Source organism: Streptomyces sp. ID05-26A, assembly GCF_033794685.1.
Lineage (GTDB): Bacteria > Actinomycetota > Actinomycetes > Mycobacteriales > Pseudonocardiaceae > Lentzea.
Map to the genome: position 1 here is coordinate 1,233,725 of NZ_JARAYZ010000001.1, position 56,673 is coordinate 1,290,397.

A 56,673-nucleotide genomic window follows, 5' to 3' on the forward strand; every position below is an offset into this window, starting at 1 on the left:
CGATTCGCGTCTGCCCGTCTGCCCGATTCGCGTCTGCCCGGCCAGACCGATCGGGGCGTCTTCCCGGCGAGACCGGCAAGCGGGGTCAGCCCGGGTAGAACACCAGCGCACCCGCCGGCACCCGGATCCCGCTGGACCGCCACACGTCGGTGATGTCCGAAGCCGACCACAGCCCGGACGGGTCGACCACCTGCACCTGACGCGCCGCCGCGGCCGCCACCGACCCGACCGGCACGGTCAGGTTCGACTGGCTGTAGCGGTCCATCTTGTAGCCGTCCGTGTAGACCCTGGTGACAGGCCACGAAGGCAGGGAGGAGGAGACCACCAGCACGTCCTGCGAGAGCCAGTCGATGGACTGCACGGACGAGCCCAGGGTCGACGGTTGCAGCTGCCGCGGGGAGCGCAGGGACACGTCCTGGTTGTTGCGCACCACCGAGGCGATGTAGAGCTTGCCGGCGATCACCAGGGCGGCACGGGTGCCGTCGCGCGAGAGGCGCAGTTCGCTGATCGAGCCGAACGCCAGCAGGTCGGTGATGTTCACGCCCTTGGCGGTCCAGCTGCCGTTGTCGGAGCGGGTCACCCTGGCCACCTGGGTGCCGTTGGCCGTCGTCCAGACCTCGGTGGCCGGTTCCTTCGGACCGCTGGAGAGCAGCCAGGTCGGTCTGGTGAGCGTGGTGGCGTTCAGGTCCACTTCGGACAGGTCCGATTCCAGCTCGCCCACTCGCAGCCGCATCGAGCCGCCCGCCCGGGAGACCACGGCGAGTCTCGCGCCGTCCAGGGACTGGGCCGCCGAGACGGCGTTGTAGGCGCCGTTGCCCGCGGGGCCCTTGATGGGGGTGCCGTCCGTCAGCGAGCGGACCGAACCGTCCGCCACGATCATGCCCTGGAGGTTCGCATTCAGTGCCAGCAACGCTTCGCCCGCGGTCGCGGACACGTCGGACGGCCGGTAGTCGCGCTGGTCCGGCAGGATCTGCTGGCCGTCCACGAGCACTCGCAGGCGGGACGAGGTGACACCCGACAGGGACTTCACGACCTGCGCGACGATCTGCTTGCGCTTCTCGGGGGTCAGGTCCTTGCCGACGTTGGTGAGGTTCACCTCGAGGGCGCCGTCGTCGGATTCGAGGGTGTCCGAGAACTTGTCCGTGTCCGGGCCCAGAGCGCTCACCAAGGTGTCGCGGACGGCGTCGCCGGGGCCCGCGATCAGCAGCTCGGTCACGCGCGTCGGGATCGAGGTCGCCGGCGGGATCACGACGTAGCGCGGGTCGGGCACCAGGACGGTGAACTCGGGGTTGTAGAAGTACAACGTCACGCGGCGGTACGTCGTGTTGAACAGGTTCTGCGGCATGTAGATGCCGGGGGGCGGTTCGGAGATCCGCCACTGGTTCTCGCTGTTGCGCTCGACCTTCACCGGCCGCTGGAAGTCGCCGAGCTGCGGGGCGAACGCGTTGTCGCTGCCGAGCCTGCCGACGTACTTGCCTTGCAGCAGCACGGTCTGCGTCTTCTCCAGCGGTGCCTGCGAGGTCGGCACGGTCGAGAAGCCGGACTCGATGATCGTGGGGTTCTTGGTGTCCCACTTGCGGCTGGCGTCCTCGGTCATGAACGCACGGGCTGCCGCGTAGTTGTTGTCCGGGTTCGAGGTCGCGTCGATGAAGTCGCGCACGAGCATGAACGGGTCGATGTTCTGCCGCGGTTCCGGCGCGGTGAGGGTGCTGGACGCCTTGTTGTCCTTCGACCCGATCGGTTTCGGCTGGGTGTTCGTCGGGATCGCGGCGCACCCGGCCAGGGTGACGAGCACGAGCACCAGCAACGCCAGCCGTTTCACCGCACTTCCTCCGAAACCTCGTCCGACTTCGACTTCGACCTCGACTCCGACACCGCGGGAGTCCCGTCCACGGGTTCCGCGGGCTGCCAGGTGATCTCCTCCGGCCGCAGCTCGATCTCGCCGGGCTCCTCCTCGACGATCGGCTCCTCGACCACGATCACCGGTTCGAGCTCGATCGCGGGCGCCAGCGGCAACGGGCTCTCGCGCAGTTCCTCGCCGTGCCTGCGCGGCAACGTCAGGCGGAACACGGCACCGTGGCCGGGCTCGCCCCACGCCTCCAGCCAGCCGCCGTGCAGCCGCGCGTCCTCCAGCGAGATGGAGAGACCGAGGCCGGTGCCGCCGGTGCGGCGGTTGCGCGACGGGTCGGCGCGCCAGAAGCGGCTGAACACCAGGTCGGCCTCGCCCTGGCGCAGGCCGACGCCGTGGTCCCGCACGGTGATCGCGACGGCGTCGTCGTTGCCGTGCATGGTGAGTTCGACCGGCTGGCCCTCGCCGTGGTCGATGGCGTTCGCGAGCAGGTTGCGCAGAATCCGTTCCACACGGCGGGAATCGAGTTCGGCGACGAGTTCGGAGTCGGGCAGGTCCAGCACCACCGGGGAGTTCGCGCTCGTCGAGATCGCGCGCACCGAGTCGTGCGCCCGGCGGGCCAGCACGCGGATGTCGACCTGGTCCGCGGTCAGCTCCTCGACACCGGCGTCGAGGCGGGAGATCTCCAGCAGGTCGCCCAGCAGCGACTCGAACCTGTCGAGTTCGTCCACCAGCAGCTCGGTGGAGCGGGCGAGCCCGGCGGGGAACTGTTCACGCGAGGCGTGCAGGACGTCCGCGGCCATGCGCACCGTCGTCAACGGGGTGCGCAGCTCGTGCGAGACGTCGGAGGTGAACCGGCGCTGCAGCTGGCCGAACTCCTCCAGCTGCTTGAACTGCGCCTGGATCGACTCGGCCATCTCGTTGAACGACTCGGCCAGACGCGCCACGTCGTCCTCACCGACGACGTGCATGCGTTCGTGCAGGGTGCCGTCCGCGAACCGCTCCGCGACCTCGGCGGCCTGCCGCACCGGGCGCACCACCTGGCGCGTCACCAGGTTCGCGATGAGCGCCAGCAGGACCAGGAGCACGACGCCGCCGACGGCCAGGGTCGACTGCACGACCTCGGCCGTGCGCTGCTCGGCGGTCAGCGGGAAGATCAGGTACAGCTGCATCGAGCGCGCGGACGTGCTGATCGGCAGCCCCACGACGAACAACGTGGTCTGCGCGCCGTCGCGCTGCACGGTGTGGATCTGGGTGCCGGAACCGCCGTCCTCGACCATCTCGCGCAGGCCGCGCGGCACGTCCTCGAGCTTGCCGACGGACGGCACCCGCCCGACGCCGGCCGAGCTCTGCCCGTCGGCCAGCACCGGTTCGAACGCGCCGGCGCCCGCCGTGGTGGCGTCCGTACCGGTGCCACCGACGGCGAGCTTGTTGATCGCGCTGGTGAACCGCGTCTGCACGCTGTCCGGGCCGGGATTCAGACCGACCAGGTCGGACTGGATCAGGTTGCGCGAGGCCAGCGCCTGCCGCACCGCGGCCTCGTCCTTGGTGCTCAGCAGCTGGTTGGTGATCTGCATCTGCAGGACCATGCCCAGCACGAACACCACGGCCGACGAGAGCGCGAGCGTGGACACGACGACGCGCAACTGCAGCGAGCGACGCCAGAGGTCACCAAACGCGGACCATCGCTTACGCGCTTCCTCTACGAGGAACTGCGCCTTCGCGATGGCCGGCCGTACGAACTTCATATGCCACCTGTCACGGAGGGCCGGCCTTGTACCCGACACCGCGGACAGTCAACACCACCTCGGGGTGTTCCGGGTCCCGTTCGACCTTGGAACGCAGCCGCTGCACGTGGACGTTCACCAGGCGCGTGTCGGCGGCGTGGCGGTAGCCCCACACCTGCTCGAGCAGCACCTCGCGGGTGAACACCTGGCGCGGCTTGCGGGCCAGCGCGACGAGGAGGTCGAACTCCAGCGGCGTGAGCTGGATCGGCCTGCCCTCGCGCAGCACCTCGTGGCCGGGGACGTCGATCGTCAGATCGCCGATCTGCAGCACCTCGGACGGCTCGGCCTCGGTGCGCCGCAGGCGCGCCCGGATCCGAGCGACGAGCTCCTTGGGCTTGAACGGCTTGACGACGTAGTCGTCCGCGCCGGACTCGAGGCCCAGCACCACGTCGACCGTGTCGCTCTTCGCTGTGAGCATCACGATCGGCACGCCCGACTCGGACCTGATCGCCTTGCAGACGTCGATGCCGTTCATCCCCGGCAACATCAGGTCGAGCAGCACGAGGTCGGGCTTGAGCTCGCGCAACGCGGGCAGGGCACGGGCACCGTCGGCGACCACCGCGGTGTCGAAGCCCTCCCCGCGCAACACGATCGTCAGCATCTCCGCCAGGGCGGGGTCGTCATCGACGACGAGCACGCGTGCCTTCATACCCAACATCGTTGCACTGCCGGTCGCGCGTTCGCGCACCGCCCACGCTCCGTTGCTGCTGGTGGCGATGTGCGCTCGTTCGGTAACCGGCCGGAACTGTCGTTCCACGTACCCCACCCCGCCCCGTTTGACCTGCTCGTCGCGGGAGTATCCGCGCGAGGATCACCTTTCGTTACCAGGTGCTCTCATGCCGTGCGAACGGCCGAGGCCAGCCAGATGCGCGCGTCACCCACTTTCCGCGGGTCGGTGATCGCCGGGACCGCCCGGTCGTGCCGCGCGGCCAGGTCGACCTGATGCGTCACGGCGGCGTCCCAGCCGTAGCCGGCGAGCCACTCGACCGGGTCCTCCACGTCGGACTGCCAGCGGGCGTCCAGCGCGTCGAACCGCTGGTGCACGGGCTTCATCTGCGGCAACTCGCGGAAGGCGCGGTTGACGTGTTCGAGCGCGAGCGTGCTGCCGGGGGCGGACAGCGCGCTCACCCAGTAGAGGACCTGCTCACCCGCGTCCGGCGGCAGGAACATGAAGAGGCCCTCCAGCAACCACGCCGTGGGCCTCTTCGGGTCGAAACCAGCGCGTATCAGCGCTGTCGCCCAGTCGTCGCGCAGGTCGGCCGGGACGACGACGCGGTCACACGTGGAGTGCGCGTGCTGGTCGCGCAGGGCGTCTTCCTTGAACTCCAGCAACTCGGGTAAGTCGAGTTCGAAGAGCTTCGTGCCCGGCGGCCACTGGAGACGGAACGCTCTTGTGTCGAGGCCCGCCGCCATGATCACGACCTGGGGTTGCGGCGTGGCGAGGAGTTCGTCGTCGAAGTAGCGGGTGCGCAGGACGAAGTGATCACCCGCGAGGGTGCGGACACCGTTCAGGTCACTCGCGGAGCCGGCGGCCTCCACGAGTCCTGCGGCGAGCGGGTCGTCGAAGAGGCGGCGGAGATGACCTTGCTCGTTGGCGCGGGCGGCAGCGATCAGCACCGCCGTACGGGCGACACCGACCGGGGGGCGCTGCAGAACACGCTTCAAATCGAGATCTCCTATTCACTCACAGTGACAAACCGGACACTCGATCGTGTCAATCGGTACGCACGTGAGCGACCACTCAAGGAGTGAAGAGCGGTTCCAGAAGCGAATGAAAGTTCACGTTTGACCGCCCGTCGACCACTTGCCACGGCGCGAGCCAGCCGACGTTCGCCAATCCGTCGTAAACGACACCGCATCTGGCCTGCAGCGAGCCATCGGATTCATAAATGTCTCGGGCACGAGACTCATCGGCCTGCTCGCGCTTGGCCGCACGCTCCGCCGCGACCTCGACGGGGACGCGCAGCAGCAGGTGAAGATCGGGAACGGGCAGCCCGAAGCGTTCGATCTCCAACTCGTGCACCCACCGCACGAACTCGCCGTGCTCGTCCTGGTGCAGCCGCGCGGCGCTGTACGCGGCACTCGACGCCACGTACCGGTCGAGCAGGACCACGTCGTGCTCCTCGAGGTCCTTGCGGATCTCGTCGGCCGCGCCGCGCCGGTCGAGCGCGTAGAGGACGGCCATCCCGTAGACCGAGTCGCTGAGGTCGCCGAGCCTGCCGTAGAGGCCGTCGCGGACCAGGTCAGCGTGCACGCTGATGCCGTACCGCGGGAACGCGTGACTGGCCACGGTCCTGCCCTGGGAGGCCAACGCCTCGGTCAGGCCGTTGGCGAGCGTGCGCTTGCCGGCCCCGTCCAGACCTTCGATCACTACGAGCTTTCCCACGCGAAAACCCTAACGGGAGCCCCGACGGGACCGGGTCCGGCCACTCACACGGAGGCAGGAGGTCCCCCACACGGGCGAAATCCGATCTTTCGATCACCAGAACGAGTGACTACGGTGAACAGTCACACGGCGCGTGTGAAGGGTAGGTGCCGCGGTGGCCGCGGATTCCGGGCACGCCGGGTCGGTCGACGAACCGATCGGGCTCCCGACCGGGGGTCTGCCGACCCCTCTCGCCGAGACGCTGCGCTACGGGCCGTTCCACCGCGCATTGCGCGAGGCGATCGCCCACCGGGGCCTCTCGCTCGCACGGCTGCGCGCACATCTCGAGCAACTGGGTGTCCAAGTGGGCCAGTCGACGCTCTCGTACTGGCAACGAGGTCTGCGCCATCCCGAGGTGCCGCGGGCCATCAGCACGGTGCGCGCGCTGGAGACCGTGCTGCGCCTACCGCCGTCGTCCTTGTTGGACCTCATCGGCCCGCGCAACGCGAACAGCTACGCACCTCGCCCGGTCGCGACCTGGCCGGAGCAGGCGCCACTGCTCGCGACGTTCGACTCCGTACCAGAGGCCGCGCGGGGCAACGCCGATCTCGAAGTGCTCTCGGTGCACGACACCGTCCAGTTGGGCATGCACCGCGAGCAACGCTCCATCACCACACGACTGGTCGTGCGCGCGACACGGCAGGGGCCGGACAGGTACCTGGCGACGCACCGCGGCGACGACGGCTCGTTGATCGAGAACGCGATGGTGAGAGCCGGCGAAGGCTGCCGGCAGGGGCGTCTGCGCCGGGAAAGCGCTTCCCGCAACCTCGCCGTGGAGATGCTGTTCGACCGGCGGCTCGCGGCGGGCGAGGAGCACGTCTTCAGCTTCACGATCGTCGACGACACCGGCAACGCGACTCCCGGCCACCACCGGACGTTCCGCGACACCTGCGGCTCGTACCTCGTGCAGCTCTCGTTCCACCGGCGGGCGATGCCCGCGCGGTGCATGAAGCAGTTCCTGGCCTCGGCCGACGCGACGCCGGTCGACGTCGACGAGTTGGTGTGCGGGCTCGGCGGCGTCGTCAGCGCCTACTTCGGCGACGTCGGGCCGGGCATCGCGGGCATCGCCGTCGAGTGGACCTAGAAGCCTCGGGGTCTGGGGCGTCCCCAGAAGTGACGACGAGCGACGCGGTCCGCGCAGTCTGCGGACACACGTCCCCTGAGTGAGGGCGAGGAAAGCGAGAGGGCTGAAGACCGGCGCTCCGAAGAGCATTCCGGTTCCGGAGTTAGAAGGAAGCCCTCTCATGGCCTCGCGATCCCCACGTTAGCAGCGATGCGGGTCAGTCCGACAGCAGTTTCCCGAGTTCCGGCACGGTGGTCACGGTTCCGCTCTCGTCCTGCGCGAGTCCGATGCGGATCGCCGGAGCATCCTTTGTGGACTCCTTGCGCGCGAACAGATCCCGCACCCTGGCCACGGTGAAGTACTTGCGCCGCAACGCGGCCGCGGCGATCAACTTCACGATGTCGCGGTTCTCCTCGACGCGGTTGCCCCACGCCGAACCGCGCAGGTACAGGTGCAGCCAGGTGCCGAACCAGGCGTCACCCTCCCGTTCGAACATCACCGGCAGCGCGACCTTTCCCTTGCCGCGCATGGAAGAGCGCGCCCGCACGGTACTGGGCTCGAACGGCTTGCCCATCTGGTCGAGGTCACGGCTCATGAACCCGAACATCGACTCGGCGACCTCGTCGAACCCCTCGCCCGAGTACACGTTCACCTGCGGCACCACGTACTTGGCCTTCGTCGCGAACCGGTGCACGTCGACGAACTCGGTCGCCCCGTCCGAGGCGTCCGTGACGTCACCCGAGTGGAAGGCGCCCTCCCCTTTCAGCCGAGTCCAGGAAACCTGCCCCTTGTACGCGAAGTTCTCGTCCAGCAAGACCGCGGACAGGTCGTAGTCGGTCCGCTTGGCCTGCTGCCGCCAGTGCACGAAGAACCGCAGGACGTCGCCCTCGAACGTGAGCCTCGACCCGCGCGGGAGCACACCGAAGCCCTCCTCGGTCCCGGACACCGGCACGACGACGTCGAGCACCTCGTCGTCCACGACCAGCTCGGAGTACTCCGGCAGCCTGCGGACCAGCTCGTTCTCGACCACCTCGACGATCGCCGCGACGGCCTCGGGCTCCAGCGGCGCGCGGTCGTCGTCAGCGATCCACACCCTGCGGGCACGGGTGGCGAAGACGCGCGCGGTGTCCGGCGTCGTGCGGTTGGAGAGGTGCTCCAGCACCGAGATGAGGACGCGACTCGACACCTCGGGCACAGCCGTCTCGACGTGCGCGGCGAGGTTCGTCGCACCGTTGCGCAGAAGCCTGTCCAGCTGCCGCAACAACATTCCCGGCGCCTTGGCGAGGACGTTCGTCGCGCGCTCGACGTCGCCCTCCGCGAACGCCAGCTCGACCTGCCCGGCGAACGACCGCGCGATCTTCTCCTTGCGCGCCACCGCGAACACGTCCTGCGCCCGCTCGAACGGGTGCTCGTGCGGGTGCAACCGTTCACCGAGCCGCTTCCACGCCTCCCGGTGCTGACCGACGTCCCCGAGCTTGCTCTCCGCGACCTCGTTCAACGCCCCCAGCAACGCCCGGCGCTCAGGCCGGCGGAACGACCGGAACCGCGTCGGCTCCTCGAGCGTCACGTCTCCCCCGGACGCCTCCGCCGCAAGACGCAGCACGTCGGTGACGGTGTCGATGTCCTTGAGCGGCCGCTGCGCGACGAGCCGCGCGGCGTTGAGGATCGCGCGGTTCTCCCTCACCGGCACGTCGAACGCGCTGTCGTCACCGAGCACGGCCAGTTCGCCGAGCAACGCCCTGTCGTTCTCCGCCAGCGGGATCGGGCTCGTCGCGAGCTCCTCGAACAACCGCTGGACCTCTTCTTCCAGCGCGCCACCGAGATGCACGACGGTGACGCGGTCCTTCAACGACGGGATCAGCTCGTCGTGCGCACGCAGCATCTCCTCGTACGAGTGCTGGACCCGGCCGTACTTGGGCAGGTCGAGGAGGTTGTTCGTGGGCTCGACGCCCTGCTCCAGCGCGTCCCGGACGCACTCCCACCAGAACGTGAGGGTGTCCGGCACGTTGTGCGGGAACTCCTTGAAGTACGGGTTGTGCTGCCCGCGCGCGCCGATCAGCTCCTTGACCGCGCGCACGACCTCCGCGGCGAACTCCTCGGCATCGGCGAGGGCGCCCACGTGTTCCAGCAGGTCACGGCCAGCCTTGAAGCCCGATCTGATGAGCGCGGCGTCCAACTGGCGCGCGATCGCGGCACCGTCGCCCGGCGCACCGTCCGAAGTGGGCACGCGCAGGGTCTTCTTGATGATGGTCGTCCGCACCACGCCAGTAAAACCCGCACGTCAACCGAGTTCCAGCAGCACTTCGTCGTACTGCGCACGGCCGAACACGAACGGCCCGACGTCCTCGTACTCGTGCCCGTTGCGCTGTGGCCGCCGGAACCTGCTCCAGACGATCGTGTCGCCCTCGGCGGTGATGTCCGCGACCAAGGGGCCGCACGCCGCGATGCCGCAATCGCAGCCGAGCACGAGCCGCGCCTTGCCGGGCTGGAACGGCCTGGGTTGCAGATCCTCCCGGCGCACACCGCTGAAGGCCTCGAACCAGTCGGTGAGCGGGGTGCCGTCGATCAGCGGCACGAACACGTCCTCGTGCACGACGTCGTGAGGCACTCTGGACATTCCCAATTCCACCCGTTTGGGCACGATGTTGTTTTCCCTCCATCGCCTAACGTCGATTTCCATGAACGGCGATCCATCCACCCCGTACAGCCGTGACCTGGGCGATGAGCTGCGCCAGATTCGCGAGCAGTGGACTACCTTCCGCGCCAGGAAGATAGCCAAGATGCTCGGCTGGGATCCGGGAAAAGTCTCCAACATCGAGCACGGCAAGGTCCGGGCCACCGAGATCGACATCATCCAGTACCTGGGGCGGTGCGGCCGTCCCCAGTTCTTCATCGAAGACTTCCTGAACAGGTACCGGTCGGCCTTCAACCCCTATTTCGTCCAGGTACCCGACAACCTGCGCACGATGTCGATGGCCGAGTCGACGGCGGACAAGATCACCAGCTACGACCTGACATCCATCCCCGGCCTGCTGCAGACGGAGGAGTACGCGGCCGCGCTGTTCGAGGCACGCCTCGCCGCCGCTGACGTGATCGAGAGGAACGTCCGCTTCCGCGTAGAGCGGCAGGCCATCCTCCGGCGGCACAACCGCCCGCACTGCACCTTCTACATCCACGAGCACGCACTGCGGTTCAAAATCGGCGACGACGCGATCATGGAGGACCAGCTCATGCGACTGCTCTTCCACACGCATGTCATCCGGATCGTGCCGGCGTCGGTCGGTATGGCGGGGCTCTTCTCGGCCAACTACGTGCTGTGGGAGTGGGAGAAGCGCGCCAGCACGGCCTACACGGAATCGGATCTCGCGCAGGTGTTCGTCCAGGACCTGGCGGGGATCAAGCACTGCAAGATGATCTTCGCGCGCCTGGATGCGCTCGCACTCGATGAGGAACAATCGCGGTCGATGGTGGCGGATCTCGCCAGCCGATCGCGGGAGGACCTCAGTGGCCGGAAACTGCACCTGGCGTAAGAGCAGCTACAGCGGTGGCACCGACGGGAGCAACTGCGTCGAGGTGGCGTTCGCCCAGGCCGTGCGCGTTCGCGATTCCAAGAACACCGCAGGCCCCGAGCTGGAGTTCAGCGTCGAGGCCTGGCGGGCGTTCACCCGCTGAGTTCGGTCGGCACCGGCAACCCCAGCGCCGCCAGGAACCGCCGAGTCTTGACCTCGACGAACACCTCACCGTCGTCGATCTCGTCGACGTCCTCCGACTCGTCCCACTCGAACGCCTCGGGGTCCTCGTCCTCGGCCAGGAAGGCGAGCAACTCCGCCTGCTTGGCCGGCACGTCCCCGTCGGGGTTGAGCAGCCCCCACCACGCGGCCAGCCCGGCGGCCTCGCGCAGGGTGTCCGTCGGGTCGGACGCGTTGGGGTTCTCGAAGTAGGTGCGCGGCGTCAGGCCAAGGTAGGCGACGCCGGAACCAGGTCCGGCGGGGGTGTAGACGACCGAGGTGATGTCGCTGTCGTGGACGTCGATCCACAGCGACGGCTCCGCGAGGGGCGGTAGTTCGCCCTCGGACAGCGTCTTCCACTCACCGTGCTCGTAGGCATAGGTACCGAAGAATCCCACGCCGACATGAAAACAGGGGGCCTCTCGCAGTGCGCGAGAGGCCCCCTGTCCAAGGCAGATCAGTAGCGGTAGTGCTCGGGCTTGAACGGGCCCTCGACGTCGACGTCGATGTACTCGGCCTGGTCCTTGGTGAGCTTGGTCAGCTCGCCGCCCAGCGCCTCCAGGTGGATGCGCGCGACCTTCTCGTCCAGCACCTTGGGCAGGCGGTAGACCTCGTTGTCGTACTCCTTGAACTTGGTGAACAGCTCGATCTGAGCGATCACCTGGTTCGAGAAGGAGTTCGACATGACGAACGACGGGTGGCCGGTCGCGTTGCCCAGGTTCATCAGGCGACCCTCGGACAGCACGATGATCGTGCGGCCGGTCGGGAAGACCCACTCGTCGACCTGCGGCTTGATGTTGTTCTTGCGGATGCCCGGGTAGCGCTGCAGGCCGGCCATGTCGAGCTCGTTGTCGAAGTGGCCGACGTTGCCCAGGATCGCCTGGTGCTTCATCTGGGACATGTGCTCGACGGTGACGACGTCCTTGTTGCCCGTCGTCGTGATCACGATGTCCGCGATCGAGATGACCGACTCGAGCTGCGCGACCTGGTAGCCGTCCATGGCTGCCTGCAGGGCGCAGATCGGGTCGATCTCGGTGACGATGACGCGGGCGCCCTGGGCGCGCAGCGACTCCGCGGAGCCCTTGCCGACGTCGCCGTAGCCGCAGACGACCGCGACCTTGCCGCCGATCAGGACGTCGGTGCCGCGGTTGAGGCCGTCGACCAGCGAGTGGCGGATGCCGTAGCGGTTGTCGAACTTCGACTTCGTCACGGCGTCGTTGACGTTGATGGCCGGGAAGAGCAGCTCACCGGCGGCGGCCAGCTGGTACAGGCGCATGACGCCCGTCGTGGTCTCCTCGGTGACGCCGCGGATGTCCTCGGCGATGTTCGTCCACTTCTTGGCGTCCTGCGCGAGCGAGTTGCGCAGGGTGTCCAGGATGATCGTCCACTCTTCCGAGTCGTCTTCCGACGCTGCCGGGACGACGCCCGCCGCCTCGTACTGGACGCCCTTGTGGACGAGCAGGGTGGCGTCGCCACCGTCGTCCAGGATCATGTTCGGGCCCTTGCCGTCCGGCCAGGTGAGCATCTGCTCGGCCGTCCACCAGTACTCCGGCAGGGTCTCGCCCTTCCACGCGAAGCAGGGGATGCCCTTGGGCTCCTCCTCCGTGCCGTGGGGGCCGACGACGACGGCAGCCGCCGCGTGGTCCTGGGTCGAGAAGATGTTGCAGGAGGCCCAGCGCACCTCGGCGCCCAGGTCAACCAGGGTCTCGATCAGGACGGCCGTCTGGATCGTCATGTGCAGCGAGCCGGAGACGCGAGCGCCCTTGAGGGGGTACGCCCCGGAGTACTCGCGGCGGAACGCCATGAGGCCGGGCATCTCGTGCTCGGCCAGACGGATCTCCTTGCGACCGAACTCGTGGAGCGACAGGTCGGCCACTGCGAAGTCGATGCCGTTGCGGGTCTGCAACCGGTCCGAGGTCATTACGAAGTCCTCCAGGGCACTTCAACGAGGGTGTCGTCCGACCATACCGCCCGCTGATGCACCACTATGTCCCCCACGTCAGGTGAGGGAGGTCTCGGGTGTTGATTGCCGGCCCGGACACACGTGTCGTCGAGCTGCGCGTGCACGGCGTTCAAGGAACAACGCCGCAGACGTTGGTCGACGCCGTTGCGGCCGTGGACGTTGCGGGAGATGGTCTCGGGCGCATCGTGCGACCGGCGGACAGACTCCGCAGGCCCGCGCCTGGACCAGTATTGCAGACCGACGGCCGGCCCATTCCCCGCGTGGTCGAGGGGTATCTGTGGGGCGGAATGACGTCCGGAGGTGTGGCCAAGGCCACCTGGGCGCTGCTCTTCCCCTTCAGCATCGCGAACGTCGCGCACTGGATGCTCCCGCCCGTTCCCGAGCGGAACCTGCCCGCCCACCTGCTCGGCATCGGCCTGCGGTCGTTGCTGCGGGTCTTCGCCCTGCTGCTGACGGCGTTGCTGATCGCGCAGATCTCCGTGGTGAGCCTGGACCTGCTCGCGGCCCAGTGCCTGCGTCCCGGTACCGCGTGTCTGACCGGTATTCCGGCCGATGTACGTGCTTTTCCCTGGTTTCGGACCTTCCTGGGGCTGCTGCCGATCCTCGTGGTGATCGCGGTGATGCGCCGGGTCTCGCACGTCGAGTGGCGGATCGAGCGCAAGGAGATCGCCGAAGCGGAGGAGCAGGAGAAGAAGCCCGCGTCCGGACTGCCCGGCGCGCACGTCGCGACGGACCCGGACACGCCCGCGCTGCGGTCGCTGCACGTCGTGGCGGCGCTGGCGGTGGCGGCGCTGATCGCGCTCGGCGGGCCGTTGAAGCAGCTCACGGCCACCGGCGGGATGGGCGTCGCGATCACGGTCGCGTGGATCGTCTCGCTGGTGCTCATCGGGTTGTCGGTGCTCGGCGTGCTGCTGCTGGACGATCCCACGGGCGGTGCGCCTCATCGCGGCGGACGGTGGTTGCGTGCGGCGTTGGGGCGCAAGCCGCGGCGGCTGCTGATCGTGTTCTCGCTGCTTCTGGTGCTGACGACGCTCGGACTGCAGGAGCAGGTGCCGTTGCGGGTGCCCGGTGCGGACGTGACCGTGCAGGTCGTGGCGTTGCTGATGGCGTTCGTGCTGTTCCTGTTCGGGCTGATGCTGGTTCCGGCGGCGCTGATGGCCCGCAAGACGTGGCGTTCGTTGCCGCGTGAGCTGCGGCCGTGGGCCGGTGGCTGGTTCGCGGCGCCCGTGCTGGCGATCGGCGGACTGCTCGGCGGCGGGTTCGGCGCCGGGGTGGCGTTGCCGGTGCGCAAGGCGCTGGGCTCGGAACTGCACCTGCCGGTCGGCTACGACTACATCACCCTGCTGTGGGGTGTGGCCGGTGTGCTGGCACTGCTGAGCACGCTCGCGGTGGCGTCGTTCACCGGCGCCGTGCGGTGGCGGGCGTTCCGCAAGGGCAAGGTGTGGGCGCGTGAGGCCTCGCTCCTGCACTCAGGCCGGATGCGCGACCTCCGCACCGCCACGCGGGCGTGGTGGTGGGCGCGCTGGGAACGCAATCACGGCCACCACATGATCATGATCGTGGCGTCCGTGCTGGTGTTCGGTGCCGTGCTGGCTTCTCTGCTGCGGTTGCAGAACGTGCCGCTGGCGTCGTGGACGTATCCGTTCTCGGCTTTCGGCGTGTTCGTGCTGGGCTTGCTGGCCGTCTCACTGCTGCGCGCCGTGTACCTGGCCGCGCGCCAGCCGGAGTCGGGCCGGCGGCTCGGGATCATCGCGGACATCGCGCAGTTCTGGCCGCGCGAGGCGCATCCGATCGTGCCGCCCTGCTACGCGCTGAAGGTCGTGCCGGAGCTCGTCGCCCGAGTCGAGGACCACCTGCGCGACCCCGGCACCCGCGTCGTCCTCTGTGGACACTCGCAGGGCTCCCTGCTGGTCGCGGTGGCCGCGGCCCGGCTGCTGGAGGACCTGCCCGCGCACGACCGCGAACGGATCGGGCTGGTGACGGCCGGTTCGCAGCTGCAGTGGGCCTACCCGCGGGCGTTCCCGGCCGTGGTGCCGCACGCGTCGCTGGCCAGGCTGGCCGGCGGCCTGGACGGACGCTGGCGCGCGCTGTGCCGGGGCACGGACCCGTTGGGCGGCGCGGTGATGACGTGGCGGCGGCAGGTGTTCGACGGCATGTTGCTCGGCGTCGGCTACCGGGAGGACGGCTCGGAGGGCGCGCTGGCGCCTGCGCTGCGCGGGCCGACCGGTGCGTTGGTGCTGGGTGGCGACCACTGGCTGCCGGACCCGCAGCGGGGACCGTTCCCGGGGCGGCGGTGGCGGTCGGGGGTGTCTGCGCACTCGGACTACACGTCGGATCCGGAGTGGGATCGGGCGGTGGCGATCGCGGCGGGGCTGGTGCGGGTGGACGCGCCGGAGTCGACCCCGCTGCCGTTCGCGCGGAAGCCGGAAATGCGGTCGCGCGACGCTCTTTGAGGTCCCTAGTCTGCGCGGGTGTTCAAGTACGTCCACCGAGTCACGAAGCACGACGTGACGAGGGGCGAGCCACGGCCGGAGGCCGGCTACCTCGCGGCCGTGGCCGCTTTCGCCGACGAGAGCGGCGTCGTCGCGTTGACGATCCGCGACCCGGAGATCTGCATGCCCTGGACGTACGCGGATGAGCCCGACGTCGAGGGGTTCGGGCTCGCCGGACTGTTCCCTCCTGGTCTGACCGGGTACTACGACGGCGCGAGGGTCTCGATCGCCGACGCGTGCGGGCTGGTGGTGGCGATGGTGCGGGACAACGGGGCTTGGTGCCGACTGGAGGACGACGACTTCTTCGTGCACGTCAGCACTGAATGGACCATGTACGTCGGGACCGCCGGGCCGTGCCCGGACGCCGTCTCGCGGGCCCGGGCGTCCGGCTTGCGCGTCGAACCGGTCGACAGCTCTCCGCTGGATCCGGCGCGTCAGCCGGTCCGGGTCGCGCATGCCGCGGACGAAGCGTTCTGGGCCGAGGTGACCAGGCTGGCGGCCGACCGCGGCACGGTGATCCTCGAAGAGCGCTATGTCAGCAACGCCTCCCGATGGCATCGGCTGCGGGCCGGGGACGTCGAGTCCGTTCCCCGCAGGCTCACACCACGGGCCGCGCTGGCCGTGTGGCCGGAGTTGAACGAGAACGTCCCCGCCGAACTGCCGGCCGTTCACGATCACGAGTTCGGCGCGACCGTCGTGTGGGAGGACCGCGACGGCGCGATCACCCACGTGCCGTTCGCCAACTACGAATACCCGGTTGTCGCCGCGAGGTTGTCGCAGGCCTGCGCGGCAATGGTCTGCGGCGAACCGCTGCTGGAAGCCGTGTTGCCCGACGACGATGGTGTCGTCCGAGTGCGTTGGAGCGTGTGACTGTGCTGACCGGTGACCTCGTCCGGCTGCGGCCCGTCGAACCGGAGGACGCCGACGCGTTCCACCGCTGGCACAACGACGAGGAAGTGATGCGGTGGCTGCAGAGCTACTACCACTCGTCGCTGGCCTCGGACCGCAAGCGGTTCAGCGACCGGCAGGAGAACTCGTACGAGAAGGTCACCTTCTGCATCGAGACGCTGAACGACGGCAAGCTGATCGGCGTCGTCGTGCTGCGGGACGCGGATCCGGTCAACGCGCGTGCCGAGGTCGACATCTACATCGGCGAGAAGGACCACTGGGGCGGCGGGTACGGCACCGACGCCCTGCGCACGGTCTGCCGGTACGGGTTCGACACGATGCGGCTGCACTCGATCGAACTCGGGGTCGTGGAGGCGAACGAGCGCGCGATCAAGTCGTACAAGAAGGTCGGGTTCCAGGTCGACGGGCGGTTCCGGCAGTCGTTCTTCCGCGACGGCGAGTGGTACGACGCGTTGCTGATGTGCGTGTTGAAGGACGAGCTCACCTGAGGGCCGGCGCGAGGTGGCTGATCGCCTCGCGCAGGTGGTCCTCGACGGAGGTCGTGGAGACGACCGCCAGTCCGGACGGGCGCAGGTCGACCCAGCGCTGGACGGCGAGGCGGGCGGCTGCGGACACGGCGGCCGCCAGCACCTCGGCCGCCTCCGCGGACTTGTCCAGCCTCGACGCGATCGTGGAGGCGATGGGCGGTTCCACCTCGGCGACCGAGTCGAGGTAGGCCGCGCGCAGGGCCGGGGTCGAGGTGATCAGCGCCAGGGCCTCGGTCGGGGGTTCGCGGTACTGCTCGGTGAACGCGGCGATGATCGAGTCGACCAGCGGCTCGCCGGAAGGCCTGGCGCGCAACGCCTCCGCGACCCGCAAGGCCCTGGAGGCCGTGATGCCGGCGACGATCGCGTGCTCGCGGCTGGCGAAGTAGTTGTTGTAGGTGCGCGGTGAGACGTTCGCCGCCTCGGCGATCTCGTCGACGCGCACCTCGTCCACGCCCTTCTCCAGGGCGAGCCTCAGCGCGGCGGCCGACAGCGCCGCTCGGGTCTCGGTCTTCTTGCGCTCGCGCAGTCCCACGGCGATCACTGTAGAGACCTGTTGCGACACGATCACTACCGATTGACTTTCGATAGATCACTACCGATACTCGATGCATGATTTCTGAACGTTGGGCGGTGACGGCGCTCCGGGTGTTCCTGGTGGCGCTGTTCGGGATCCTCGTCGTGCTGGAGACGCTGTCGATCCCCGGCCAGTACGCGCACATGGCACAGCAGAACCCGGACGAGGCCCATCTGAGGTGGCCCTCGACGATCGTGTCGATCTTCTGGATCGTGTGCGTGCAGGTGGTGATCGTGGCCACCTGGAAACTGCTCACGTTGGTGCGCAAGGATCTGATCTTCACCGAAGGCGCGATCAAGTGGGTCAACGTGATGGTGTGGGCGATCGCTGCGGCGTGGGCCGTGCTCGTGGGCGTGTTCATCTGGATCGGCGTCAACGCCGACGACCCGGGCGTGATCGTGTTGTTCTTCCTGTTCACGTCGGCGGTCTCGGTGGTCGGCCTCGTGCTCGTGGTGATGCGGGCGCTGCTCAAGCGCGCCACCGAGCTCCGCTCCGACATGGAAGCGGTGATCTGATGGCCATCGTCGTGCGCATCGACGTCGAGCTGGCCAAGCGCAAGATGAGCGTCGGCGAGTTCGCGGAGAAGGTCGGGCTGACCCCCGCCAACGTCGCGGTGCTGAAGAACGGGCGCGCGAAAGCCGTGCGGTTCAGCACCCTGGAGGCCATGTGCCGCGTGCTGGAATGCCAGCCGGGTGATCTCCTCGAGTTCGTCGAGGACGAGGAGTCAGCCTAGGCGTTTCGCCAGTCGGTCGGCGGCCTCGAGCCGCCCCGACCCGGCGAGCAGACCCACCGGTGCCAGCACGTAGTCGCGGTCGACGGTGATCTCGGCGGTCCTGAGCACCGGCCGCAGCACCGGGTCGGCACGCAGGGCCTCGACGACCGGCGTGATGTCCGGCGTGTGCCGGAAAACGCCGCCCGACAACACCAAGAGTCCCGCGCCGTGCGGTCCGAGTTGGCCGTCGACCTGCCGCAGATGCCTTCGCACGGCCAGGATCGCCGCGAACGACGCCAGCTTCACGTCGACGGCCGGGTCGTCCGCGAGCCAGTCGACGTTCTCGGCGCGGTACCGCGCCTCCGCGGTCAGGTCCTCGGCCGTGAGGCGTTCGGTCAGCGCTTCCTTGACGACTCCGGGCGCGGACCAGCGCATGCCGAGATCACCCTCGACGGTGCGGCGGTCCGGCGGCAGCGCGACCGTCCTCTCCAGACCTTCACTGTCCACAGTCGACACGGCGGAGTACACGTCCGTGGTCGCGCCACCGACGTCGACCACCAGCACGGCACCTTCGCGGTCCTGCTGGGCCAGCCGGGACACACCCGCCAGCACCGCGTCCGGCGTCACGGCCCGCACGAGCTGCCGGAACCGCGGCCCGCGCGACAACCCCTTGCCGCCGATCACGTGCTGCAGGAACGCCTCGCGAATCGCCTTGCGTGCCGGTTCCGGCGCGAGCTGACCGACATCCGGCAGCACGTTCGGGCAGGCCACCACGGTTCGTTTCGCCAGCAGTTCCAACGCTTCCGGCTGCGCCTCGACGTTGCCCGCCAGCACGATCGGCACGGCCACGCGGGCGAGCTTCGCGGCGTTGTGCAGCAGGACCTTCTGGTCACCACCGTCCGTGCCGCCGACCAGCAGGACCAGGTCGGGAGTCGACGCCCGCAACGCCTTCACGTCGACCGGGCCCGCGCTGACGTGCACGATCTTGGCGCCCGCGCTCAGCGCCACCCGATAGCCCGCCTCGGCGCTCACCACCCGTTCCTGACCGACGACCGCGAGCCGGAGGCCCCCGCCGGCCGACGAGCAGGCGAGGATCTCACCGTCACCGACCTCGGAGCGCAGCGCGTCGATGCCCCGCAGCACCTCGGGCGGTGTGGTCGGGTGCTGCCCGGTCCTGACCAGCTCGCCCTCCTCGGTGACGAGCGCGGCCTTGGTCCAGGTGGAACCGACGTCGAGGCAGAGGATCACGAGGCAAGCTAACCCACCATGAAGCTCACGCCCAAGGTGATCCTCGAAGGCACGCGGCTGACCGGCAAGACGGACCTGGCGTTCGCGTTGAACGAGCACCCTCGTCTGGTCGGTCACCGCAGGTACCGCTACCACTCGCCGTTGATCTCGGGTGAGTGGAGCGGGTTCAGCAACGAACCGTGGGGCCGCGGTCTGATCGACTTCGCACCGGACGAGACCGCGCACGCGATGGAGACCTACGAGACGTGGGTGCGGATGTTCGAACTGCAGCGCTATTACTCGTGGATCGTGGACCGGTTCCACCTGTCCACGTTGGCCTATCAGGCACGGCAGGGGCGTGAGTTCGACTTCGGCTGGCTGGAGGAACGGCTGAAGCCGCTCAACTTCGCGATCGTGCTGTGCACAAGGCCCGAGGACACGTTCGAGGCGGCACGGGAGGAACGACTGAAGATCAGCGCGAACCCGAAGCAGTACGTCTCGCTGGAACCGTTCGTCGAGGAGCAGCGCCAACTCCGGGACCTCGCGGCGAAGTCGATCCTGCCCGTGCTGGAGCTGGACGTGACGCGGCAGGGTCCGGACGACGTGGCGGAGTGGCTGGACGAACGAGGCCTGCTGACGTTGTAGGTCCTGTGTCGAAGTCCGGTTCGATGAGAGTCGCGCTTGAGGTGGTTCCTGGTGGTGCGGCTGAACGGGCCGCGCACCGGTGTTGTACGTGGGTCGTTCAGCCGTGCCGCCAGGGGCCGCCTCGGGCCCGGCTGTCGCGGATCGGACTTCGACACAGGACCTAGTCGTCCGCCTTCTCCTGCACGACCTTCATGAACGAGCCCAGCTGCGCGAGCTGTTCCGGCGTGAAGAGGTCGATCAGGTACTCGCGGACCGTGGTGACGTGACCGGGCGCGGTGGTGCGCAACAGGTCCTTGCCCGCGTCGGTGAGAACGGCGAGGATGCCGCGCTCGTCGGACTCGTGCGGCTCACGCCGCACGAGTCCCGCCTTCTCCAGCTTGCCGATCTGGTAGGTCAGCGAGCTCTTCGACACCACGACCCTGCGGGCCAGCTCGGTCATGCGCATGCGGTTGTCCGGACGTTCGGACAGCACGATCAGCACGTTGTACTGCGCGTGCGAGAGGCCCGCGTCGCGCTGCAACTGCTGTTCGATCTGCCTCTCGAGGAGGTGGTACGCCTGGACGAAGTGGTTCCAGGCGCCCGACTCCTCCTCGGAGAGCCACCGCGCGTTTTCCATGCTGCGCAGATTAGTTGCTGGACTCCGACTTTCCGGCCCGTTCACCCTGCTTGCCCAGCACCGAGTTGCGGCGGCTGTAGACGAAGTAGACGACGACGCCGAGCGCCATCCAGATGAGGAACCGGATCCACGTGAGCGCGGTCAGGTTCAGCATCAGCCACAGGCAGGCGAGGATCGCGAGGATCGGCACCAGCGGCACGAGCGGAACGCGGAAGCCGCGCTCCAGGTCGGGCCTCGTCTTGCGCAGCACCAGCACACCCGCGGACACGAGGATGAACGCGAACAGCGTGCCGACGTTCACCATCTCCTCGAGCTTGCCCGCCGGGAAGAAGCCCGCGGCGACCGCGACGAGCACACCGATGATGATCGTGATGCGGACCGGCGTGCCGTGGCTGCCGGTCTTCGCGAGCTTGCGCGGCAGCAGGCCGTCGCGCGACATCGCGAAGAGCACGCGGCTCTGGCCGAGCATCAGCACCATGACGACGGTGGTCAGACCGGCGAGCGCGCCGACCGAGATCACCGTTGCCGCCCAGTCGACCCCGTTCTCCGCGAACGCACTCGCGAGCGTCGCGCGCGTTCCGTCCGGCTGGGTCGCCAACTCCTTGTAGGGCACCATGCCGGTGATCACCAAGGTCACCGCCACGTACAGCACCGTGACGATGGCGAGCGAGCCGAGGATGCCGCGCGGCACGGCCTTCTGCGGGTTCTTGGTCTCCTCCGCCGTGGTCGCCACGACGTCGAAGCCGATGAACGCGAAGAACACGATGGACGCCGCGGCCAGCATGCCGAGCACGCCGTACGTGCTGCCCGAGTAACCGGTGATCAGCGAGAACAACGACTGCTCGATGCCGGTGTGCGCGGCCGGGCCACCTTCGGCGGCCGGGGGGATGAACGGCGTGTAGTTCTCGGCCTTGATGTAGCTGATGCCGAGCACGATCACCAGCAGCACCACCGCGACCTTGATGGCCGTGATGACCGCGCTGACCCGGGACGAGAGCTTCGTGCCGACGACCAGCAGGACCGTGAGCACCGCGACCAGGAGCACGGCGCCCCAGTCGAACTTGATGCCGTCACCGACCTCGGTCTTCACGTCGAGACCCATGAGCCCCAGCGTGGTCTGCAGGTAGGCGGACCAGCCCTTGGCGACCGCGGCCGAGCCGACCGCGAACTCCAGCACCAGGTCCCACCCGATGATCCACGCGGCGAACTCGCCGAACGTCGCGTAGGAGAAGGTGTAGGCGCTGCCCGCGACCGGCACCGTCGAGGCGAACTCGGCGTAACACAACGCGGCCAGCGCACACGCGATCGCCGCCAGCACGAAGGACAGCGAGACCGACGGCCCCGCGATGTTGCCCGCGGTGCTCGCGGTCAGCGTGAAGATGCCGGCGCCGATGACGACCGCGACGCCGAAGACCGTGAGGTCCCAGGCCGTCAGGTCCTTGCGGAGCTTGGTGCCCGGCTCGTCCGTGTCCGAGATCGACTGCTCGATCGACTTCGTGCGCCACAACCCGTTTCCCGGCATGGTGCATTCCTCCCTGATGGAACCCGATTCGGCCCACCCTAGAGGTAACCACCAGGTGAGATGCCCATAGCTCTTGTCCGCAGGTTGTCCGGCGTTTTGTCCGGAGAACGACGCAGCCGCCCCGGGTGGTCACCCGGGGCGGCTGCGAAGGAGTGGATCAGGAGCTGGAGACCGTCGAGCGGTCCAGGTCCGGCTCCAGGTAGATCAACCGGGCGTGCGGCACCTTGGCCCGCACGCGCTGCTCGGCGTCGTTGATGGCCTGAGCCACCTCGTCGAGCGGCAACCGGGGCTCCAGCGCGATCTTCGCGGCCACGAGCATCTCGTCCGGGCCGATGTACTGGGTCTTGATGTGGATGACGCGCTGCACCTTGCCGGCGGCGAGCTCGTCGATGATCACGTCGAGGTCCTTGTCGGACGCACCCTCACCGATCAGCAGCGACTTCATCTCGATGATCAGGATGATCGCGATGATGCCCAGCAGCACACCGATGGCGACCGTGCCGAGCGCGTCGAAGACCGGGTTGCCGGTGATCGTCGCGAGGCCGACACCGATCAGCGCCAGCACCAGACCGATCAGCGCGCCCGCGTCCTCCAGCAGCACGACCGGCAGCTCCGGCGTGCGGGAGTTGCGGATGAACTGCCACCAGGTGGCGTCGCCCTTGATCTTCTTCGACTCGACGATCGCGGTGTAGAAGCTGTAGCACTCCAGGCCGATCGCGACGACGAGGATGCCGACGGCGACCAGCGGGCTGGACAGCTCCTCGGGGTGCTGCAGCTTGTGGATGCCCTCGTACAGGGCGAACACCGAGCCGAGCGTGAACAGCATCAGCGCGACCACGAACGACCAGAAGTAGCGGTCGCGGCCGAAGCCGAACGGGTGCAGCCTGGTCGCCTTGCGCTGGGCCGTCTTCTGGCCGAGCAGCAGCAGGCCCTGGTTCGACGTGTCCGCGACCGAGTGCACCGACTCGGCCAGCATCGACGACGAGCCGGTGATCAAGAATCCGACGAACTTGGCCACCGCGATACCGGCGTTCGCCACCAAAGCCGCGACGATGGCCTTGGTTCCGCCCCCTGCTGACACGCTGTCTCCTTGCTGAGAACCAGTCCTGGCCGAAATGATCCGGTTTGTCCGGTGGTGAACCTTAGTCCGTTCCCGCGGTCGCGCGGAAAAGTTCAGCGGATTCAACACCATCCGGCCGCACGAGCACGGCCGGGTCCGAGGCGGGCAGCCAGACCGACTGTCCCCTGGCCAGTCCGAGCTCGTCGCCGCGGGCGTTCGTGAGTACCACGGCGCCCTCGGTGCAAATCATGATCTGCGGGCCTTCGTGGTTGATCCGCGTCTCGCCGGCCAGGTCCAACCTGGACAGTTCGAATTCCGGCGCGGGCGTGCGGTACACGCGGACGCCGGGCTGGGCCTCCTCGCCGAGCAGCACTTCCATGTCGCCGCAGGAGAAGTCGAGCACCCGCAGCAACTCGGGCACGTCGACGTGCTTCGGCGTGAGGCCGCAGCGCAGGACGTTGTCCGAGTTCGCCAGGATTTCGATGCCCGTTCCCCGCAGGTACGCGTGCAGGTTGCCGGCGGGCAGGTGGATGGCCTCGCCCGGCTGCAGCACGATGCGGTTGAGCAGCAACGCCGCGAGCACACCCGCGTCGCCGGGGTAGGACTCCCCCAGCTCCAGGATCGTGCGGCACTCCATGTCGAACTCGCCGTGCTCCTTCACGTGCAGCACGCACGCGTCGAGAACCTGCGGGAGCAGCGACGACAGCGACGTCTGCGGCAGCGTGATCAGCATCGTGAACAACGCGCGCAGGCCCGACGAGTCCGGCTGCGCGACCAGCATCTCGGTGTACGGCGCCAACGCGGGCGCGTCCAGCGTGCGCAGCAACGAGACCGTGCGCTCGGGAGACCGAAAACCCGCGAGGGCGTGGAACTCGGTCAGGGCGCAGATCAGCTCCGGCTTGGCCGCCGGGTCCTTGTAGTTGCGGACCGGTGAGTCGAGCGGCACGAGCCGCCGCTCCTCCGCCGCGAAACCCTCCGCCGCCTGCGCGGCCGACGGGTGCGCCTGCAGGCTCAGCGCCTCGTCGGCGGCGAGCACCTTGATCAGGAACGGGAGCCTGCTGCCCCACCGCTCGGCCACCCGCGGGCCGAGCTGGCCCTGGGGGTCGGCCGTCAGCAGGTCGAGCAGCGAACGCTCGGCACCGTCCGGACCGACCACTCTGGACGGGTCGCCGGGGTGGGCGCCCATCCACAGTTCGGCCTCGGGATGGGGTGCGGGCACCTCCCTCCCGAGCAGCTCGGCGATGGCCGTGCGTGAACCCCACGCGTACGGCCTTACCGCGTTGTGCAGCAGGTCCACTTCTGAGTCAGCTCCCAAATCAGTACGGGTTGCCGCCGAGATTTCCGGCGGCGAGCCCGAGGTACAGCGCGGCCAGTTCGAAGCGGAGCGCGAGGAGTGCGGCGCTGACCGCGTCGCCTCCCGCCACCTCGACGGCCGGCTCCAGCACGTCGGCTCCTGGCAGGGCGTCCTCGGCGGCGTGCCTCACGGCGTCGGCCATCGGGCCCTGGCGCACGGCCAGCAACAGCACGCGCACGAGTCCGCTGCCCGGCTCGTCGTCCGGGTCCGCGAAGAGATCCGCACCGGAGGTTCCCTGCACCGCGCGGCGGTGCAGCACCGGGCGGGTCAGCGCCTGTGGATACCCGGCGACGTCGCAGGCGACACCGGCGAACGCCGCCAGCACGTTCGCGCCGTGCACGCCGACCGACGTGGCGACCTCGTCGAGGCCCCACAGCAGCGGCGTGCGGTCGGCGACGCGCAGCGCGAGCGACTTCGCCGGGTTCACGAACGACTCGTGCATCGGGTGGTCGCGCTCGGCCTCGCGGTCGAGTTCGTCCGCGATCAGGTCGACGTCGGCCTTCAGCAGTCCCAGCGAGTGCAGCACCAGGAGCCACGCGGCGAGCGCGCGCGGGAAGCTGAAGCCCGGCGGTACGTCGACGCGGGGCGGCAGCAGCACGGCGCGTCCGGCGGCGGCCGCGGCGATCGGACCGGAGTCCGGCGCCGTCAGCAAGGTTCGGGCGCCCCTGCGGACTGCCCTGTCGATCGACTCGGCGAGCACCCGGTCACCGGGTTCCTCGGTGTGCGCGAGCACCACGTCGAGGGCGCCGACCCACGGCGGCAACTCGTCGGCCAGCACCACCGGCACCGAACAGGTCGGCCCTAGCAACGCCGTGACGACGTTGGCGACTGCCAGCGAGTGGCCGGGCCGGGTGATCAGCACGACCGCGCGCGGGCGTTCGGAGAAGATCCGCTCCACCCCCGCCTCGGCCGCGGCCTCGGCGGTGGAACGGACCTGTGCTCCCGCCCGCGCGGCCGCACGAAGCCAGCCGCCCCTGTCGGCGTCGGCGAGGCGGCTCGAGTCGTCGAGCAGCGTGTCGTCGAGCACCTACGTCACCCAGCCGAAGGCGGCGCGACCGCCTCGTCCAGCAGCAGCACCGGGATGCCGTCGCGCACCGGGAACGAACGACCGCACGCAGTGCACGTGAGGAAGTCCGCTTCCGGGTCGGACGGCGTCCCGACCTGCAGCGGCGCGTGCTCGGGGCACGGGCAGGCGAGGATCTCCAGCAACTGCTCTTCGAGCTTGACGGCCACGGTGTTCTCTCCTCAGGCCCGCACGATCGCGAGGACCTCGTCGCTGAGCGCGGCGACGGCCTCGGGGGTGGCGGCTTCGACGTTCAGGCGCAGCAGCGGCTCGGTGTTCGAGGCCCGGAGGTTGAACCACGACCCGTCCGCCAGCTGCACGGTGAGACCGTCCAGCTCGTCGATCGTGACGCCGTCCTTGGCGCCGTACGCGTCCTTGATCGCGGCGATCCGACCGGCCTGGTCCTGCACCGTCGAGTTGATCTCACCGGAGGCGGCGTAGCGGTTGTAGACCGAGGTCAGCGTGGACAGCGGGCCGTCCTGCTCACCGAGCGCGGCCAGGACGTGCAGCGCGGCCAGCATGCCGGTGTCGGCACGCCAGAAGTCGCGGAAGTAGTAGTGCGCGGAGTGCTCACCACCGAAGATGGCGCCGGTCTTGGCCATCTCCTCCTTGATGAACGAGTGGCCGACGCGCGTGCGCACGGGCTTGCCGCCGTGCTCGCTGACGATCTCCGGCACGGCGTGCGAGGTGATCAGGTTGTGGATGATCGTGCCGCCGGGGTCCTTGGCGAGCTCGCGCACGGCCACCAGCGCGGTGATCGCCGACGGGCTGACCGGGTCGCCGTTCTCGTCCACGACGAAGCAGCGGTCCGCGTCGCCGTCGAACGCGACACCGGCGTCGGCGCCCTCGGCCTTGGTGCGGGCCTGGAGGTCGACGATGTTCTTGGGGTCGAGCGGGTTCGCCTCGTGGTTCGGGAAGCTGCCGTCGAGTTCGAAGTACATGGGGATCACCTCGATGGGCAGGCCCTCGAAGACCTGCGGCACCGTGTAGCCGCCCATGCCGTTGCCCGCGTCCACGACGATCTTGAGCGGACGGATGCTCTTCAGGTCGACCAGATCGTTGAGGTAGGCCGCGTAGTCGACGAGCATGTTCTGCTCCTCGAACGTGCCCGGCTCCACGCCCTCGGCGTCGGGGACCTGGTTCTCGGCGTCCTCGCGGATCTGGCCGAGACCGGTGTCCTGGCCGACCGGCGAGGCACCCGCGCGGCACAGCTTGATGCCGTTGTACTGCGCCGGGTTGTGGCTCGCGGTGAACATGGCACCCGGCAGGTCGAGCTTGCCGGACGCGAAGTAGAGCATGTCCGTGCTGGCCAGACCGATGCTGATCACGTTCACGCCCTGCGCCTGGGCTCCCGCGGCGAACGCACGCGACAGCTCGGGCGACGAGTCGCGCATGTCGTGACCGATGACGATGGTCGGTCCACCGACCAAACGCGCGAAAGCCGCGCCGAAGTCGCGGACCAGGCCGGCGTCCAGCTGTTCGCCGACCACCCCGCGGATGTCGTACGCCTTGACGATGCCGGACAGGTCACGCACGCCGCACACTCCCGAAACTCGCTCTTGACGGCCACTGCCTGGGCAGCCTACCGGCGAGCAGATCAGCGGTGCGTGTGGTCGTTCAGTCCTCGTGCGGATCCGGCAATACCCGCAGGTGGCCACGCCTGTGAGAGCCCGCAGGCACGTCGGGCAGCTTCGGGCTCACATCAGCCCGCCCAGCTTCCCTCACGGCCTCGGCCAGGGCCGTCAGGTCGTCCACCGTCGGCTCGGGCGCCGCGAACTCACCCTGATGCCTCACGACCTCCCAACCACGAGGCGCCGTGAGCCGCAACGCGTGCTCCTCACACAGGTCGTAACTGTGTGGTTCGGAGTACGTGGCAAGCGGCCCGACGACCGCGGTGGAGTCCGCATAGGCGTAGGTGAGCGTGGCGACAGCCGGGTTAGCACACCCGGTTCGCGAGCACCGTCTCACGCTCCGCACGATCGGGGACGATAGCGCGTCCACGGGAGGCTGTGTGTGAGGCACGCTGTGTTTAGTCGTCCGGGGGAACAACTAGGCTGCTGGGTTGTGGTGATGGCACGGGGTTCACAGCGGCAGGATTCGCCGCGCCGACGCAACCGCGACCGGCACGGGCGAGGCCTGCGCGGTCCGCTCTACCCGGCCACGCTTCCCGCGGCCCGTTCCCGCGCCGAACGCTTCGACGCGCTGGTCATCGAGGCGCTGGAGCCCATCGAGACCCGGTGGCGCACCGAGCTCACGCAGCTCGACGTGGCCGTCGACGACGTGCCGGAGGTCCAGGTCGAGGGCGAGGACGGCGTGGTGGAGGACGGGAACGTCCCCCTGGCCCGCCTGCTGCCCCCCGGTAGTGACAACCGTGCCCGGATCGTTCTCTACCGCCGCCCGCTCGAGGCGCGCGCCAAGGACGGCGCGGACCTGTCCGACCTGGTGCACGACGTCCTGATCGAGCAGATCGCGAACTACCTGGGCCTCGACCCGGACGTCGTCGACGAGGGCTGAGACCCCTCTCACACCCCGCGCCTGCGGGTGGGGATGGCCGTCAGCAGCGTGAACAGCGCCGCGGCCGCCTGCCCGAGCAACAGGAAGTCCCGCAGGGTCGTGGACATCGACACCCGGACCTCCGCCCCTCCGGACGGCAGCGGCACCCCGACCAGGTGCCCCCAGGCACGCACGACGGGCACCTGGGCGCCGTCCACGGAGACCTGCCAGCCGGGCTCGTCCTCGGCGGCCAGCACGAGCACCCGTCCCTCGCCGCCGGGCGAGACCTTCACGGCGACGTCGGGCAGCGACACGTTCACCGGTGCCACGCCCTCGGCCGAGAGCTCGGACGGCGGCTCACCACCCGTGCGGGCACGCCGGGCCAGATCAGGTGCCAGCAACACCCCGGTGTCCGCCGTCAGTCGCAGCCGCAGCACGGGCCGTCCGTCCGACGCGCGTGGTGCCTCGGACACCAGCTCCCCGGCAGCCGCCTGGACCTTCTTCGAAGCCTCGTCGGTCGGCAGCACCAGGAACGTGACCCCGGACGAGGCGGCCTGCCCGAGCGCCAGTTTCACGGCCGGAGCGGCCCCGTCCAGGAGCGTCGTGTTCCACCGCCGCAACCGGGCGGGCGACGAGACGGTGGGCACGAGGTCGTCGTCGCCGAACGCGGGCATCCGGCCGGCGACCTGCCGCGCGGGCGTCCCGAGGATCAGCACCGAACGCCCGGTGCGCTCCAGCTCGGCGGTCAGCGACGTGGTCAACGCCACCCCGCCGTCGGCCTTCAGCGGCCCGGACCGCAGGTCCAGGAGCCCGGCGATGCCCACGCTGACCAGCGTCACCACGCCGACGACGTAGACGGCCCGCCGCACCCGTGCCTGACCGGCGATGCCCGGCGGCACCCCGCGCTGACACCCGGCGAGCACCACGCAGATCAGTCCCCAGCCCAGGACCACCAGCGGCGTCCCCGGCCAGGCCCCCACCGCGGCGACCGCCGCGAGGGCCCCGATGGCCAGCACGATCACCGTCAGGCCAGGCAGCATCGAGGCGTTCGGGCGCAGGACGGCGGCGGCGAACGCGGCGGCCACGAAGACCGAGCACACGATCAGGTTCGGCGGTGGCGACTCGAACGCGGCACCCAGGCCGTTGAGAACCATCTCCGGGTGTTGCAGCAGGACGGCGGGCCACGGCAGAAGCAGGCCCATCGGCAGAAGCACGATCACGAACAGAGCCGCGATCCGACGCGCACCACCGGTCACGGCGATGAAGCCGCCCAACGCACCGATGATCACCACAACGTGTGTGAGCGGAGAGAAGGCTCCGAGGACCGCGACACCTATGGCGGTGCCGGACGCCATAGGCAGCCAGGCGTGCGTGGACGACGCGCGCAAGACCGCGTACACGCCGGCGAACACCACGGGCGTGACGATGTGCACGACGACGACGTCCAGACGACCTTCGGCGACTGCGGTCGTGGCGACCGGCAACAGGCCGTAGAAGGCCGCAGCCACCGCGCGCACGGAACGCCGTACGCGCAAGCCGCGTGACGCGATGTAGGCCGACAACGCGGCGAGGGGGATGTCGCCGAGCAACAGCAGGGCGACGGCGAACGACGGTCCGCCGGGGATCAGCCCCAGGACGGCCAGGGCGGCGGGCGCCGGAGCCGCGGTACCGCCGAGGACCGGGTGCCACGAGGACAGGTAGGTCGACCAGACCTCTCCCGCCGAGCCGACCGGGAGCAGCCGGCCGCCCGCGAGGTCGAGCCCGAGCCTCGACCAGTTCGCGATCACCGCGACGACCGAGAGTCCCAGCAGCAACAGGACCGGTGGGGCGAGCAGGAGCGAGCGCAGCACCCGCGACTGGTCGACCTCGACGAAGACCATGCCGGGCGAGGCCCGCGGACCCGGCGACGGGCGAGGGCGCGGGGAAGGGCGGAGGGCACCAGGTAGTGCGGCGTCGACGGACACGACGACGGGCGGACGGCGCAGGCCGGCGACGCGCGGGCGTCCGCGCGAGGCACCGGCCGGCAGCGCGGCGGGACCGACGAGCCGATAGTCCATTTCGGACGGTTCGAGCCACGTCGATCCGGAATCGGTTGCGGGCAAACGACCCAGTGCGGCGTCGGCCTCGACCCGGCGGCGGATCAGGAAGGCGGCGCCGGCCCGAACCGCGTTGCGCAGCCGGGTGAGTCTGCTGGTGAAGAGCCCGCGCACGACGGCGGAACCGCGACGGGCGCGGCGTCCTTCGAGCAGACGACCGCGCGTCAGGAGGTAGCGGGCCGCGCCGACCTCGGCGTGTGCGTCCGCGAAACGCCGTAGCAACAGGAAGCCGAGAGCCCGCAGGAGCGACAGGAACAGCAGCCGCGGAAGTCCCGCGAGAAACGACAAAGTTGAACAATTGACCAAGAAAGTGCGCATGCCGTGCGCGCGGTCGACGCCACGAAATGACGGACCCGGTCGTGCCATCGCCGCATCCAAACGGCGTGCGCCTTTAGTTGCGGCGCGTGCATGTCGCATGCGTGCGACGGGTACGCACAGGACCAAATGACCTGAGCGATTAGCGCGCCAGCCGAAGTCGACGTCGTCGCGCAGCAGCGGCATCGCTTCGTCGTAACCGCCGAGTGAGTGCCAAACCTCACGTTTGATCAACGAACCCGCGGACGAGACGGCGAGAACCTCGGTGCTCTGCTGAAACGATGCGGAATGTTCGGCGGACGACAGACCTGTCTGTCGATGTCCTGAAGAATCCGTCGACAGACCTGCCTCGACGACCAGACGAGAATCCACCCAATCGAGGCACAGTGGACCGAGCACCGCGGCCGACGGGGACACCTCAGCCGCCGTCAGCAGAGACGCGAGGCAGTCCGGTTCGGGCGCGCTGTCGTCGTGCAGCAGCCACAGCCACTTGCCCGGGTCACCCCACCGTTCGACGGCGTGTTCGACCGCGATGCGCACGGCGGTGCCGAAGCCCGTGCCGCGCGGCGCTGTCAGCACGCCGTCCAGCAGGTCTCCCGCCTCGGCCAGGACTTTTGCCGTCCCGTCGGTGGATCCGGTGTCGACCGCGATCACGTGCCGTGGACGAATTCGCTGACGCCGCAAGGCAGACAGCGCCGTGCTGAGCCACTGGTCGCCGTCGTGGCAGACCAGGACGCACAGCACGGGCGCTGTTCGCAGCCTCGGGTGAGGGCTTGTCACGCCCTCAAGTTAAGGCAGAAAGATCACGCTTCTGTCTGACTAGACGGCTCGCTTCTTCAACTTGCGGCGTTCTCTCTCCGAGAGACCGCCCCAGATGCCGAAGCGTTCGTCGTGCTGGAGTGCGTACTCCAGGCACTCCGAGCGCACCTCGCAGCCCAGGCAGATGCGCTTGGCCTCCCGCGTCGACCCTCCCTTTTCGGGGAAGAACGCCTCGGGATCCGTCTGGGCGCAGAGCGCACGCTCCTGCCAGTCCTGCTCGTCGGCAGGGTCGAACAGGTACGACAGCTCGCCCTGTACGACCGGCTGCGTGACGTGATCTTCTTCGAGCTCTTCGAATTCCTGCATTTCGTCCGCCTCCTCGCCTTCCGCTCTCCCCGGTTGGCGGACGCCAGACGCCGTTCCCACAACGACGAATGACACCGATGTGATTACACCTGCGTCACAGCGGGCGGTCAAGCGGAGTCCACACGTCGGGGGATATTCGCGCAGATGGCCGCAAAAACCTTGACTGACTGCACAGACGGTGATTCAGGTGTCGCAACCCGTCCCCGAACGGCCCACCACACCGGCCGACACGCCACACTGGAGGGGTGAAGCGATCAGCAGTGCGCCCCAGTCCACTGTTCCTCGGCCTGCTCGCGGCAACCGTCGCCGGAGCTGCTCTCACCCTGCTCGAAGGTGACCTCGCCATCAAGTCGGGCACCATCCTGTTCGTCCTCGCCGGGTGGGCCGTGACGCTGTGCCTGCACGAGTTCGGGCATGCCGCCGTCGCGTACAAGGGCGGCGATTTTTCCGTACGTGACAAGGGTTATCTGACCCTCGACATCCGTCGTTACACCGACCCGGTGCTCAGCATCGTGCTGCCGCTCGTGCTGCTGGTCATGGGCGGAATCCCACTTCCGGGTGGTGCTGTCTGGATCAACCACCACGCCCTGCGGTCCAAGAAGATCGAGTCGTTGGTCTCACTCGCGGGCCCGATCTCGAACCTCGTGATCGGCGTGCTGCTCGCCCTGGTCGTCGCGGTCTTCTCGCCGCCGGCCGCGCTCGCCGCCGCGATTTCGTACCTTGCTTTGTTGCAGGTGTTCGCGTTCGTGCTCAACATCCTGCCGATCCCCGGCCTCGACGGCTGGGGCGCCATCGAACCGTTCCTGCCGTACGAGGCGCAGAAGTTCGGCGCGAAGGCCCGGCCGTGGGCGCCGCTGGTCCTGTTCGCCGTCCTGATCGGCTTCTCGGCTGTCAGCCAGCTGTTCTTCGAGGCGTCGACCTGGGTGTTCGAGCTCATCGGCGGCGACCCGTTCTCGGCGTTCGACGGCTCGCGGACGTTCTCGTTCTGGCGCTACCTGTAAGCGCGAACCGGCGCTGTGGAAGCATGGGCGGGCGTGAAGGTCGTAGCACTCGTCGGCGGGGTCGGCGGCGCCAAGTTCCTGCAGGGACTCAAAGCTCTCGGAGCGGACGTCACAGCGGTGGTGAACACCGGCGATGACGTGTGGATGCACGGGCTGCGCATCACGCCCGACCTCGACACCTGCATGTACACGCTGGGCGGTGGCATCGACGTCGAACGCGGCTGGGGTCGCGCGAACGAGTCGTGGACCGTCAAGGAGGAGCTCGCGGCGTACGGGGCCGAACCGACGTGGTTCGGCCTGGGCGACCGGGACATCGCGACGCACCTCGTTCGCACCCGCATGTTGCGCGCCGGTTATCCGCTGTCGGCCGTGACCGAGGCGCTGTGCGACCGGTGGAAGCCGGGCGTGAAGCTGCTGCCGATGACCGACGACCGGGTGGAGACCCACGTCGTCGTGGAGCTCGACGGTGAGACGAAGGCCATCCACTTCCAGGAGTGGTGGGTGAAGCACCGGGCCGGTGTGCCCGCGCAGTCGTTCGCGTTCGTCGGCGCCGAGACCGCCACCGCCGGGCCCGGCGTGCTGGACGCGATCGGCGAGGCCGACGCGGTGGTCCTGGCCCCGTCCAACCCCGTGGTGAGCGTCGGCACGATCCTCAACGTCCCCGGTGTGCGCGACGCGTTGCGAAAGACCGAGGCCGGTGTCGTGGGTCTCTCCCCGATCATCGGCGGGAAACCGTTGCGGGGCATGGCCGACGCCTGCCTGGACGCGATCGGCGTGGAAACCTCGGCCGAGGCGGTCGGCCGGCTCTACGGCTCCCGCAAGTGTTCCGAGGACGGCATCCTCGACGCGTGGCTGGTGCACACCGGCGACCGCGCGGACGTGCCGGGTGTCGCGGTGCGCGCGGTTCCGCTGCTGATGTCCGATGTGGACACCACGGCGCAGATGGCCCGCGACGCGCTGGAGCTGGCCGGAGTCGAAGTTGACTGATCACGCCGCGGCGGCGCTGGAACTGCTGCCGGTCGTCGGCCTGCCGGAATTTCGCCCCGGCGACGACCTGGCGGCCGCTGTCGCCGCTGCCGCCCCCTGGCTGCGCGACGGCGACGTGCTGGTCGTCACGTCCAAGATCCTGTCCAAAGTAGAGGGACGGCTCGTCCGCGTGCCGGCCGATCCCGTCGAGCGGGACCGCATCCGCCGCGAGCACGTCGACGCGGAGTCCGTGCGGGTGCTCGCGCGCAAGATGCGCACGTTGATCACCGAGAACAAGCTCGGCATCGTGCAGGCCGCGTCCGGTGTCGACTCCTCGAACGTGGCGGGCGACGAGATCGCGCTGCTCCCGGTCGACCCGGACGGTTCGGCGGCGTCGCTGCGAGCGGCTCTGAAGTCGTCGCTCGGCGTCGAGGTCGCCGTGGTGATCACCGACACGATGGGCCGCGCGTGGCGGATGGGCCAGACCGACGCCGCGATCGGCGCGTCCGGCATCCGCGTGCTGCACGACTACGCGGGTGCGGTGGACGAACACGGCAACGAGCTCGCGGTGACGATGGTCGCGATCGCCGACGAGATCGCCGCGGCCGCCGACCTGGTGAAGGGCAAGCTCGGCGCGGTGCCGGTGGCGGTGCTGCGCGGGTTCGACGTGGTGGACGACGGTTCCACGGCGCGTGACCTGAACCGGCCGGTCGAGGAGGACCTCTTCAGCCTCGGCACGGAGGAGGCGTTGGCCCTGGGCCGCGCTCAGGCCGTGCTGATGCGCAGGTCCGTGCGGTTCTACTCGGACGAGCCGGTCGATCTCGCGGTTCTCCGCAGGGCCGTCGGCGCGGCGTTGACCGCGCCCGCGCCGCACCACACGAAGCCGCTGCGGTTCGTGCTGGTGCGCGAGAAGCGTTCCGCTCTCTTGCAGGCCATGCGCTCGCAGTGGGAGACCGACCTGCGCGCCGACGGGTTCTCCGACGAGCAGATCGCTCGCCGGGTGCGTCGAGGCGACCTGCTGGTGGAGGCACCGGAGATCGTCGTGCCGTTCCTGGTGCGCGACGGCGCGCACTCCTACCCCGACGACCGCCGCGCGGACGCCGAGAAGACGATGTTCACGGTCGCCGGTGGCGCCGCCGTGCAGGCCCTGCTGGTGGCGCTGGCCGCCGAGGGGCTCGGCTCGTGCTGGGTGTCGTCGACGATCTTCTGCGCCGACCTCGTGCGTTCCGTGCTGGGCGTGCCGGACGACTGGGAACCGCTGGGCGCCGTCGCGGTCGGGCACCCGGCCGAACCGCTGACGCCGCGCGAGCCGCTGGAAGGGCTGATCGAACTGTGACGTTGCACGCGGACGCCGTCTCGACGCTGAGCCGGTTCACGGGCCAGGACGCCCTGCGCGAGGCCTACCTGGGCTTCCTGGCGGCCCGTCCCGACGCCTGCCAGCGATCTTGCGAGCCCGGGCACCTGACGGCCTCAGCGCTGGTCCTGGACGCCACGGCGGAGCACGCGTTGCTGACGCTGCACCCGCGCGTGGGCCGCTGGCTGCAGCTGGGTGGTCATTGCGAGCCCGAGGATTCGACGTTGGCCGCGGCGGCTCTGCGCGAGGCGACCGAGGAGTCCGGCATGCGCGGACTGCGGATCGAGCCGACGCCGATCCACCTCGACGTGCACCCGATCACGTGTTCTCTGGGCAAGCCGACGCGGCACTTCGACGTGCGGTTCCTGGTGCGTGCTCCGGTGGGGGCGCAGCCGGTGCGGTCGGCGGAGTCCGTGGACCTGCAGTGGTGGCCGCTGGATTCGTTGCCGGACAACGTGGACGACCTGCACCCGCTGATCGAGAGCGCTCTCGCACGCCTGCGTTAACGCTTGAGCGCCCGGTACCGCTTCATCAGCTCGGTGATCCGCGCGGGGTCGGCGCCGGCGTTCAGTTCGGCGATCAGGTCGTCGGGGCACAGTTCGTAGTGGTCGCCCCACCAGCGCCGCGTCTTGCTGTTCCAGATCCGGTAGCCGCCGGGCACGCCTCTCGCCACGTACCGCCGCTTCGCCAAGGACCTAGAACCTCCGGTAGTCGCGCGGTGAGAACCTGGGCGCTCGCCGCGGCCGTCGCATGCCCGCCGCCTCCAGGTACATGACGGCGCGGTGGCGTTGGGGCTTGTAGGGCTCCAACAGCTCCATCATCCCGTCGTCGTCACCTGGTTTCCCGGTCAACGCCCAGGTGACGTTCTTGGCGACGTGGTAGTCGCCGACGCTCACCGCGTCCGGATCGCCCCAGGCCCGTTGCGCGACCTCGGCCGACGTCCAGACGCCGACACCGGGCACCTTCTCCAGCAACTCGCGGCTGCGCGTCTCGGCGGCTTTCTCCAGCCGGTGGGCGACCTGCGCGACGTTGATCAGCGTCCTTCTGCGGGCCCCGTCGAGGCCGCACTGGTGCCACTCCCAGTCCTGCAGGCCCAGCAACCGTTGCGGCGTCGGGGGAACCTTCAGCGGCTTCGGTCCGGGAGCGCTCTCACCGAACCTGCGGCCGAGTTCGCGCCACGTCCGGAAGGCCTCCATGCCGGTGACCTTCTGCTCCAGGATCGAGGCGAACAGCAGGTCCCAGACGCGGTTCGTGGCGCCGAGCCGCAACCCCGGCCGTTGCCGGCGCGCCTCGGCGATGATCGGGTGGTGGGCGACGAACTCGTCCACCGTGTCGTCCGCGCCGAGCAGGGCGGGCAGGCCGTCGAGCAGCCACGGCCCGCCCTCACCCCAGGCTTCCGCCAGCACCTCACCGCTCGTTCTGGTGATGTGCACCGTGCCGGGTCCGCACGGCGTGTTCGCCGCGAACCAGACGCCGCCCTCCGCGCTGAAGGACGGATCGCCGGGCCCGCGGCGCAGCCTGCCGAGCACCGCGCCCAGATCGAGTGGGAACGGTGGAGTCCAGGCTCTGCTAGCCATCCGTCGAGAAGCGCACACCGGCCTCGGGCAACACCACACCCGGCCAGACCCGCGCTCCGCCGATCAACTCACACCGTGCACCGATCACCGCGGAGTCACCTACTACTGCGTCCCTGAGGACCACACCGGCCTGCACGAGCGCACCGGCACCCACGATCGAACGCTCGACCACGGCACCTTCTCCGACAACGGCACCGTCGAACAGAATCGCGCCGTCGAGCACAGCACCGTCCGCAACCGTGCAGTTCGCACCAACCGTGCTGCCACCTCGGAGCGTGGCACCCTCGTGCACGGACGAGCCTTCCAGCACCAAGTAGTCACCCGGCTGTGCAACTGCAGCAGACGGCGCAACGCCACGCACGAGGTCCGCGGACCCCTGCACGAACGCCTCGGGCTTGCCGAGGTCCAGCCAGTACGTGGCGTCCACGTGCCCCTGCAACCTCTTCCCGGCCTCGAGCAGCCCGGGGAACGTCTCCCGCTCCACCGACACCGGCCGCCCGGCGGGAATCGCGTCGATCACCTCACGCCGGAACACGTAACAACCGGCGTTGATCTGGTCCGTCGGCGGGTTCTCGGTCTTCTCCAGGAACGCCTGGACGCGCCCCTCGTCGTCCGTCGGCACACACCCGAACGCCCGTGGGTCCTCCACCTTCACCAGGTGCAGCGTCACGTCCGCCTCGTGCTTGCGGTGCGTGTCCACGATCCCCGTCAGGTCGACGCCCGACAGGATGTCGCCGTTGAAGACCATGACGTCCTGCTCACGCAGCTTGTCCGCCACGTTGCGAATCGCCCCGGCCGTGTCCAACGGCACCTCTTCGACCACGTACTCGAGCTCCAGCCCGAGCCGCGATCCGTCCCCGAAGTACTCCTCGAACACCTCGGCCTTGTAACTCGTACCCAGCACCACGTGAGTGATGCCGGCCTCCTTGATCCGCGACAGCAGGTGCGTCAAAAATGGCACCCCCGCGGTGGGGAGCATGGGTTTGGGAGCGGACAGGGTCAGCGGGCGAAGACGGGTGCCCTTGCCCCCGACCAGCACCACAGCTTCGACGCCGTGCACCTTTTTCCTCCTCCGCGTTACAGCGAGCCGTTCGACGGAATACTCTGACACGAAGCAGATCGTCATATGGGATCTGGTCCCGGCAAGGAGCTAAATCCGACATGGACCCCCGCGACCGGGCCGACGCCATGCTCGCCCGCGCCCGCGCACGTGGGCGGAACATCGTGACGCCGGACAACATGACGTCCCCGATGGACTCCTCGGACACGCAACAGATCCCTCGATCGCTGGTCAACGCACTGGACCAGCGCCGGGACCCGGACTCGACCATGATCTTGCAGCCCGCGCAGATGGGCCGCCAGCAGCCCCCGCGCCCGCCGCAACAGGCACCGCACCACCCCCCGCAGACGCAGCCGATGCCCCAGCAACAGCACCCGGCAGATGACGCGGAGATCACTCAGGTGGTCCGCCCGGGCCTGATCCCGACGGTCTCGAACCACCAGCAGTCCCGCAACTCGCTGACGCAACGCCTCAGCGGCGACATGTGAGCACCCCCGGCGCACGGCGCCGGAAGGCTGACGCAGGGGTCCCCTGCGGATTCGGGTCCCCGCGATGCCGCAGGCGAACCGTCCTTACCAAGAGGTCCGCGTGGGGTGGCTTCGCAACCACCAACGCAACGCGCCTCCGCCCAACGCAACAGGCGTGCCATCTACCCGCGCACGGCGCAGGCCCCGGCTCTGGATCAGATTGGCGGGGTCTGGGGCGGAGCCCCAGAAGTCACCCAGACCGAGTGAGAATCTTCACCCGCAACCCCAGCCCGACCTTCAACGCCACCCGGAACGGCGCCCACAACACCCCGGCATGCCGATCAGCCATGTACCGATAAGCACTCCGATGATGCTCCCGCAACATCCGATCCGAAGACCGGGCAGTCGAGTGTCCCCCGATGTGCACGACCTCGGCCTCGGGAACGTAGACGTTCAACCACCCAGCCGCACCGACACGTTCCCCGAGGTCGACATCCTCGAAGTACATGAAGTACCGCTCGTCGAACCCGCCGACGGAGTCGAAAGCCTCACGCCGCATCAGAAAACAGGACCCGGACAGCCACCCGGCGACCCGCTCGACCGGAGCCTTCTCCTGCCGATAGGCCCGAGTCCAGGGATTCGACTTCCACACAGCCCCGAACAACGCGTGCCCGACCCCGCGCCCAAAGGACGGCAACAGCCGAGCGGACGGGTAGACCTCCCCAGAGGGTTCCCGGATCAACGGCCCGAACATCCCGCCCCGGGGCCAGCGCTCGGCAGCGGCGATCAACGCGTCCACGCTGCCGGGAGCGAACTCGATGTCGGGGTTGGAAATCAGCACCCACCCGACATCGGCACCCAACGCCGCGACCCCGCGGTTGGCTCCACCGCCATAGCCGAGATTGCCACCGGTGGGCAGAAACGTGACGTGTGGGCGGGAGCCGGCAACGGCCTCCGGCACCCCGTCGGTGGACCCGTTGTCGGCGAGGATCACCTGCACCGGACGGGAGGTGGCCTTCTCGAGGGTGTCCACAAAGGGAGCCAGCGTCTCGCCCGGCGAGTACGTGACCGTCACGACACCAAGTCCGTCGCCGTAGTTCACGCGCGACACACTAGCGCCGCGCGCACAGGCACCGGCGCCCCGCACCGGGTCAGCGCCGGCGACGCACCACCAGCGCCCGCTCGTAGGCCAGCCGATGGCGATCGGCACTGACGGCCCAGGAGAAGTCCTTGGCCCGCTGTTGCCCGGAGGCCGCGAGTGAAGCCCGCCGGGCCGGATCGTCCAGCAGGTCCCCGATGGCGGCGGCGATGTCCCCGGCGCCGACCCCGCAGTAGGCGACGGCCTCGCCCCCGACCTCGGGCAACGACAGGCGCCGGGTGGTGAGCACACACGCCCCGCAGGCCATGGCCTCCAGAACCGGCAGCCCGAAACCCTCCCCCAGCGACGGGTAGGCGACGAGTTCGGCCCCGCCCAGGAACCCGGCCAGCTGCTCGAACGGCAGGTACCCGGCACGGATCACGCGAATTCGGTGCGGCACGGAGTCCAGGGCGCGCTCGACCTGGCTGTCCCAGCCCGGCTGGCCCGCGAGCACCAGGGCGGGCGGCTCGGCACGGCCCACCATCGACTGGGCGAAGCCGCGGATCAGCGCGGGAACGTTCTTGCGCGGTTCCAGGGCTCCCAGGAACGCCACGTAGGGCGCGTCGCCCAGTTGCAACGTCCGGCGCACGGACAGGACCTCGTCCGGTGACGGCGGGTGGAAGCGTTCGGTGTCCACGCCGTGCTGGGCGATGTGCAGGACGCGGCGGTCTGCGGCGGCCACCCGGACCAGTTCGTCGGCCGTCGCCTGGGACGGCACGACGCACAGGTCCGCGCGTCTTAGAGACGCTCGGGTCCAGGCTCGGAAGAAGCGGGCCTTCACCGACGAGTGGAGCACCGGGTCGGTGAAGAACGTGGCGTCGTGCAGCGTCACGACCGAGGCGGCCTTGCCGGCCAGCGGCAGTGTGTAGTGCGGGGAGTGGACCACGTCCACGCCGAGGGCGCGGATCAGGCGCGGCAGCGTCGTCTGTTCCCAGGCCAGGCGGGCTGTTCGGGTGGCCACGGCGTCGGCGGCGCGGATCACGCGGGCGTTGGGCGCGATCTTGCTGAACAGCTCCTCGTCGCGCGGCTGGCACACGACGGAGAGAGTGGCGCCGTCCGCGTCCAGCGCCGCGACGAGCGAATCCACGTATCGGCCTACGCCACCACGGTCTGCGGGGATCGCGGTGGCGTCGATCAGCACGCTGGGTTCGGCAGTGGGCACGATCGGCTAGCGTAATGTCAGTTGCGAATGCGTTTAGCGGGAACGCACTAATCGGGTTGTTCAGTGTGAACGCGCCAGACACCCTCCGCTGTCTTTTCCCAGGTGAACTCACTCGCGCGGATGATCCCGGCCTCGACCGTGTGATGAGGATCCGCCAGAACGGCCCGCAGACCTTCCGTCAACGAGGCCAGATCGCCACGCCGGACGACGGTTCCGGCGCCTCCCGCGACCTCCACCAGAGCCGGGTCGTCGGAGTGCACGACGGGTACACCCGCCGCCATCGCCTCCAGCACCGGCAACCCGAAACCCTCCGCCAGGCTGGGCGCGGCGAGCACGGTGGCACCGGCCAGCACCGAGGCGAGGCGTGCGTCCGAGACCCTGCCGAGCAACGTCACGTGCGGCGCGCTCAGGTCGACGCCGCCCCAGCCCTGCGGACCGACGACGACCAGCGGCACCCGGAGCCGTTCGGTGGCGCGCACCAGCAGCCCGAAACCCTTGCGCGGCTCCACAGTGCCGATCGCGAGCACGTAGGACGCGGGAAGATCGTCGGCCCGCGAACCGGCCAGCCGCGTCACGCCGTTGGGCACGACGTGGATCGGAACGGACACCCGCACGCGCTCCGCCAACTGAGACGCGACAGCGGAAGTCGGCACCACCAGAGCGCGCGCTTCACGAGCGGCCCGCTCGATCACCTTGCGGTGCCAGGCCACTCCTCGCGGCGTCAGCGTCTCCGGGTGCGTCCACGGCACCACGTCGTGCACGGTGACGACGGCGCCGGGCAACGGAGCGAGCGGCGTCGGGGCGTGCACGTGTGCGCCGAGTTTCGGCGGCAGACCGCGTTCCCACAACGCCACCAGCACCCGGCGCGGCACCTTGATCACGCGATCGGCGCGGGAGGTCGCCGCGGAGACCACGGACCAGCCTTCGGGAGCGGTCTTCCCCAACGCCTCGAGCAACTCCGCCGTGTACCGGCCGGTCCCACCGGGGACCGGGGCGTTGAGTTGCTCGGTCAGCACTACTAGCTCGGGCACGTCGCGTACCGTCTCACGCCGTGTCGGCAGTCAGCACCGTGGTGGTCGTGACGTGGCGGGGCCGTGACCACATCACGGCGTGCCTGGACGCCCTCAAGGCCCAGAAGAGTCCACATAGGACGATCGTCGTCGACAACGCGTCCGACGACGGCACGGCCGAGCTGATCAGCGGGCACGAGGTCGTGCGCCTGCCGAGGAACCGCGGTTACGCGGGCGGGCTCGCCGCCGTTCTCGGCATGGTCGACACCCCGTACGTCGCGTGGCTCAACGACGACGCGGCACCGGACCCGTCGTGGCTCGCCGAGCTGGAGAGCGCTCTCGAAGGTGATCCCGGCGCGGCCGCCGCCACCTCGTCGATCCTGCTCACGGACGGCTCGACGCAGTCGGTCGGCGTGGCGCTGACGGCGGACGGCCACGGCAAGGACGTCGTGCTCGCCGGCCGCGAGGTGTTCGGGTTCTGCGGCGGCGCGGCGCTGCTCAGGACCGAGGAGCTCAAAGCCGTGGGCGGCGTTCCGGCGAGCTTCTTCTGCTACTACGAGGACACCGACACGGCGTGGCGGCTGCGACTGGCCGGCCACCGGGTGATCTCCGTCGGACCGGCCAGGGTCCGGCACAGGCACGGCGCCAGCACGCGTCCCGGCTCGACGCTCTTCCACCGCTGGAACGAACGCAACCGCCTGTTGATGCTGCTGCGCTGCGCCCCCGCCTCCACCGCGTTCACGCAGCTCGCCCGGTTCGCGGCGATCACGGCGCTGCTGCCGTTCCGCAAGGACGTCCCGGACGCCGCCAACTTCCGGTTCGGTCTGCGCACGAAGGTCCTCGGTGAGGTGCTGCTCAGGCTCCCCGCCACGCTCGCCCAACGGCTGATGATCAAGACCAGGGTCCCGCGCAGGAGCGTCTGGCAGGACTGGGCGGGCCGGTGAAGACAGCCTGGCTGTTGATCCTCGGCGGCTTCACAGCCCTCGCACTCGGCGTCACCGTCGGCATCACGCTGACCTACGGGCTGGTGTTCATCGGACTGCTCGGCGGCCTTGCGTACGCGCTGGGCGTCAGTGGCCTCTCCCAGCGCAAGTGGATCGCGCTGCCCGCGTTCGCCCTCGGGCTCCTGGCGCCGTTCGTGCTGACGTTCGGCGTGCACAGCCTGCTCCTGCAACGCGGCGGGCACGTCGAGCGGTGCACGGTCACCTCGAAGGAAGAGCACCCGTTCACCAAGTACCCGGGAGTCGACTACGTGCTGGCCTGCCCCAGCGGCGAGGTCGAGCTGGACCGCGACTGGAACGACCGGCTGAAGGTGGCCGAGGCCGACGTCCTGCTGGGTCCGCCGCTGCTGCCGGACTGGGCGGACAGCACCCGATGGAACCTCCTCCTGGTCACAAGCGTCCCCGGAGCGATGACTCTCCTCGTTCCGGTCGCCTGGCTGCTCCGGAAGCAGCCGTGACGCGGCCAGCACCACTCATCGTGATCGGGCTCGCCGCCGTCGCCGCCGCGGTCCTGCTGGGTGCCGTGGTGCCCGAGCAGTACGAGCTCGCGGTGCTCATGCCGACCTGCCTGCTGTCGCTCGCGTTCGCGTGGGGAGTCGGCAAGCTCGGGCCGGCGTGGCTCGTGCTGCCCGCGTTCATGGTCGTGATCCCCGGCACGGCGGTGCTGGTCGGCGACGGCCACCGCGCGCTGATGGACGTCCTCGGCACGCCCCAGACGTGCGTGATCACCAGCGTCGAGGACGTGCCGGGGCCGGACAACCCGATGTTCGCGCACCACGTCACCTGCCCCGACGGCGCCCAGCTGCGGATCGTCGTGCGAGGTGAACAGGACAAGAAGATGCAACCCGGACCGGCCACCGTCCTGCGGCACCCGCTGATGCGGCCGCTGCTCGCCGACCGCAACGACTGGTCGGGCGAGTGGGTCTTCGGGGTGCCCATCGCTGTCGCTTTGCTCCTGATCTGTGCAACCACACTGCGGGCGCGCAGAGTGATGAGGCAGGCTTAGCGCGTGGATCGAGCCTCACTGCCCGTCGTGTCCGTCGTCGTCGTCAACTACCGCGGCGCGGAGGACACCGTGACCTGCGTGCGCGGGCTGGCCGAGGTCGACTACCCGGCAGAGCTGCTCCAGGTGATCGTCGTCGACAACGAGGCGCACGACACCGCACGGCTGCAGGCCGAACTGCCCGGCGTCAAGATCGTCACCTCGCCGGAGAACCTCGGCTTCGCCGGCGGCTGCAACCTCGGTGTCGAGCACGCCACGGGCGGGGTGCTCGCGTTCCTCAACAACGACGCGCGGGCCGACCGGAACTGGATCAAGGCCGCGATCAGGGTCTTCCACAGCGAACCGGCGGTCGCCTCGGTCGCGAGCAAGGTCCTCGACTGGGACGGCGAGAAGATCGACTTCGTCGACGGCGGGCTGACCTGGTTCGGCATGGGCTACAAGCGGCACGCGGGACAGCCCGACGACGGCAGCCACGACGGCCCGAAGGACGTGCTGTTCGGCACGGGCTCGGCGATGTTCGTGCGGACCGAGGTCTACAAGCAGCTCGGCGGGTTCGACGAGCGGTTCTTCATGTTCTACGAGGACGTCGACCTGGGCTGGCGGCTGAACCTGCGCGGCTGGCGGGTCCGCTACGAACCGGCGTCGCTCACGTTCCACCGCCACCACGCGTCGATGAGCTCGATCGACCACAGCCGCGAGCTGTACCTGCTGGAGCGCAACGCGCTCATGTCGCTGTACAAGAACTTCTCCGACGAGACGCTCGCGAAGGTGCTGCCGGCGGCGCTCGCGCTGTGCGTGCGCCGGGCGACGGCACGCGGCGAGATCGATCCCACCCAGCTGGAGATCACCCGCCGCCCGGCCGACCCCGCCCAGGACCGCGAGCCCGTCGGGATGTCCCGCCAGGCGCTCGCCGGGTTCCTCGCGATCGACCAGTTCGTCGAGGCGATGCCGTCGCTCGCCGAGTCGCGCAAGAAGGAACAGGCCGCGCGCCGGATGTCGGACGTCGACCTCGTTCCGTTGATGCGCAAGGCTTTGGAGCCCGCGTACCCCCTGCCGCGCTACCTCGCCGCGCACGACATCCTCGTGGACGTGCTGGGCATCGACGACGTGTTCGGCAAGCCGCGCAAGATCCTGGTGATCACCGGCGACGCGATCTCCGACCGGATGGCCGGTCCCGCGATCCGCGCCTGGCACATGGCGGACGTGCTGTCCGGCGAGCACCAGGTCCGCCTGGTCACGACGAACCCGCTGTGCGCGCCGCCCGACGCCCCGTTCGGCGTCGCGCGCGCCCGGCCGAAGGAACTGCCGCCGCACGTCGCGTGGGCGGACGTGGTCGTGCTGCAGGGTCACGCGCTGGAGATGGTCGGGGAGCTGAAGAAGCAGTCGTCGACCAAGATCGTGGTCTGCGACATGTACGACCCGATGCACCTGGAACTGCTGGAACAGGGCAAGGACAAGGCCGACGACAAGCGCGCCCTCGACCTCGCCGCCGTCACCAAGGTGCTGAACACGCAGCTCGAACGCGGCGACTTCTTCCTGTGCGCCTCGGAACGGCAGCGGCACTTCTGGCTCGGCCACCTGGCCGCGCTCGGCCGGCTCACGCCCATGTTGTACGACAACGACCCGACGACGCAGTCACTGCTCGGGATCGTCCCCTTCGGACTGTCGGGCAAGCCGCCGCAGCGCACCGGTCCGGCGATCAAGGGTGTCGTGCCGGGTGTCACGGACGCGGACAAGGTCGTGATCTGGGCCGGTGGCGTCTACAGCTGGTTCGACCCGCTGTCGCTGATCGAGGCGATGAGCCACCTGCGCCGGCGGCAGCCGTCCGCGAAGCTGTACTTCCTCGGCATGAAGCACCCGAACCCCGAGGTGCCGGACATGGACATCACCGGCCAGACGCGGGCGCTGTCCGCACAGTTGGGGCTGACCGGCGAGACCGTGTTCTTCAACGACGGGTGGGTGCCCTACACCGAGCGGCAGAACTGGCTGCTCGACGCGAACTGCGGTGTCACCACGCACTACGAACACGTGGAGACCACGTTCGCGTTCCGCACGCGGGTGCTCGACTACCTGTGGGCGGGTCTGCCGATCGTCACCACGTCCGGCGACTCGTTCGCGGACCTGGTGCTGCGGGAGGGTTTGGGCGTCGTCGTGCCACCGGAGGACCCGGAGGCGCTCGCCGACGCGTTGGAGAAGGTGCTCTACGACGAGGAGTTCGCGGCCGCGTGCCGTGAGCGCATCGCCGTCGTACGCGAACGGTTCACCTGGGAGACGGCACTCGCGCCACTGGCCGAGTTCTGCCGCAACCCCAGGCCCGCCGCGGACCGTCTGCCGGGCTCGGCCCCCATGGTGCGCACACCGGGGCTGACGACGACGGACAAGGTGAAGCGGGACCTGCTGCTGGTGCGCGAGTACCTGGACGCGGGTGGCCCGACCGAGTTGGCCAAGCGGGCGTCGGGGCGTCTGCGCAAGATCGCGCGTGGTGGCAGGTAAATGGCGAGATCCCCGAAACCCCTCAAGGTGCTGCTCGACGGCACCCCCCTGCTCGGACATCGCACCGGCATCGGCCGCTACACAGCGGCGCTGGCCGAAGAGCTGGCGTCGATGGCGGACGACGTCGACGTGCGGGCGGTGGCGTTCACACTGCGCGGCTGGCGAGCGTTGCGGACGGTGCTTCCGCACGACGTGACGGCGCGCGGCCTGCCCGTCGCGGCACGGGCGCTGCGCCAGATGTGGCTGCGCGCCCCGTTCCCGCCGGTCGAGATGCTGGCCGGGTTCACCGACGTCATGCACGCCACGAACTTCGTGCTGCCGCCGACGGTGCGAGCCGGGAAGGTCGTCACGATCCACGACCTGGCGTTCCTGGACGCACCGGGCGACCTGCCTCCGTCGGACCGCCGCCTGCCGGAGCTCGTCCGGCTGTCGGCCCAGCGCGCGGACGTGATCTGCACGCCGACCGCGGCCGTGGCATCCGTTGTGGCGGACCGGTTCTCCGTGCCGCTGGAGAAGATCATGGTGACGCCGCTGGGCGTCGACCCGGCGTGGTTCGCGTCGAGGCCGCCGTCGGCGACGTTGCGCGGACGGCTGGGCCTGGGCTCGGAGTACCTGCTGTTCGTGGGCGCCGACGGGCCGCGCAAGGGCCTGGAGTACCTGATCAAGGCGCACGCGTCCGATCCGTCGCTGCCGCCGCTGGTGATCGTCGGGCCCGGCCGGTCCGGTGTGGACGGTCGGGTGCTGCGGACCGGGTACCTGCCGGACGTGCACCTGCGGTCCGTCGTGGCGGGCGCCACGGCGCTGGTGCTGCCGTCGCGGGACGAGGGTTTCGGTTTGCCGGTGCTGGAAGCGTTGGCCTGCAACGTGCCGGTGGTGTGCTCGGACGTGCCCGCGTTGCGCGAGGTCGCCGGCGGGCACGCGTTGCACGTGCCGGTCGGGGACGTCGAGGCGCTCGCGGACGGGCTGGCCCAGGCCGTGGCCGCGCCGACCACACCCGAGGCGCAGAGCGAACGACGGGCGTACGCGTCCGGGTTCACCTGGCGGCGGTGCGCGGAGAAGACGGTCGAGGCCTACCGGCGCAGCAGGGCCTGAGAAGTTCGTCGCAGGGCGTCAGGAAACCTGACGCCCCAACGACCTCACCGAGAGTGCGGCCTCGGCGAACGCTTGTCGAGCTGGCTCATCGACACCTGCCGCGAACCCGTGACAACGGCGACGCACCTCAGGAAGCGGTGCCGATCGGAATCCTCTGTCGCGGGACGCTGGGGTGTGCGCCCGGAATCGAACATGCCGAAAAGGGTCCCGCACTTGGAACTAGCGTGCCAGACCGGTCACTCCAATGGCGCAGCACCGGCACGGGGAGCTACCACCCCTGCCGCGAACGCCGCCGAAAGGGCGCTGCGCCAGTGCGGCAAAGGACGTAGTCCCGCCGCTGCCCACGAGGCGCCCGACAGCACCGAGTAGGCAGGCCGCGGGGCCGGGCGCGGGAAGTCCGCCGTGGTGCACGGCCGCACGCGGGACGGGTCCGCGCCGAGCTCCTCGAAGATGGCCTGGGCGAAGCGGAACCACGTGGTCTCGCCGCCGCCGGTCGCGTGCAGCAGCCGCGTGGAGGGCAGCACCGAGACGAGCTCGAGAAGCCCTGCCGCGAGGTCGTGCGACCACGTCGGCGCACCGGCCTGGTCGTCCACAACGGACAGTGAAGGCCGCGAGGATTCCAGTGCCGCCATGGTCTTCACGAAGTTCGAACCGTTGACGCCGTACACCCACGAGGTGCGCACGACGTAACCGCCCGCCTCCAGCACGCGGCGTTCGCCCTCGAGCTTCGTGCGGCCGTAGGCGGACTTCGGACCGACCGGGTCCGTCGTCTCGTACGGCCGGTCCGCGTCGCCCGCGAACACGTAGTCCGTGGAGACCTGGACCATCGGAATGCCGGCCGAAGCGCACGCCTCCGCCAACCGGCCGGGGCCGACGGCGTTGACCGCGAACGCGCGTTCCTCGTCGGTCTCGGCCGCGTCGACAGCGGTGTACGCGGCACAGTTGATCACCGCGGAGGCGCCGGCCAGGTCAGCGGCCGTCACCTTCGTCACGTCCAGCTCGGCGGAGGAGGCCGCGCGGACGTCGGTGGACAGCGCGGCGAGGTCGTGGCCGAGCTGGCCACGACCACCGGGAACGAGGATCAACTTCTCAGCCCTTCGCCAGCGCGGCGCGTTCCTTGAGCGGCTCCCACCAAGCGCGGTTCTCCCGGTACCACTCCACGGTGTCGGCGAGACCGACGGTGAAGTCGACCTGCGGCGCGTAGCCCAGTTCGGAGGCGATCTTGGAGATGTCGACCGAGTAGCGGCGGTCGTGGCCCTTGCGGTCCTGCACCGGCTCGACGGCCGACCAGTCGCGGCCCGTCGCCTCCAGCAGCTTCTCGGTGAGCTCGCGGTTCGTGAGCTCGGTGCCGCCGCCGATGTTGTAGATCTCACCCGGCCGGCCCGCCTCGGCGACGAGCTGGATGCCGCGGCAGTGGTCGGCCACGTGCAGCCAGTCGCGCACGTTCAGGCCGTCGCCGTAGAGAGGCACGTTCCGGCCGTCGATCAAATTGGTGACGAAGAGCGGAATCACCTTTTCGGGGAACTGGTACGGCCCGTAATTGTTCGAACACCGTGTGATGCTCACGGGCAGTCCGTGAGTGCGGTGGAACGCCCGCGCGAGCAGGTCCGAGGAGGCCTTCGAGGCCGAGTACGGCGAGTTCGGTTCGAGGATGTGCGTCTCGGTCCAGGAGCCGTCCTCGATCGAACCGTAGACCTCGTCCGTGGAGACGTGGACGAACTTGCCCACGCCCGCGTTCAGAGCTCCCTGGAGCAGCGTCTGCGTGCCCAGGACGTTCGTGAGCACGAAGTCCGCGGAGCCGGTGATGGACCGGTCCACGTGCGACTCGGCCGCGAAGTGGACGACCACGTCGATGCCGCGCATCTGCTCGGCGACCACCGCGGCGTCGCAGATGTCGCCCTGGACGAACTCGAACTTGCCCGCGACCGGCGCGAGGTTGGTCTCGCTGCCCGCGTAGGTGAGCTTGTCGAGCACCACCACTTCGGCACCGGCGAACGCCGGGTAGGACCCGCTCACCAACTCCCGCACGTAGTGCGAGCCGATGAAACCGGCCCCACCTGTCACCAGTACGCGCATGCCATTTCCTCCTGTGGTGTGCTTCGACAGCAGTCTGTCACCTACATAATCGCTGCAACCCACAGCAACGTCACGTCGTGTGACTTATAAACGACTAAACTCGGCGTGGTGGGGGAGGAAACGGCTGTGGAAGGCAGGACTCTGCCGGTCAGGGTGGTGCACACCCGGCCGTCCGCGGCATTCCGGGCTTTCCTGGTGACGGGGAAGATCTTCGTGGCCCTCGTCTCGACCGCTGTGCTCCTCGTCACGTCGTACGGCTGGAACAGGCTGCGCACGGCGAACGACGGGATCGTCAAGACCGAGGTCATCTCGGAGGAGCTCACCCAGCAGGGGCCCAAGCCGCTCGACGGCGCGATCGACATCCTTCTGGTCGGCATGGACAGCCGCACCGACGCGCAGGGCAACCCGCTGTCGGACGAGGTCCTGGCCATGCTCAACGGCGGCATCGCCGACGGCGAGCAGAACACCGACACGATGATCCTCGTGCACATCCCGGTCGACGGCACGCGCGCGGTCGCGATCTCGTTCCCCCGCGACTCCTACGTCGAGATGGCGGACGGGTTCGGCAAGCACAAGCTCAACTCGGCGTTCGCCCGCCAGCGCAACACCGTCGACCAGGAACTGCGCGCACAGGGCGTGACGGACGAGGCGCGCATCCGCACCGAGTCGATGGCGGCCGGCCGCAAGACGCTGATCAAGACGATCGAGAGCATGTCCGGCAACGCGGTGCGCGTCGACCGCTACGCCGAGGTCAACCTCGCCAGCTTCTACGAGGTGACGAAGGCCATCGGTGGCGTCGAGGTGTGCCTCAAGGAACCGACGCAGGACCGCGACTCCGGTGCGAACTTCCAGGCGGGCCAGCAGACCATCGAGGGCGCGGCGGCGTTGTCGTTCGTGCGGCAGCGCAAGAACCTCCCCGGCGGCGACCTCGACCGCATCGTGCGCCAGCAGGTGTTCATCGGCGCGCTGGCGAAGAAGGTCCTGTCGACCGGCACGCTGACGGACACGAGCAAGCTCAACGGGCTCGTCGAGGCCGTGCAGAAGTCGGTGATCCTCAGCTCGGGCTGGGACATCACCACGTTCGCCGAGCAGATGCAGGGTCTCGTCGGCGGCAACTTCGAGTTCAAGACGATCCCGGTGGGCGACCCGACGGACACCTACAGCGACGGCAACGTGCTCCCGGTGAACCCGGCGCAGGTGCGCAAGTTCCTCACCAGCCTCGCCTCGGACAAGGGCACGTCGAGCACTCCCCCGACGACGAGCACCACCCTGCCCGCGCCGCCGAACTCCTCGATCACCGTGCAGGTCTTCAACGCGGCGGGCGTCCAGGGCCTCGCGTCACAGGTGATGAACACGTTGACGGCCAAGGGTTTCCAGCGCGGCCCGGTGTCGTCCGCGGCGCAGAACAGCGACACCACCGTCGTGCGGTACGCGACCGGCGAGGAGGGCTCCGCGCGCAAGGTCGCCGCGGAACTCGGCCCGAACGTCGGGGTCGAGGAGGACGCATCCGTCCGAAAGGGACAGATCCAGGTCTTCGTCGGCGGCGACTACCAGGCGCAGGACGACTCGGAAGACATCGATCCACAGGGCGTCCCCGGCACGTCCACGGCCGTGAGCTCGAGCAGCACCCCGCCGATCACGGCCGGCGGGCTGGTCTGCGTGAACTGAAACCCCCGGCGTAACGCGCTTGCGATAGTTACGCTGAGCACGCATTTCCAGTCACTCGGAGGGATCGACCGTTGAGCACTGCCGCACGCGCGAAGAAAACCGCACGGGTCCTGGGCCGTACGGTGGTCGCGCTGGTGGCCGTGACGACACTGGTGTTCTCCGGCTACTTCTGGACCGCGCTGCGGCTGGTGAAGCAGAACACCAACACCACGCAGATCCTCCAGGTGCTGGAGGACATCCCGAACTCGCCGCCGGTCGAGGACGGCGCCATCGACATCCTGCTGGTGGGCAGCGACAGCCGCACGGACGCGCAGGGCAGGCCGCTTCCCGCCGACGTGCTGCGCAAGCTGCGCACCGAGGGCACGGACACCGTGAACACGGACACGATCATCGTGATGCGCGTCCCCCGCAACGGCGGCAAGGCGAGCGCGATCTCGATCCCGCGCGACACGTACGTCCCGATCGCCGGCTACCGCGAGGACAAGATCAACTCCGCGTACGGCGCGGTGAAGTACCTCACCGCCGAACGGCTGCAGGCCGAGGGCGTCAGCGACCAGGCCGAGCGCGAGCGCAAGTCGGACGAGGCCGGGCGCAAGGCGCTGGTGCAGGCGGTGCAGGACCTGACGGGGATGCGCGTCGACCACTACGCGGAGATCAACCTCTACGGGTTCTACCTGCTCACCGAGGTGATCGGTGGTGTGCAGGTGTGCCTGAAGGCGGGCACGTCGGACCCGAACTCCGGCGCGAACTTCCGGGCGGGCCCGCAGACGATCTCGGGCGGCGACGCGCTGTCGTTCGTGCGCCAGCGGAACATGCCCGGCGGTGACCTGGGTCGCATCACGCGGCAGCAGGTGTTCATGTCGCAGGCGATGAAGCAACTGCTGTCCGCCGGCACGTTCACCGATCCGGGCAAGATGAGCGGCTTGCTCGACGCGGTGTCGAAGTCCGTTGTCGTGGACCAGAAGCTCGACCTCGCGACGCTGGCGGCGCAGGCCCAGGGCCTCGCGTCGGGCAACGTGGAGTTCGCCACGATCCCGGTGACGAGCATCGACGCCCGCAACGACCGAGGGCAGAGCATCGTGACGGTCGACCGCGAGGCGGTGAAGGCGTGGGTGGCCCAGCAGATCGGCGAGACCCCGAAGCCCGCACCGTCGTCGACCACCCCGGGTGCCCCGTCGCGGTTCGGTCCTGAAAAGCTGCTCTCGCTGGACGGCGCGCACGCTGTCGCAGCGCGACAAGATGTGCCCTGCGTCGACTAGGAGTGCCGCGTGAGCGTGACCGAGATCCTCTTCACGCCGTTGCTGAAGGCCGATCCGGGTCGTCCGCTGATCACGCACTACGACGACGCGGCGGGCACGCGGATCGAGCTCTCGCGCGCGACGGTGAAGAACTGGGCCGCGAAGACGGCGAACTGGCTGCGTGACGAACACGACGTCGAGCCGGGTGACGCGGTGGCGGTGCTGCTGCCCGCGCACTGGCAGACCGTCGGCCTGCTGCTCGGCGCCTGGTGGTGCGGCGCCCGCGTGGTCGGCGCGGACTTCTCCGGTGCGAAGGTGGCCGTGGTACCGCCCGGCGGCACGGCGGACGCGGACGTCGTGGCCGTGGCCTCGTTGCACCCCATGGGGTTGGGCTCGGGCGCGCCGGTCGATTACGCCGACGACGTGCGGGTGCACGGCGACGACTTCATGCCGTGGGAACCGGTCGCGGGCTCGACGCTCGCGCTGGGTTCGTCCACTGTGGATGAAGTCGTCGCTCAGGCACGGGAACTCGGCTCCGGCCTCGGCTCCGAGCCACGCGTTCTGTCCACTCTGGAGTGGAACTCGGATTCCGCTGTGCTGGAGGGCTTCCTGGCCGTGCTCGCGGCCGGTGGCTCACTCGTGCAGGTGAGTCATCCCGACGCGGGCCTGCAGGCCGCGCGCCGGGACAGCGAGAAGGTCACACAGCAGCTGGGTTGAGCACCTTGTTGTTCTTGAACAGCACGCGATCCAGCGAGTAGGCACCACCGTTGAAGCCGAGCGCGAGGGCGGCGGCACCGAGCACGATCACCAGTTCGGCACCACCCTCGCCGAGCAGGCCGTTCGGCAGGTGGACGAGCAGCCACGCGCCGAGCATGTCGGCCGCGAGCAGGACGCCGACGACGGGCAGCGCTACACCGGCGATCAGGGCGAGGCCACCGGCGAGCTCGATGGACGCGGCGAACCACGCGGACAACGTCGGCAGCGGCACGCCCATCTTCTCGAACGATCCGGCGGTGCCGGCCATGCCGAACTCGGTGAACTTCTGCCAGCCGTGTGCGACGAACACGATGCCGACGGCGATGCGCCCGATGAGTGCGGCGATGTCCTTGACCATGATGCTTGCTCCCCGATCCTGTCGTTCTGCTGTAGGTCGTTCAACCTCGAACCAAAACTAGTGCAGGTTTGAACAACCTCATGATTTCGACAGGAAGCCAACAGCGAGTCCATAGGTTCGCAGGTGCGCGTGCCGCGTCTGAAAAGATGCAGGTGGGACGAAGGCAAAGCCGCAGGAGGCGTGCAGCCGTGAAGTACAGGTACTACGCGCTGATCGGCATCGCCGACACGTTGGAAGACCCGCACGCCGTGGTGCGCGAGGGCGGCCAGTCCGAGGAGAGCTTCAAAATCGACCTCCAGTGGTCCCGCACCGATCTGCTGGAGCGCGTCAGGACGGGCCGGGACGACTACGAGGTCGTGGAGATCAGCGAGGCAGACGCCACACGCTTCGAAGCGACCCAGGCCCGCCGGACCGCTGAGGCCCGCGAACGCGACGGCTGGTGAGGCGCGATGTCACCGCCGGGTCGCAGCAGTGCCGCCGGCTCTACTTCGCGAGCTTCAGGCCCGCACCCGAGGCGTTGGTGAGGCTCAGCGTGGCGCGGTCGATCTCGTAGGTGGCCTCGCTGTTCTCGAACGTCGCGCGGACGGCGTTCTCCACCTCGTCCACCGGGCCGCACGACTTCAGCGTGGTCGGTCCGAGCTTGTGCTTGATCTTCTGACCGTCGAGCTCGAACGGCTGCTCGGCGCCGTTCATGTTGCAACCGGTGTCGATGAGGATGTTGCCGTCCTTGAAGGAGATCGTGGCCTTCACACCCGCCGGCACGGACGAGACGGCGTCGTTCGTGACGATGCCGTTGACGGTCCAGGTGCCCTCCAGGGTGGCGGGCTGTTCCGGCGCGAGCACGATCTCCGAGTTCGAGCCGGTGACCACGAGGTTCGTGCCGTCGAGCCGCCACGACGGGGTCGCGCCGAGCAGCTTCGAGAGCCACTCGTCCTGTTGGTGCAGCTCGGGTTTGGGGCAGCCCATCGCGGTCATGGCGAGGTCGGCGACGGCGAGCTTGCCGTCGTCGAGCTTCACCGGGCTCTGCATCTGGTTGCAGCCGGCGTTCGCGATGAGCCTGTCGTCGTCGGTGAATCTGAGCTCCACCCTCGTGCCCTCGACCATGGTGCGCGGCTTGCCCTGCTCGGTGACCGAGGACGAGACGTACACCTTGCCGCGCAGGTCGGCGCCCTGACCCGCGGACGGGCTGCCGCAGGCCGCGACGGTGGCCAGGAGCAGGACGGCGACGGCGATTCGGTTGCTCATGTGCGTAGGACGGAACGTCGTGGGGTTGTGGTTGCCCGAAGGCCGGGAGCGGGATCTCCGCGCCCGGCCGACGAGTGGATTCGACGTCACGGGGACAGCGACTCGGCGAAGTCGTAGAGACTCTTGATGTCGTTGTCGAAGTACGGCCCGTCCATCTGGCTCGCGTCGGCGTGCCGGTGGCTGACCACACTGTTGATGTAGCCCAGCCCGTTCTGGTCGTTGTAGTCCTGCAACCACGGACCGCCGGACGAACCGCCGGTCATGTTGCACCAGGCCCGCACCTGCTGGCCGTGGCCGTTCCAGGTCGTGCCCTGGCAGAAGTACTGCAGCTCACCGGTGAACGGCGCACCCGCGGGGTAGCCGAGGATCGTGACGAACACCGAGTAGCCCCAGTTCCAGCGCAACCCGTTGCCACCCACGACGTTCGCGATCGAACTGCCGCCGAGGGTGTTCATGACGACGATGCCCATGTCCTCGTCGCTGCTGCTGGAGTTGATCCAGGCCGTGCGAGTCGTGAGCGTGTACGCGCTCCACGTGCCGAACGGCCGGACACCGTTGCGGTAGCGGGGTACGAACACCCAGTTGGACATCCACTGGCCGCCGGCACCGCCGTGCACGCAGTGCCCCGCCGTCTGGACCAGCTTCCTCTTCGTGCTGCTCACGGTTGCGCCTGAACAGACGTAGTTCAGGCCGTTGACCGGGTTGGTGAAGAACACCTTCCCGACCGTCTGCGACTCGTTGAGCATCGTCCCGATGCCCTGCGCCTGCTCCGTCTGGACCTTCACCGAGGGTGCGACGCCCTCGATGCTGCCCGCACGCCCCGAGGGCCGGGGTGCGGACTTCGGCTGAACGGTGGCAGGAGCCTGTGCCGGGATCGCGGCGGCCATGCGCTCCGGAGTCCAGTACGCCTCGGCCGCGGCGGCCGACTGGATCTTGTTGTCGGAGGTTCTGGCCAGGCTGCTGGCGCTGCCGGTGGGTGCCGCCTGCGCGGTCGGCACCATCACGGAAGCAGCCAGCACAAAACCGAACACTAAAGAAACAGTTCTTTTCGCTTCCATTCGAAATACCTCACTAAACGAGGTTAACTTGCGGCTTTTCGAACGTAGCGATGCCTCTGACCTGCTGTCCAGCAGTAGTTGCAAGTTGCTCTGTTCGGCCTCACTTCCATTCCATGCCCTTTAGAAAAAGGTCCGTCCGGGCCATTTCCTCGGCAAATATGCCGGATCTGAAAGCGCTATCCAGCAAGTTGACCTTGAAGTTGGGGGTTGACAGCCAGGACCACGATGGCTGTACTTAACCCAGAGGTTAGATAACCAAGTGGTTAGGTACGAGATGGACCAGCTGAGCGCCACCTTCGCCGCACTGGCGGACCCGACCCGCCGGGCGATCCTGGCGCGGCTCACCGAGGGCCCGGCAACGGTGAAGGAGCTCTCCGAGCCGTTCGACATCAGCGGCCCTGCGATCTCCAAACACCTGCGAGTGCTGGAGAAGGCAGGCCTGATCACCCGCGGCAGGGAGGCCCAGTGGCGCCCCTGCCAGCTCGATGCGACACCTCTCCGGGAGGTCACCGTGTGGGCGGAGAACTACCGCCGCTTCTGGGACGCGAGCTACGCACGCCTGGACGCGCTCTTGACCGAGATGAAGGAGAACGACTGATGAACGACACCAAGTTCGGCACCACCGTCACCCTGCCGTCCGACACCGAGATCGCGATGTCGCGCACGTTCGACGCGCCCGCTTCGTTGGTGTGGAAGGCTTTCACGACTCCCTCGCTGCTGCGCCAGTGGCTGCTCGGCCCCGACGGCTGGGAGATGCCGATCTGCGAGGTCGACCTGCGCGTGGGCGGCAAGTGGCGCTACGGCTGGGCTTTGCCGGACGGCTCTCAGGCGTTCGAGATGCACGGCGAGTACACCGAGGTCACGCCCCACTCGCGGCTGGTGAACACCGAGATCTTCGAGGACAACCCGCCGGCGGTGACCACCGTGTCGTTCGTCGAGGAGGGCGGGCAGACGGTCATGACCACGACGATGACGCTGGTGTCACAGGAGGCCCGGGACGCGGTGCTCGCGACCGGGATGTCGGACGGGGCGGGGCGTTCGTACGAGCGGCTGGGCGAGGTCCTCGCGACTCTCTGACCCCGAGTGCGGGCGCTGCCTCTGATGGCCAGGCAGCGCCCGCCCCACCGGCCGAGCCGCGTCACGGGTCCGAGGCCGTGATCGGCGACGCACTCGGCCTTTGATCAGCACCTGGAGCCCGCCTCACCGGACGAAAACTACGCTTCACCTGGCCTTATTCTGCTTTGCGATACCTCGGTTCGATCCGGAGTTTGATCCGGAGTTATCCGGGGTCTACCGTTGAGACCATGGCCGCGAAGAGAATCCGGATCTTCCTCAGCTGGTGCCACCGGGACAAGGCGCCCAAGGAGGCCCTTCTCCATGAGCTGCGCCCTGCGCTCCGCCTCCT

Annotated in this window: 59 protein-coding genes (1 of these 59 running past the window's edge); 27 read left to right on the plus strand and 32 right to left on the minus strand. The window is 69.0% G+C overall.

From position 1 onward, the window contains the following. Positions 1-85 precede the first annotated feature (85 nt). The 5 genes from PV646_RS05920 to PV646_RS05940 form a co-directional block, all read right to left on the minus strand. Positions 86-1,822: an LpqB family beta-propeller domain-containing protein gene (locus PV646_RS05920; protein ID WP_500340453.1), complete on the minus strand. Its 1,737-nt coding sequence runs from the start codon at positions 1,820-1,822 to the stop codon at positions 86-88. Next, complete coding sequence (gene mtrB / locus PV646_RS05925) at positions 1,819-3,597, minus strand: MtrAB system histidine kinase MtrB (protein WP_500340455.1); 1,779 nt, start codon at positions 3,595-3,597, stop codon at positions 1,819-1,821. The genes PV646_RS05920 and mtrB overlap by 4 nt, the downstream gene beginning before the upstream one ends. Positions 3,598-3,607: 10 nt before the next feature. Further along, positions 3,608-4,285 carry an MtrAB system response regulator MtrA gene (gene mtrA / locus PV646_RS05930; protein ID WP_030471262.1) on the minus strand — a complete coding sequence of 226 codons (678 nt, stop codon included), beginning with the start codon at positions 4,283-4,285 and terminating at the stop codon, positions 3,608-3,610. A 185-nt stretch (positions 4,286-4,470) separates the two neighbouring features. Then, positions 4,471-5,301, minus strand: coding sequence for an SAM-dependent methyltransferase (locus PV646_RS05935; RefSeq protein WP_500340456.1), 831 nt, complete (start codon positions 5,299-5,301; stop codon positions 4,471-4,473). Between the two features lie 76 nt (positions 5,302-5,377). Beyond that, entirely contained in the window at positions 5,378-6,022 is a 645-nt protein-coding gene (locus PV646_RS05940; protein ID WP_500340457.1) for a dTMP kinase, read from the minus strand. 154 nt (positions 6,023-6,176) lie between these two features. Between PV646_RS05940 and PV646_RS05945 the strand changes: the two genes are divergently transcribed. Beyond that, the gene (locus PV646_RS05945) at positions 6,177-7,145 is read left to right on the plus strand and encodes a helix-turn-helix domain-containing protein (protein ID WP_500340458.1); all 969 of its coding nucleotides are present in this window, start codon (positions 6,177-6,179) and stop codon (positions 7,143-7,145) included. Between the two features lie 196 nt (positions 7,146-7,341). Here PV646_RS05945 and PV646_RS05950 read toward each other — a convergent pair whose 3' ends face one another. Together PV646_RS05950 and PV646_RS05955 are read right to left on the minus strand one after the other, a co-directional pair. Continuing rightward, on the minus strand, positions 7,342-9,384 hold the full coding sequence (locus PV646_RS05950; RefSeq protein ID WP_500340459.1) for a TerD family protein: 2,043 nt from the start codon (positions 9,382-9,384) through the stop codon (positions 7,342-7,344). A 21-nt stretch (positions 9,385-9,405) separates the two neighbouring features. After that, entirely contained in the window at positions 9,406-9,741 is a 336-nt protein-coding gene (locus PV646_RS05955) for a hypothetical protein (RefSeq protein WP_500340460.1), read from the minus strand. Between the two features lie 25 nt (positions 9,742-9,766). Here PV646_RS05955 and PV646_RS05960 point away from each other — a divergent pair, with 25 nt between their 5' ends. Both PV646_RS05960 and PV646_RS05965 read left to right on the plus strand, forming a co-directional pair. Continuing rightward, entirely contained in the window at positions 9,767-10,654 is an 888-nt protein-coding gene (locus tag PV646_RS05960) for a DUF5753 domain-containing protein (RefSeq protein ID WP_500342280.1), read from the plus strand. After that, positions 10,629-10,796, plus strand: a complete 168-nt coding sequence (locus tag PV646_RS05965) for a DUF397 domain-containing protein (protein ID WP_500340461.1) — start codon at positions 10,629-10,631, stop codon at positions 10,794-10,796. Before PV646_RS05960 ends, PV646_RS05965 begins: the two co-directional genes overlap by 26 nt. On the opposite strand, the gene PV646_RS05970 is transcribed toward PV646_RS05965, so the two are convergent. Both PV646_RS05970 and ahcY read right to left on the minus strand, forming a co-directional pair. Beyond that, a complete protein-coding gene (locus PV646_RS05970) occupies positions 10,786-11,250 on the minus strand; it encodes a hypothetical protein (RefSeq protein ID WP_500340462.1) in 465 nt (154 codons plus the stop codon). The two genes, PV646_RS05965 and PV646_RS05970, sit on opposite strands and share 11 nt — an antisense overlap. Before the next feature lie 59 nt (positions 11,251-11,309). After that, entirely contained in the window at positions 11,310-12,773 is a 1,464-nt protein-coding gene (ahcY, locus tag PV646_RS05975) for an adenosylhomocysteinase (protein ID WP_500340463.1), read from the minus strand. 98 nt (positions 12,774-12,871) lie between these two features. Between ahcY and PV646_RS05980 the strand changes: the two genes are divergently transcribed. From PV646_RS05980 to PV646_RS05990, 3 genes are read left to right on the plus strand one after another with little or no spacing between them, the layout of a single operon-like run. Beyond that, positions 12,872-15,268 (plus strand): hypothetical protein, encoded by a 2,397-nt coding sequence (locus PV646_RS05980; protein ID WP_500340465.1) that lies wholly within the window; start codon positions 12,872-12,874, stop codon positions 15,266-15,268. An 18-nt stretch (positions 15,269-15,286) separates the two neighbouring features. Continuing rightward, the gene (locus PV646_RS05985; protein WP_500340466.1) at positions 15,287-16,177 is read left to right on the plus strand and encodes an RNA-binding protein; all 891 of its coding nucleotides are present in this window, start codon (positions 15,287-15,289) and stop codon (positions 16,175-16,177) included. Further along, the gene (locus PV646_RS05990) at positions 16,174-16,704 is read left to right on the plus strand and encodes a GNAT family N-acetyltransferase (protein ID WP_500340467.1); all 531 of its coding nucleotides are present in this window, start codon (positions 16,174-16,176) and stop codon (positions 16,702-16,704) included. The genes PV646_RS05985 and PV646_RS05990 overlap by 4 nt, the downstream gene beginning before the upstream one ends. On the opposite strand, the gene PV646_RS05995 is transcribed toward PV646_RS05990, so the two are convergent. Then, entirely contained in the window at positions 16,697-17,275 is a 579-nt protein-coding gene (locus PV646_RS05995) for a TetR/AcrR family transcriptional regulator (RefSeq protein ID WP_500340468.1), read from the minus strand. The two genes, PV646_RS05990 and PV646_RS05995, sit on opposite strands and share 8 nt — an antisense overlap. A 77-nt stretch (positions 17,276-17,352) precedes the next feature. Here PV646_RS05995 and PV646_RS06000 point away from each other — a divergent pair, with 77 nt between their 5' ends. Further along, entirely contained in the window at positions 17,353-17,832 is a 480-nt protein-coding gene (locus PV646_RS06000) for a DUF2975 domain-containing protein (protein WP_500340469.1), read from the plus strand. Further along, the gene (locus tag PV646_RS06005) at positions 17,832-18,050 is read left to right on the plus strand and encodes a helix-turn-helix domain-containing protein (protein WP_089914565.1); all 219 of its coding nucleotides are present in this window, start codon (positions 17,832-17,834) and stop codon (positions 18,048-18,050) included. Before PV646_RS06000 ends, PV646_RS06005 begins: the two co-directional genes overlap by 1 nt. Here PV646_RS06005 and PV646_RS06010 read toward each other — a convergent pair. Further along, positions 18,042-19,277 (minus strand): glutamate mutase L, encoded by a 1,236-nt coding sequence (locus PV646_RS06010; RefSeq protein WP_500340470.1) that lies wholly within the window; start codon positions 19,275-19,277, stop codon positions 18,042-18,044. The two genes, PV646_RS06005 and PV646_RS06010, sit on opposite strands and share 9 nt — an antisense overlap. 18 nt (positions 19,278-19,295) lie before the next feature. On the opposite strand from PV646_RS06010, the gene PV646_RS06015 reads away from it, so the two are divergent. Next, positions 19,296-19,901, plus strand: a complete 606-nt coding sequence (locus PV646_RS06015) for a hypothetical protein (RefSeq protein WP_500340471.1) — start codon at positions 19,296-19,298, stop codon at positions 19,899-19,901. A gap of 160 nt (positions 19,902-20,061) precedes the next feature. On the opposite strand, the gene PV646_RS06020 is transcribed toward PV646_RS06015, so the two are convergent. From PV646_RS06020 to PV646_RS06055, 8 genes are all read right to left on the minus strand, one after another. Continuing rightward, positions 20,062-20,517: a MarR family winged helix-turn-helix transcriptional regulator gene (locus PV646_RS06020; protein ID WP_189154292.1), complete on the minus strand. Its 456-nt coding sequence runs from the start codon at positions 20,515-20,517 to the stop codon at positions 20,062-20,064. Between the two features lie 10 nt (positions 20,518-20,527). Then, complete coding sequence (locus PV646_RS06025) at positions 20,528-22,039, minus strand: amino acid permease (protein WP_500340473.1); 1,512 nt, start codon at positions 22,037-22,039, stop codon at positions 20,528-20,530. Positions 22,040-22,196: 157 nt separating this feature from the next. Beyond that, the gene (locus tag PV646_RS06030) at positions 22,197-23,120 is read right to left on the minus strand and encodes a cation diffusion facilitator family transporter (protein WP_500340474.1); all 924 of its coding nucleotides are present in this window, start codon (positions 23,118-23,120) and stop codon (positions 22,197-22,199) included. A 61-nt stretch (positions 23,121-23,181) separates the two neighbouring features. Further along, complete coding sequence (gene manA / locus PV646_RS06035; RefSeq protein ID WP_500340475.1) at positions 23,182-24,396, minus strand: mannose-6-phosphate isomerase, class I; 1,215 nt, start codon at positions 24,394-24,396, stop codon at positions 23,182-23,184. Between the two features lie 19 nt (positions 24,397-24,415). Further along, complete coding sequence (locus PV646_RS06040) at positions 24,416-25,480, minus strand: hypothetical protein (RefSeq protein WP_500340476.1); 1,065 nt, start codon at positions 25,478-25,480, stop codon at positions 24,416-24,418. A gap of 5 nt (positions 25,481-25,485) precedes the next feature. Further along, positions 25,486-25,686 (minus strand): Trm112 family protein, encoded by a 201-nt coding sequence (locus PV646_RS06045; protein WP_500340477.1) that lies wholly within the window; start codon positions 25,684-25,686, stop codon positions 25,486-25,488. 12 nt (positions 25,687-25,698) lie between these two features. Beyond that, complete coding sequence (locus PV646_RS06050; protein ID WP_500340478.1) at positions 25,699-27,051, minus strand: phosphomannomutase/phosphoglucomutase; 1,353 nt, start codon at positions 27,049-27,051, stop codon at positions 25,699-25,701. Between the two features lie 82 nt (positions 27,052-27,133). Further along, positions 27,134-27,493: a DUF3499 domain-containing protein gene (locus tag PV646_RS06055; protein ID WP_189154299.1), complete on the minus strand. Its 360-nt coding sequence runs from the start codon at positions 27,491-27,493 to the stop codon at positions 27,134-27,136. 93 nt (positions 27,494-27,586) lie between these two features. Between PV646_RS06055 and PV646_RS06060 the strand changes: the two genes are divergently transcribed. Then, the gene (locus tag PV646_RS06060) at positions 27,587-28,030 is read left to right on the plus strand and encodes a metallopeptidase family protein (protein WP_500340479.1); all 444 of its coding nucleotides are present in this window, start codon (positions 27,587-27,589) and stop codon (positions 28,028-28,030) included. A gap of 8 nt (positions 28,031-28,038) precedes the next feature. Here the strand turns inward: PV646_RS06060 and PV646_RS06065 are convergent, their stop codons facing one another. Continuing rightward, complete coding sequence (locus PV646_RS06065; RefSeq protein WP_500340480.1) at positions 28,039-31,200, minus strand: glycosyltransferase family 2 protein; 3,162 nt, start codon at positions 31,198-31,200, stop codon at positions 28,039-28,041. A gap of 39 nt (positions 31,201-31,239) precedes the next feature. After that, on the minus strand, positions 31,240-31,545 hold the full coding sequence (locus PV646_RS06070; protein ID WP_051784712.1) for a WhiB family transcriptional regulator: 306 nt from the start codon (positions 31,543-31,545) through the stop codon (positions 31,240-31,242). A gap of 245 nt (positions 31,546-31,790) precedes the next feature. Between PV646_RS06070 and PV646_RS06075 the strand changes: the two genes are divergently transcribed. The 4 genes from PV646_RS06075 to PV646_RS06090 are packed head-to-tail and all read left to right on the plus strand — an operon-like array spanning position 31,791 to position 35,372. After that, positions 31,791-32,546 carry a site-2 protease family protein gene (locus PV646_RS06075; RefSeq protein ID WP_452253591.1) on the plus strand — a complete coding sequence of 252 codons (756 nt, stop codon included), beginning with the start codon at positions 31,791-31,793 and terminating at the stop codon, positions 32,544-32,546. A gap of 33 nt (positions 32,547-32,579) precedes the next feature. Then, positions 32,580-33,533 carry a 2-phospho-L-lactate transferase gene (cofD, locus tag PV646_RS06080; RefSeq protein ID WP_500340481.1) on the plus strand — a complete coding sequence of 318 codons (954 nt, stop codon included), beginning with the start codon at positions 32,580-32,582 and terminating at the stop codon, positions 33,531-33,533. Continuing rightward, the gene (locus tag PV646_RS06085; RefSeq protein ID WP_500340482.1) at positions 33,526-34,848 is read left to right on the plus strand and encodes a coenzyme F420-0:L-glutamate ligase; all 1,323 of its coding nucleotides are present in this window, start codon (positions 33,526-33,528) and stop codon (positions 34,846-34,848) included. Before cofD ends, PV646_RS06085 begins: the two co-directional genes overlap by 8 nt. Then, a complete protein-coding gene (locus PV646_RS06090) occupies positions 34,845-35,372 on the plus strand; it encodes an NUDIX hydrolase (protein WP_500340484.1) in 528 nt (175 codons plus the stop codon). Before PV646_RS06085 ends, PV646_RS06090 begins: the two co-directional genes overlap by 4 nt. Here PV646_RS06090 and PV646_RS06095 read toward each other — a convergent pair. The 3 genes from PV646_RS06095 to manB are packed head-to-tail and all read right to left on the minus strand — an operon-like array spanning position 35,369 to position 37,503. After that, positions 35,369-35,557, minus strand: coding sequence for a hypothetical protein (locus tag PV646_RS06095; RefSeq protein WP_500340485.1), 189 nt, complete (start codon positions 35,555-35,557; stop codon positions 35,369-35,371). The two genes, PV646_RS06090 and PV646_RS06095, sit on opposite strands and share 4 nt — an antisense overlap. A gap of 4 nt (positions 35,558-35,561) precedes the next feature. After that, entirely contained in the window at positions 35,562-36,443 is an 882-nt protein-coding gene (locus PV646_RS06100) for a DNA-3-methyladenine glycosylase family protein (RefSeq protein WP_500340486.1), read from the minus strand. Continuing rightward, a complete protein-coding gene (gene manB / locus PV646_RS06105) occupies positions 36,436-37,503 on the minus strand; it encodes a mannose-1-phosphate guanylyltransferase (protein ID WP_500340488.1) in 1,068 nt (355 codons plus the stop codon). Before manB ends, PV646_RS06100 begins: the two co-directional genes overlap by 8 nt. A 101-nt stretch (positions 37,504-37,604) precedes the next feature. Between manB and PV646_RS06110 the strand changes: the two genes are divergently transcribed. Beyond that, on the plus strand, positions 37,605-37,991 hold the full coding sequence (locus PV646_RS06110; protein ID WP_500340489.1) for a hypothetical protein: 387 nt from the start codon (positions 37,605-37,607) through the stop codon (positions 37,989-37,991). 229 nt (positions 37,992-38,220) lie between these two features. On the opposite strand, the gene PV646_RS06115 is transcribed toward PV646_RS06110, so the two are convergent. The 3 genes from PV646_RS06115 to PV646_RS06125 are packed head-to-tail and all read right to left on the minus strand — an operon-like array spanning position 38,221 to position 41,301. Continuing rightward, on the minus strand, positions 38,221-39,072 hold the full coding sequence (locus PV646_RS06115) for a glycosyltransferase family 2 protein (protein WP_500340491.1): 852 nt from the start codon (positions 39,070-39,072) through the stop codon (positions 38,221-38,223). Positions 39,073-39,121: 49 nt separating this feature from the next. Continuing rightward, positions 39,122-40,270, minus strand: a complete 1,149-nt coding sequence (locus tag PV646_RS06120) for a glycosyltransferase family 4 protein (RefSeq protein ID WP_500340492.1) — start codon at positions 40,268-40,270, stop codon at positions 39,122-39,124. A gap of 47 nt (positions 40,271-40,317) precedes the next feature. Continuing rightward, complete coding sequence (locus tag PV646_RS06125) at positions 40,318-41,301, minus strand: glycosyltransferase family 4 protein (protein WP_500340493.1); 984 nt, start codon at positions 41,299-41,301, stop codon at positions 40,318-40,320. A 20-nt stretch (positions 41,302-41,321) separates the two neighbouring features. Between PV646_RS06125 and PV646_RS06130 the strand changes: the two genes are divergently transcribed. The 5 genes from PV646_RS06130 to PV646_RS06150 are packed head-to-tail and all read left to right on the plus strand — an operon-like array spanning position 41,322 to position 46,869. Continuing rightward, positions 41,322-42,224: a glycosyltransferase family 2 protein gene (locus tag PV646_RS06130; protein WP_500340494.1), complete on the plus strand. Its 903-nt coding sequence runs from the start codon at positions 41,322-41,324 to the stop codon at positions 42,222-42,224. Beyond that, a complete protein-coding gene (locus PV646_RS06135) occupies positions 42,221-42,739 on the plus strand; it encodes a hypothetical protein (RefSeq protein WP_500340495.1) in 519 nt (172 codons plus the stop codon). The genes PV646_RS06130 and PV646_RS06135 overlap by 4 nt, the downstream gene beginning before the upstream one ends. Then, a complete protein-coding gene (locus PV646_RS06140; RefSeq protein WP_500340496.1) occupies positions 42,736-43,287 on the plus strand; it encodes a hypothetical protein in 552 nt (183 codons plus the stop codon). Before PV646_RS06135 ends, PV646_RS06140 begins: the two co-directional genes overlap by 4 nt. A 3-nt stretch (positions 43,288-43,290) precedes the next feature. Then, complete coding sequence (locus tag PV646_RS06145) at positions 43,291-45,777, plus strand: glycosyltransferase (protein ID WP_500340497.1); 2,487 nt, start codon at positions 43,291-43,293, stop codon at positions 45,775-45,777. Then, positions 45,778-46,869, plus strand: coding sequence for a glycosyltransferase family 4 protein (locus tag PV646_RS06150; protein ID WP_500340498.1), 1,092 nt, complete (start codon positions 45,778-45,780; stop codon positions 46,867-46,869). It abuts the gene before it with no gap. A gap of 236 nt (positions 46,870-47,105) precedes the next feature. Here PV646_RS06150 and rfbD read toward each other — a convergent pair whose 3' ends face one another. Together rfbD and rfbB are read right to left on the minus strand one after the other, a co-directional pair. Further along, positions 47,106-47,954 carry a dTDP-4-dehydrorhamnose reductase gene (gene rfbD, locus PV646_RS06155; RefSeq protein ID WP_500340499.1) on the minus strand — a complete coding sequence of 283 codons (849 nt, stop codon included), beginning with the start codon at positions 47,952-47,954 and terminating at the stop codon, positions 47,106-47,108. 4 nt (positions 47,955-47,958) lie between these two features. After that, positions 47,959-48,945, minus strand: a complete 987-nt coding sequence (rfbB, locus tag PV646_RS06160; protein WP_500340500.1) for a dTDP-glucose 4,6-dehydratase — start codon at positions 48,943-48,945, stop codon at positions 47,959-47,961. 126 nt (positions 48,946-49,071) lie between these two features. Here rfbB and PV646_RS06165 point away from each other — a divergent pair, with 126 nt between their 5' ends. The 3 genes from PV646_RS06165 to PV646_RS06175 all read left to right on the plus strand — a co-directional run bounded on the left by PV646_RS06165 (position 49,072) and on the right by PV646_RS06175 (position 52,568). Then, the gene (locus tag PV646_RS06165) at positions 49,072-50,613 is read left to right on the plus strand and encodes an LCP family protein (RefSeq protein WP_500340501.1); all 1,542 of its coding nucleotides are present in this window, start codon (positions 49,072-49,074) and stop codon (positions 50,611-50,613) included. A gap of 71 nt (positions 50,614-50,684) precedes the next feature. Further along, positions 50,685-51,872: an LCP family protein gene (locus tag PV646_RS06170; RefSeq protein ID WP_500340503.1), complete on the plus strand. Its 1,188-nt coding sequence runs from the start codon at positions 50,685-50,687 to the stop codon at positions 51,870-51,872. 9 nt (positions 51,873-51,881) lie between these two features. Next, positions 51,882-52,568 carry a TIGR03089 family protein gene (locus PV646_RS06175; protein WP_500340504.1) on the plus strand — a complete coding sequence of 229 codons (687 nt, stop codon included), beginning with the start codon at positions 51,882-51,884 and terminating at the stop codon, positions 52,566-52,568. Here the strand turns inward: PV646_RS06175 and PV646_RS06180 are convergent. After that, positions 52,549-52,965 (minus strand): DoxX family protein, encoded by a 417-nt coding sequence (locus PV646_RS06180; protein ID WP_500340505.1) that lies wholly within the window; start codon positions 52,963-52,965, stop codon positions 52,549-52,551. The two genes, PV646_RS06175 and PV646_RS06180, sit on opposite strands and share 20 nt — an antisense overlap. Before the next feature lie 188 nt (positions 52,966-53,153). On the opposite strand from PV646_RS06180, the gene PV646_RS06185 reads away from it, so the two are divergent. Next, a complete protein-coding gene (locus PV646_RS06185; RefSeq protein ID WP_500340506.1) occupies positions 53,154-53,408 on the plus strand; it encodes a hypothetical protein in 255 nt (84 codons plus the stop codon). Positions 53,409-53,448: 40 nt separating this feature from the next. Here PV646_RS06185 and PV646_RS06190 read toward each other — a convergent pair whose 3' ends face one another. Continuing rightward, positions 53,449-54,210, minus strand: coding sequence for an META domain-containing protein (locus PV646_RS06190; protein WP_500340507.1), 762 nt, complete (start codon positions 54,208-54,210; stop codon positions 53,449-53,451). An 86-nt stretch (positions 54,211-54,296) separates the two neighbouring features. After that, entirely contained in the window at positions 54,297-55,229 is a 933-nt protein-coding gene (locus PV646_RS06195) for a trypsin-like serine peptidase (RefSeq protein WP_500340508.1), read from the minus strand. Positions 55,230-55,527: 298 nt separating this feature from the next. On the opposite strand from PV646_RS06195, the gene PV646_RS06200 reads away from it, so the two are divergent. The 3 genes from PV646_RS06200 to PV646_RS06210 form a co-directional block, all read left to right on the plus strand. Continuing rightward, complete coding sequence (locus PV646_RS06200; RefSeq protein WP_500340509.1) at positions 55,528-55,866, plus strand: ArsR/SmtB family transcription factor; 339 nt, start codon at positions 55,528-55,530, stop codon at positions 55,864-55,866. Beyond that, a complete protein-coding gene (locus tag PV646_RS06205; RefSeq protein ID WP_500340511.1) occupies positions 55,866-56,345 on the plus strand; it encodes an SRPBCC family protein in 480 nt (159 codons plus the stop codon). Before PV646_RS06200 ends, PV646_RS06205 begins: the two co-directional genes overlap by 1 nt. Before the next feature lie 227 nt (positions 56,346-56,572). After that, positions 56,573-56,673 carry the 5' end (the start) of a TIR domain-containing protein gene (locus tag PV646_RS06210; RefSeq protein ID WP_500340512.1) on the plus strand. 391 nt of this gene lie beyond the right edge of the window, so 101 of the gene's 492 nt are visible here — the first part of the coding sequence; the start codon lies at positions 56,573-56,575; its stop codon lies off the right edge, out of view.

Bases quoted from the DNA above. Each gene is read 5' to 3' on its own strand.
- mtrB (WP_500340455.1), bottom strand. From the start codon at position 3,597: ATGAAGTTCGTACGGCCGGCCATCGCGAAGGCGCAGTTCCTCGTAGAG.
- mtrA (WP_030471262.1), bottom strand. From the start codon at position 4,285: ATGAAGGCACGCGTGCTCGTCGTCGATGACGACCCCGCCCTGGCGGAG.
- PV646_RS05955 (WP_500340460.1), bottom strand. From the start codon at position 9,741: ATGTCCAGAGTGCCTCACGACGTCGTGCACGAGGACGTGTTCGTGCCG.
- PV646_RS05960 (WP_500342280.1), top strand. From the start codon at position 9,767: ATGTTGTTTTCCCTCCATCGCCTAACGTCGATTTCCATGAACGGCGAT.
- ahcY (WP_500340463.1), bottom strand. From the start codon at position 12,773: ATGACCTCGGACCGGTTGCAGACCCGCAACGGCATCGACTTCGCAGTG.
- PV646_RS06000 (WP_500340469.1), top strand. From the start codon at position 17,353: ATGATTTCTGAACGTTGGGCGGTGACGGCGCTCCGGGTGTTCCTGGTG.
- PV646_RS06005 (WP_089914565.1), top strand. From the start codon at position 17,832: ATGGCCATCGTCGTGCGCATCGACGTCGAGCTGGCCAAGCGCAAGATG.
- PV646_RS06015 (WP_500340471.1), top strand. From the start codon at position 19,296: ATGAAGCTCACGCCCAAGGTGATCCTCGAAGGCACGCGGCTGACCGGC.
- PV646_RS06020 (WP_189154292.1), bottom strand. From the start codon at position 20,517: ATGGAAAACGCGCGGTGGCTCTCCGAGGAGGAGTCGGGCGCCTGGAAC.
- PV646_RS06025 (WP_500340473.1), bottom strand. From the start codon at position 22,039: ATGCCGGGAAACGGGTTGTGGCGCACGAAGTCGATCGAGCAGTCGATC.
- PV646_RS06060 (WP_500340479.1), top strand. From the start codon at position 27,587: ATGGCACGGGGTTCACAGCGGCAGGATTCGCCGCGCCGACGCAACCGC.
- PV646_RS06070 (WP_051784712.1), bottom strand. From the start codon at position 31,545: ATGCAGGAATTCGAAGAGCTCGAAGAAGATCACGTCACGCAGCCGGTC.
- PV646_RS06100 (WP_500340486.1), bottom strand. From the start codon at position 36,443: ATGGCTAGCAGAGCCTGGACTCCACCGTTCCCACTCGATCTGGGCGCG.
- PV646_RS06110 (WP_500340489.1), top strand. From the start codon at position 37,605: ATGGACCCCCGCGACCGGGCCGACGCCATGCTCGCCCGCGCCCGCGCA.
- PV646_RS06150 (WP_500340498.1), top strand. From the start codon at position 45,778: ATGGCGAGATCCCCGAAACCCCTCAAGGTGCTGCTCGACGGCACCCCC.
- rfbB (WP_500340500.1), bottom strand. From the start codon at position 48,945: ATGCGCGTACTGGTGACAGGTGGGGCCGGTTTCATCGGCTCGCACTAC.
- PV646_RS06180 (WP_500340505.1), bottom strand. From the start codon at position 52,965: ATGGTCAAGGACATCGCCGCACTCATCGGGCGCATCGCCGTCGGCATC.
- PV646_RS06190 (WP_500340507.1), bottom strand. From the start codon at position 54,210: ATGAGCAACCGAATCGCCGTCGCCGTCCTGCTCCTGGCCACCGTCGCG.
- PV646_RS06205 (WP_500340511.1), top strand. From the start codon at position 55,866: ATGAACGACACCAAGTTCGGCACCACCGTCACCCTGCCGTCCGACACC.